Raw genomic sequence first — 44,562 nt, forward strand, 5'->3', positions numbered from 1 at the left:
GTCACGCGATGCACGGCCCGCCAGGGCCGAGGGCCCGCGGCGGCTGCGCCGCCGGGCCACGCGGCCCGTGCCGCGCGAGGCCACCCGCCAAAGGGCGGGTGGGTGGGCGCGGCACGGCCGCAGGCCGGCACGGCCGCAGGCCGGCACGGCCGCAGGCCGGCACGGCCGCAGGCCGGCACGGCCGCAGGCCGGCACGGCCGCAGGCCGGCACGGCCGCAGGGCCCGGCTCGTGGCGGCGAAGCCGCCGAGCCGGGCCCTGCGGGCCGGTGGCCAAGGCACAGCGCCCAGCGAAACCTCAGGCGCTCGCCGTCGTCGTGGCGCGGGTCGTGGTGGCGATCGTCGCGGAGCCGACGACGCGGGGGCCGTCGTAGAGGACGACCGCCTGGCCGGGGGCCACCCCCCGCACCGGCTCCGCGAAGCGGACCCGTAGCGCGCCGTCGACGAGTTCCGCGGTGACCGGGGTCTCGCCGCCGTGGGCGCGCAGTTGGGCGGTGTAGTCGCCGGGGCCGGCCGGTGGGGCGCCGCACCAGCGGGGGTGGATGGCGGTGAGCGCGGTCACGTCCAGCGCCTCGACGGGCCCGACCGTGACGCGGTTGTCGACCGGCGAGATGTCCAGGACGTAGCGCGGCTTGCCGTCCGGCGCCGGGTGCCCGATCTTCAGGCCGCGCCGCTGGCCGACGGTGAAGCCGTGCGCGCCCTGGTGGGTGCCGACCTTCTGGCCCGCCTCGTCGACGATGTCGCCCTCGGCGGAGCCGAGGTGGCGGGCGAGGAAGCCCTGCGTGTCGCCGTCCGCGATGAAGCAGATGTCGTGGCTGTCGGGCTTGCGGGCCACCGCGAGGCCGCGCCGCTCCGCCTCGGCGCGGATCTCGGCCTTGGTGGCCCGGGTGTCGCCGAGCGGGAACATCGCGTGCGCCAGCTGCCGCTCGTCGAGGACGCCGAGGACGTAGCTCTGGTCCTTGGACAGGTCGGCCGAGCGGTGCAGCTCGCGGCCGCCGTCGGGGGTCCGCACCACGCTGGCGTAGTGGCCGGTGCAGACCGCGTCGAAGCCGAGCGCCAGCGCCTTGTCGAGCAGCGCGGCGAACTTGATCTTCTCGTTGCACCGCAGGCACGGGTTGGGCGTGCGGCCGGCCCGGTACTCGGCGATGAAGTCCTCGACCACGTCCTCCCTGAACCGCTCGGCGAGGTCCCAGACGTAGAACGGGATGCCGATGACGTCGGCGGCACGGCGCGCGTCCCTGGAGTCCTCGATGGTGCAGCAGCCGCGCGCCCCCGTCCGGAAGGACTGCGGGTTGGCGGAGAGCGCGAGGTGGACGCCGGTCACGTCGTGCCCGGCCTCGGCGGCGCGCGCGGCGGCGACCGCCGAGTCGACGCCGCCGGACATGGCGGCCAGCACCTTCAACCGGGGGGCAGGTGTGTCAGTCATAACGTCATCCAGGGTACGGCGGCCGGCTCAGCTGAGCCCGGCGGTTCTGGCCCGGGCGACGGCCGGCCCGATGGCCTCGGCCACCGCGGTCACGTCGTCCCGGGTGGTGGTGTGCCCGAGGCTGAACCGCAGGGTGCCGCGCGCGAGTTCGGGGTCGGCGCCGGTGGCGAGCAGCACGTGGCTCGGCTGGGCGACGCCGGCCGTGCAGGCGGATCCGGTGGAGCACTCGATGCCCTGGGCGTCGAGCAGCAGCAGCAGCGAGTCGCCCTCGCAGCCGGGGAAGGCGAAGTGCGCGTTGCCGGGCAGCCGGCCCGCCGGGTCCGGGTCGCCGCCGAGCAGGGCGTCGGGCACCGCTTCGCGGACGGCCGCGATCAGCTCGTCCCGCAGGGCGCCGATCTCGCGGGCGAACGTCTCACGGCGCTCCGCGGCCAGCTCGGCCGCCACGGCGAAGCCGGCGATGGCCGGCACGTCGAGGGTTCCGGAACGGATCTCGCGCTCCTGGCCGCCGCCGTGCAGCACGGGGGTGGGGGTCCAGGCGCGGCCGAGCAGCAGCGCTCCGATGCCGTAGGGGCCGCCGATCTTGTGTCCTGAGACGGTGAGCGCGGCGAGGCCCGAGGCCTCGAAGTCCACCGGCAGCTGGCCCACGGCCTGCACCGCGTCCGCGTGCATGGGGATGCCGAACTCGCCGGCGATGGCGGCCAGTTCGTGGATCGGCTGGATGGTGCCGATCTCGTTGTTGGCCCACATCACGGTGATCAGCGCCACGTTTTCCGGGTCGCGCTCGACGGCGGCGCGCAGCACGTCGGGGTGGACCCGGCCGAAGGCGTCCACCGGCAGCCAGTCGACGTCGGCCCCCTCGTGGTCGGCCAGCCACTCGACGACGTCGAGGACGGCGTGGTGCTCGACGCGGCTGGCCAGGACGCGGGTGCGGCGCGGGTCGGCGGCCCTGCGGGCCCAGTAGAGGCCCTTGACGGCGAGGTTGTCGGCCTCGGTGCCGCCGGCCGTGAAGACCACCTCGCTCGGCCGGGCGCCGAGCGCGGCGGCCAGTGCCTCGCGCCCCTCCTCGACCGTGCGCCTGGCCCGCCGCCCGGAGCCGTGCAGTGCCGAGGCGTTCCCGGTGCTGGTGAGCTGGGCGGTCATCGCCGCGATCGCCTCGGGCAGCATGGGGGTGGTGGCGGCGTGGTCGAAGTAGGGCATGGTGGAGCCGATTCTACGAGCCGGGCTGGAACCGACCGCGGGCCGCGGGCGTTCTCGGCTGCGTGGAGCGTGGAGGGGGTGGAGAGGGTTCGATGGGTGAACATGGGAACACCACGCGCCGTGGTGTCGGCCGGCGCGCGGTGCTGCTCGGCGGCGCGGCGGGGGCTCTGGGCCTGGGCGGGTACGTGGCGCGGGACCGGCTGAACGACTGGTGGTGGCGGTACTCGGGGGTCGAGACGCCGCGGGTCGAGGGTGAGGTGGATCACCCGGGCGCCGAGTGGGTCCCGGCGTCGCCGGCGAACTACCGGCGGGCGAGCCGCCCGCGCGGCTACGACATCGACCGGGTGGTGATCCACATGCCGGAGGCCACCTACGACATCACGCTGCGGGTCTTCCAGGACCCGAACCACCAGGCCGCCGCGCACTACGTGGTGCGCTCGGAGGACGGCCATGTGGCCCAGATGGTCCGGGAGTTGGACGTCGCCTACCAGGCGGGCAACCGGGGCTTCAACGAGCGCAGCATAGGCATCGAGCACGAGGGCTGGGCGGACGAGCCGTCCTACCTGACGGACACGATGTACGAGTCGTCGGCGCGGCTGGTGGCCGGGATCTGCGCGCGGTACGGGATCCCGGTGGACCGGGACCACATCGTGGGCCACAACGAGGTGCCGGACGTGGTGCGGATCTGTCCCGGCCCGCACTGGGACTGGGACCGGTACCTGGAGCTGGTGCGGAGCGCCGCCGCTAGTGCCGCTAGCTGAGCTGACCGAGCCGGGTGAGCTCGGCCGCGCAGCGCTCCGCGTCCTCCTGCCGCTCGAACAGCGCGGCCCGCAGGTGGTATGTCTCGGGGTCCGGGACGTGGGCGAGATGGCCCTCGTCCGAGACGACGTACCAGCCGCGGGTCGCACTGTGCCGTGCCTCGTAGCGCATGCGCGCCACGGTACCGGCTCCGCCGGGGCGGGCGGGGGCTATGCGCAGGAGCCGGGGAAGAAGGCGAGGGCCTCCATGTCGCCGTGCGTGTCGTGGACCACCGTGTCGCCGGGTTCCAGCAGGAAGCCGGTCTCCTCGCCGGTGCCGGGCAGCTCCTCCAGGCCGCTGCTCGCCTGGATGACCCGGAGGGAGACGCGTGGATCCGCCGGTCCGGCGTCGCCGTCCGAATCCACCGTCGCCATGTCGGTCTGCCCCAGGGGGTGATAGCGGTCGCCGCCGCCGCAGACCAGCACGTCCTCCGGCTCCTCGACGACCGTCATACCGGCGGCCCGCAGGTCGGCCACCATGTCCCTGATGTCCTCCGCGTCGTACTCCCGGAACTGGAAGTAGGTGAACGCCACCGTGCCGTCCTCGTTGCGCTCCACCGCGTAGGCGGCCGAGGCGCCGCCGCCCGGCAGGACGAGGAACGACACGGCCGCGGCCGCCGCGGCCAGGCCGAGGCCGGCGCGGGCGGGGGTCAGCAGGCGGCGGCGTGGGGTGGCCGGGGCCTCGGTGGCGGCGGCCCGGCGGACCTCGTCCTTGAGCTCGTCCAGCAGGCGGTCCTCGAAGGTGCTGTTCATGCCCTGCTCCCGGTGATCGCGACGGCCCCGTCGGTGGTGATGGTGGTGGTGGTCTCGGTGGCGGCGGTGTCCTGGCCGCCGGCCAGCGCCGCGCGCAGCCGGCCGCGGGCGCGGTACAGGCGGACCCGGGCGGCGGTGGGGCGGATGCCGAGGGCGTGGGCGGCCTCGGGGACGGAGAGCTGGTCGGCGACGATGAGTTCGAGCAGCGCCCGCTCGCCCTCCGGCAGGTCGGCGAGGGCGGCGACCAGGCGGCGGCCCTCGTTCTCGGCGACGAGCTTCTCCTCGAGTCGCGCGATGTCGTCCGCCTCCAGCAGCCGACGGCCGGCGACGCGGCCGTTGAGCACGTGTTCGCGGGCGGTGCGCCGGCGTTCGGCGGAGACGATGTTGCGGGCGACGCCGTAGAGCCAGCCGCGTTCGCTGCCGAGCGCGGGCCGGTAGGTGTGCCCGGAGTCGATCACGGCGAGGAAGACCTCGGCGGTGAGGTCGGCGACCGTGTGCGGGTCGTCCATCCGACGGGCCAGGAAGCGGGTCACCGCGTCGACGTGCGCCCGGTAGAACTCCTCGAAGAGCTCCGGGTCCCGGGCGGCGGCCGCCGGCCCGCCGCGGCTTCTGGTTATGTTCACGTAAGCGTCTCCCGCCCTCGTGCCAATTCCTACACCTCTGCTTGGCGTGAGGGCGGGAGACCGTTACCGGCGGGGCCGGGCCGGGGGCTCAGGCCGCCCAGTAGAGGGACTCGGCGAGCGCCCAGTCGACGGTCACCGGCTCGTCGCCGAAGTGGATCACCTCGACGCGCAGCCGGCCCCTGCGGCTGCCGGTGAGCTGCCCCGTCCAGGTGTAGGTGAAGTGGCCGTCACCGCCCGAGTGCACCGGCGAGTTGATGGGGAGGGTGCCGGTGCGCTCGAACTTGCCGTCCTCGCCCTCCTGGTACCTGGCGAGCCGGATCTGGAACTCGGCGCCGCGCTGCAGGCCCCTGACCCGCACGCCTATGGAGGCCGAGAAGAAGACCGGCCCGAACAGGATGCTGACCTGCGGCTCCTTCTCCACCCACCCCTTGCCCTCGTACTGGCGGTTGAAGTGGAGCGTGGTCCAGGTGTCGGGCTCGATGGTCCTGGTGTACTCGTGGGTGCCGTACAGGGAGCGCTTGGGCACTATGTCCCCCTCCTCGTCTTCCTGGTCTCCGGTGTCGGGGCTCCAGCCCGCGTCGTGCCGCAGGCGCTCGGCGACGCGCCGCCGGACGTCGCCCATGGAGATGCCGGGGCCGCGCGGGTCGACCTTGCCCGGCTGCCACTCGAGGTGGCCGATGACCGAGGTGTCGCCCTCCTTGCCCCAGCCGTGCGCGCGGCAGATGGCCGCGGAGGCGCGCACGATGGCCTCGACCTGGGCGGCGGGCCAGGGGTCCTCGTTGTCTCCGAGGTTGATGCACTCGAAGCCGTAGAAGTGGACGTTGCCGTCGGTGTCGGACTCGTTGTCGGCGGGCAGGTCGCGCTCCGCGATGACGGCGGCGAGCACGTCGCCGTCGCCCTTGCCCGCGTGGTTGGCGCGGCCGTGGCCGACGAGGTGGACCGTGCCGTCCTTGGCGATCACGCCGTGGCACAGCGGCCCCGGCAGGTCGGAGCGGCCGTTGTAGCACAGGGCGACCGAGGAGTCGGTGCCCGAGGTGACCGTGTGGTGGATCATCACGCCGTGGACCGGGCCCCAGGCTCCGGCGCCGTTGCGGTTGTGCGTCCGCCACGACTTGTACTCGGCGACCTTGACGCCCTCGTCCTTCAGGGCCTTGAGCAGTTTGTCGGCGGATAGCGGAGTGGCCATGGTTAACCCCCCGATCGGATAAGCGGTTGCGAACCCCGGCTGGTGGGCTCGCGGACTCCTATGACATCTACGTCCGGGGTCGGGCCGACCGCAAGACGGCGCATGCCGCGACGGCCCGCTCCTTTCCCTTAACTTCCATGAATCTACGTCGAGTTGATGCCCCGTGCCGGAAGCTGGGAAAACTTGTACCGCTTCGACAAAATTCAACGGGAACCGGCGCACCTCCCAACGTTCGACTGGCGTTCGGCGCGTGGACGTGTGCGGCGGCGACAGTCCTCGTCGGACGCTGACTTCCCAGCACAAGGAGGACTGTCATGGGGATTTCCCGGCGAGGGGTGCTCGGCGCGGCCGGCGCCGCGGGCGCCGCCGGCCTGGTCGGCCTCGGCGCGACGCAGGCCACGGCCGCCGCGCCGCTGGAGCGGGGCTCTCGCGACGCGCTGATCGGCGAGGCCACCGGCGACCGGCTGCACGTGATGACGTTCAACATCCGCATGGACGCGAACGCCGCGCCCGGGACGCCCGACTCCTGGGCCGACCGCCGCCCGGTCCTGGCCCGCTTCCTCGACCTGGAGCGGCCGACGCTGCTCGGCGTGCAGGAGGCCCTCTACCACCAGGTCAAGCAGGTGCGGGACGACCTGCCGGGGCACTACGACTGGATCGGCCTGGGCCGGGAGGGCGGCGGCCGGGGCGAGTACATGGCGATCTACTTCGACGCCCGCCGGGTGGAGCCGCTGGACTACGACCACTTCTGGCTCTCCGACACGCCCTCGGTGATCGGCTCGGCCAGCTGGGGCAACACGGTGGTGCGGATGGTCACCTGGGTGCGGTTCCGCGACGCGCGCACCGGGCGCGAGTTCACGCACGTGAACACCCATTTCGACCACCAGTCGGAGAACTCGCGCCAGCGGAGCGCCGCCCTGGTGCGCGACCGGATCGGCGGTTTCGACCCGACGCTGCCGGTCCTGCTCACGGGTGACTTCAACACCCCGGCCGGCACGTCCGAGTCCTACCGGATCCTCACCGCGGAGGCCGGTCTGTCCGACACCTGGCTGACCGCCGAGCGCCGACTGACCCCGGCGTGGGGCACCTTCCCGAACTACCGCGACCCGGTGGAGGGCGCCAACCGCATCGACTGGGTGCTCGCCGGCGACGGCGTGACCGTGCTGCGCGCGGCGATCAACACCTACCGCCACGACGGCCGCTACCCCTCCGACCACGCCCCGGTCCAGGCGCTGGTCCGGCTCTGAACGCGCCGAAGCCCCCCGTCCGGCCGGCCGGACGGGGGGCTTCGAGCGGGTCACTTCTGGACGCAGACGTTGCCGAACGCGGGGTTCAGCAGCGCGAGGATGTCGATGGTGTTGCCGCAGACCTGCAGCTCCAGGTTGATCGGAATCTGAACGTTGTTGCCGGACAGGATGCCCGGGGACCCGGCGGCGAACCCGGCGGCGTCGGCGTCCGCGTTGGCGACACCGGCCGCGCCCATGACGCTGACGGCCGCCAGCGCGGTGGCGGCGAAGGCGCTACGCATGCGCATGTCTTTCTCCTGCTCTCCATGAATCGGGAATCGACGGAACGTCGCCCCCGATCACACCCCGCCGCTCCCCGCCACCCCGGGCATTCACCCGCTCGCGGGCGTGGCTCGGCGGAAGGCGGCCGCTAGAGCCGGTCGACCGTCGACCACAGGACGAGGACCAGCGCCGGGGCGAGCGGCACGGTGGCGCTCACGCCCCAGTACCGTCGCGCGGACAGCGCCCGCGCCGGAGTCCCCTTCCGCACCAGGACGTTGGCCAGGAACCAGTGGGCGCGCGCGGCCCGCTGTCAACTCATGGCCTCCGCCGCGGCGAGGGCCAGGTGCCAGGGGTAGGACTCGGGGCGGCCCTGGCCCGGCGGGTTGGGGACGAAGCCGTCCGGGGGGCCGAGGAGGACGCGGGCGCCGGTGGCGCGCAGGGTCGCGACGGAGCGGTCGAACTGGGGGTGCGAGGCGTAGGCGCTGTTCACGCACGGCATGACGATCAGCGGCCGCCGTTTGCCCAGCGCCTCGCACGCGTGTGCGGCGACCCAGGTCGGGGTCAGGCCGAGCGCGACGGCGTTCACCGTGTTGAGCGTCGCGGGGGTGACGGCGGTCACGTCCGCCGAGGGCCAGCCGTCGTGCGCGCCCGGCGCGCGGTGCTCGACGCGCACCGGGTGGCCGGTCAGCGTCGCCAGCTCGGCGAGCCGGTCGGCGAGCCAGTCGGCCGCGGTCGGCGTCATCCCGAGGCACACCTCCCACCCGCCGGCCCGCGCCGCGCGTATCGCCCGGTCGACGTACCGCACCGGCGGCGCGGCACAGGCCAGCAGATGGAGAACGCGGTTGGTCATGGGAGCAGTTCAGCACACACGACCGACCGCGCCCGACCGGACTGGTCGGTGGTCGGCCACGGGTAGAGCCGTTCCACGCGCCCACCCCGGGAGCGGAAAGGAACGGAGCCCGCATGGCCGACCCCTGTCCCGACGACCACGACCGCACCGGCGCCAGGATCGCCGCGTACCGCAAGCGAGCCGGCCTCACGCAGCGCGGCCTCGCCCAGCGCATCCCGTACTCGTACAGCCTGCTGCGCCATGTCGAGGCCGGCCACAAGCGGGCGTCGCCACAGCTGACCGCCGCCGTGGCGCGCGCGCTCGGCGTGCCCGTGGCCGCGCTCACCGGCTCCTCGGTGCACACGCTGCACCCCGACCGGGTCGCCGCCCTGGTCCGCCCGATCCGCGAGGCGCTCGACGTCTACGACCTGCCGGTGGACGCGTACCTGCCGCAGGCGCCGGCGTTCGAGCTCACGGCCGCCGCCGACGGGCTCTGCCAGGACGTGCGGGCGGCCCGCCTGCAACTGGCGGCCGCGGCGCTGCCGAGCCTGCTGCTCGACCTCTTCGTGGCCTGCCGGGAGCGCCCGACGACCGAGCTGTGGCGGTCGCTCGCGTCGACCTGCCGCAGCGCGCACGACGTGGCCACCAAGCTCGGCTACCAGGACCTGGCGGCGCTGGCGCTCGACCGCATGGGGTGGGCCGCCGAGCGGGCGTCCGACCCGGTGCTCGCGGCGATCCGACAGTACAAGCGGGCGCTGTCCTACCGTTCGCCGTCCGCGCAGCACCACATCGGTCTCCGCATGGTCGCCGAGGGGCACCGGCTGCTCGGCGGCCGGGTCGCGGACGGCCTCGCGGCGCGCGCGGTGGCCGGCCAGCTGCACCTCGGGGCCGCGGTGCTCGCGGCCCGCGCCGCCGACGTGCCGCTGATGGAGAGCCACCTGGCGCAGGCCACCGAGCTGGCCGAGCGCTCCGGCGAGATCGGGCACGTCCACTGGCTGTCGTTCGGGCCGGCCAACGTGAGCGCGCACGAGACGTTCGCACGCCTGGAACTGCGTCAGTTCGACGCCGCCTACGCGGCGGCGCGCGCCGTGCGCCCGCCGCGCGGCTGGGCCACCTCGCGCCGGGCCGCGCACCTGGTCGACCAGGCGCGCGCCGAGTTGGAGACCGGCCGGACGGACGCGGCGCTCGCCTCACTGTCGCTGGCCCGGCGGCTCGCGCCACAGCAGACCCGCTTCCACCCACGCGTCCGCGAGACGGTGCAGGGGCTGCTGCACATCCGCCGCAGCTCCCCGCACGCGCTGTCGCGGCTGGCGGCGTGGGTCGGGGTCTGAGACGGGGTCCTGGACGGCAACGCTACGCGTGTCACCCAGGAGTGACACTTGCGGTCCCCCCGGAGCGGCAGGGTGGAGGGGTCCGTTCACCGACGACGCCTAGGGGGGACCTGGTGCACACCGAAACCGCCGCCGTCCGTCACGGCGTCCCGTCCATATCCCGGCGCCGGGCGCGCGGGAGGGCCAGCCGTGCCTGACCTGCCCGCGCCCCGGGCCGAGGCCGACGCCGAGGTCGAGCCCCTGGCCGAGGTCACGGTCATCACCGGCCTCGAGGGGCCGGTGGAACCGGCCGCGCCCGTCACCTGTTCCTACTGCGGCAACGGCATCGTGGTGCACGACGACCACGCGGCCAACTGTCCCTGGCATCCGGGAAAGGCGGCGGCCAGCTGAGCGCCGGCGGCGCCCCACCGGTATGACCATTTCCCTCGCCCGGGTGAGACCGCGCCGCCACCGGCATGAACGGCCGGCGTGACGTGCAGATCATCGGGTGACCGTCCGGGCGCCGGCCTGCTCCCCGCGCCCGGCGGTCGCCGTCCGCCTGCCACCGTCCCCACCCCCATCCCTCCGGCGCGCCCCACGTCAGATCACGCGGAAGAGGTCGGCCGCGGCGTGCACGTCGGTCAGGTCCTCGACGGAGCGGAGGTTGTCGCACAGGGCCTCCAGGACCGAGCCGGCCCCCGCCGCGCGCGGGGCGCCGACGGCCACGCCGAAGAGCCGGAAGCCAAGACGGCGCTTGGCCTCGTGCCAGCCGCGGGTCCACTCCTCGGTGACGTCGCACTCGTCGTCGGTGATCAGCACGATGTCGCCGCGGGCGCGCGCGGCGTCCTCGAACTCCTCCGCCAGCAGTTCGGCGGCCGCGCTGAGCGGCGTCTGGTAGCTGGTGCCGCCGCCGAGAAAGGTCTCCGCGAAGTCGAGCACCGGGGCGACGCCGGCCGGCTGGTCGGCCGGGAAGCGGAAGATCCGGATCCGGTCGGCCGAGGAGAACAGGACGCCGACGAACTCGCGCCTGGCGCGGCGGGCCTGGTCCAGCAGCGCCAGGGCGCACGCCTTGGCCCACGCCTCCCTGGTGACCCCGCCGGGCCCCGCCTCGTACATGGAGTGCGAGGTGTCCACACACGCGATGACCGCGCCCCGGCCGGTGGCCCGCTCCCCCTGGCTCTCGTAGAGCATCAGCTCGCCGGCGGCGTAGCGGGCGGCGAACACCGCGCGCAGCTTGGGCAGGCCGAGGTTGGCCAGCTCGGCGGGGATGACGCGGGCGAGGTCGTCGCCGAGTGTGACGCCGACGAGCTCCCCGGTGGCGTTCTCCACCCTGCGGGCGCGCTCGCCGTCGGCCATCTGCCGGAAGCGACCGATCAGTTCGGCCCACCGCGCGAGCCGGCCGGTGCGCAGCCGCTCGGCGAGCCGGGCGCGCTGGTCGAACGGCATCCGTTCGAGCTCGGCGGGCCCGACGCCCCACGCCCGCATCAGCGCGGCCTCCTCCCGCACGGCCGCGGCGGCCCTCGCCGCCGCGTTCCGCGCCTCGGCCCCGATGCCCGGGGCCGCGGCCGCGAGGGCCAGCGCCGCCCGCCGGTGCGCCCCGGTCACGTCCGCCACGTCCGCCACGGTCGTCGCACCCCCGGCGGCCCGTTCGGCCTCCTCCTGGGCGTCCCGGGAGCGTTCCAGCATCCGGCGCAGCGCCGCGGCCTGGGCCAGCACGGCCATGGCGGCGGCATAGGGGTCGCCGGCCGTCTCCCGGCGCAGCTCGGCGAAGTCCGGCGACTCCGTCAGCGCGGCGACGATCCGGTGGTTGACCAGCCGGGAGGGGGCCATCTCGCCGTGCTCGCGCAGCCGTGGGCGGACCTGGTAGGCGGCCAGGAACGCGTCGGTCAGCAGGTCGCCGGCGTGCTCGTGGCGCTCGGTCAGCTCCTCCACCAGCTCCCGCAGTCCGGCCGACTGCCGGTAGGTGTCGCGCCAGGTGAGCCGGTCGAACCGGTCCGCGACCACGGCCGCGGTGTGCCCGCCGGCCGGCACGTCGTCCACCATCTGGTCCTCCGGCCCGTCAGAGCTGGGCCCGCACCATGCTCGCGTCCACGCCGAGGGCCTCGGTGAGGACACGGGCGCGGACGGCGCGCTGGCGCCCGGTGACCCGGTCGATGGCGGCGGTGGAGCGGCCGGCGCGCACCGCCTCCTCGCGCAGCTTCTCCAGCCGCTGCCCGGCGATGGCGAGCCGGCTGTGGGCCTTCTTGATGACCCACTCGCTCAGCGCCTCCCGGGACTGCCCCGCCATGGCGTCGAGCTGTGCCTCCAACTCCTCGATGGTGTCGGCCAGGTCGAGCGCCTCCCTGGCGTCCGGGTTGACCAGTTGCAGCACCTCGCGCTCGACGGTCGGGCGCTGGGCGGGCGAGTCCCACAGCACATGGGTCAGCACCGTGAGGTCGGTCTCGCCGACCGCCGAGCGGCCGTCGAGGTACGCGGACGCCTGGAGCAGCCCCACCGCCTGCCGCCAGCGGCGGTCGGAGGCGACGAGTTCCCTGCGGCGCAGGGCGGCCCGCAGCGTGCACACCGCGTCCACGATCGCGTCGGGCACATCCACGGCGGGGACGGCGTCGGTCACGGCGTGCCGCAGCGCGGCCAGTTCGACCGTGGTCCTGGTCGGCGCCGCCGGGCGGCGGACGGCGGAGCGGACCAGCGCGGCGAAGTTCGAGGGGTCCGTCAGGTACCCGACCTCGATCCGGACCAGCAGCCGGTCGTAGATCGCGGCCGAGTCCTCCCCGCCGGGCAGTTCGTTGCTGGCCGTGATGGCCCCGATCAGCGGGCAGCGGACGGGCGCGCCGCCGTTCTCCGGGTGGTATATCCGCTCGTTGAGGTAGCCGAGGGTCTCGTTCAGCGCGGCCGTCGAGCACTTGAAGATCTCGTCGATGAAGGCGATGTGCGCGGTCGTGGCGCGGCCCTCGTACACCTGCCGGTACTCGCCCCTGGCCAGCGCGGCGACGTCGATGGGGCCGAACATCCTGGTCGGCGCGGTGAACTTGGACAGCAGGATCTCCCAGTAGGTCGCGCCCTCCACCCGGCCCGTGAGCTCCCGGGCCAGCTCGGACTTCGCCGTCCCCGGCGGGCCGAGCACCAGCGAGTGCTGCCCGGCCAGCAGCGTCACCACCAGCGTCCGCACCACGTCGGCCCGCTCGTAGAAGCGCTCCGACAGCTCGTCGGTGATCGCCCGCAGCCTCCTGGCCGTGTCCTGCGCGTCCCGCCCGTCCCGCACATCCTGCGCGTCCTGCGCGCCCATCCTCAACTCCCCTGCCGTGCCGCTCCCTCGGGCCGCCGGGGCGGCCCCTCCCCAGAAAGCTACGACGTGGGGCGACATGCCAGGACCCCCGACCGCCCGGTCGGGGGTCCTTCGCCGCTCGGCCGCCGTCGTCCGGCGCCGGTGTCAGCCGCCGTTCTCGGCCTGGAACATCCAGGCGTGCTTCTCGAGGTCCTTGGTGACCTGGATCAGGATGTCCTCGGTGACCCGGTCGACCGGGCCGACCTCGTCCATGCGCTCCCGCATGCGGATGATCACCGCGTTGAGCGCGTCGACCATGGTGCGGACGGCCTGGGTGTCCTGCTGCCAGCCGTCGGCGACCTTGGCGATGCCGGTGCCGGCGGCGACGGTGGCGGCGCGGCCGTCGGGGGAGACGCCCAGGGTCGCGGAGCGCTCGGCGACGGTGTCGGAGTGGGAGCGCGCCGTCGTGACCACCTCGTCGAGCTGGAAGTGGATCGACCTGAACCGGGGCCCGATGATGTTCCAGTGGGTCTGCTTGGCGACCAGCGCGAGGTCGATGAGGTCCACCAGTGCCCCTTGCAACGCCTCGCCGACGACCTTGGTCGCGGTGTCGGGCAGCGAACTCTTCACCGTGTACATGCAGCGTCCCCTTTCAGAGCACGAGTGTCTGATATGCGACGTCTGTCTCCACCGTAACCCCGGGACCGGTACCTCCGCCCGGTCAGCCCGGTCAGTGGGGACGGGGATACCCGTACCCGTGTTGGCGCAGTGCACCCGGATCGTGTGCCGCGGGGGCGTCGCGGTCGTAGAAGGGGCGCGCGTTGGCGCGTAACCACATGGCGACCGGGTCGTAACCGTCCGCCATCGCGACCGTGGCCACCGGCAGCCCCTCCGGGACGGCCGCGATGGCCTGGCGCATCATCTGTCGCACGGCCTCCGCCGAGCGGTCCTCCGGCTCCTCCACGTCCAGGCCGATCACCAGGTAGGCCGGGCCCACCGCGGGCCGCACCCAGGCCCGGCGCAGGCTGCGCAGCACCCGGGTGCGCTCGGCGAGCGCGACGAGCTCGGCGTAGAAGCCGTCGGCTCTGACGGCCGGCTCGGTGATGCGCAGCGGTCCCGCCGGGAGCCGGTCGAGGCCGCCGGCGATCCGGCGCAGGTCGAGCCAGGGGACGCCCAGGCCGCCGCCCGGGGCGTGCGGGTTGAGCCACAGGCCCCAGTGGTCGGGGTAGAGCGCGGCGGCGATGTCCCGGCCGCCGACCACCTCGTGCTCCCTGGTCCAGCCGCTGGCGAGCAGCTCGCGCTCGGAGGTGACGCACGGCGCGTAGCCGTGGCCGGCCACCTCCATGCTGCCGTACTGGGCCTCGGGGTCTCCCGACCGGCCGTGCCACAGCAGCATCCAGACCTCGCCGGCGGCCAGCGCCGCGAGCAGCCGTTCGTACGCGTCGAGGCGGTCGGGGGCGATGCTGGGCAGCAGCTCCTCGACGCCCGCTCCGACGCCCTCGCCACCGGTCACCGGTCCCACCCCTCCCCGTGCGGTTCACGCCGCCGTCGCGCGCCGTCGTACGCCGTGGTGCGCCGTCAGCCGCGGGCGGCCGGCCAGGGCGCCGACCGTCGGGGAGACCGCGCGGTGCGCGTCAGGCGTCCCGCGTGTAGAACGGCTGCACGCACTCCCTGAGCCAGTCCACCACGGGATCCTCGGCGGCATCAAGAAGCACCAGTTGCACCGGCCAGGCCACCGGCCTGCTGGCCAGCGCCCGGCCGAGCGCGTCGTGGACGGCGAGCCGGCTGGCGTCGTCGAGGTGCTCGAGCTCCACGCCGACGAAGAGCGAGGGCGAGCCGCCCTCGGTGCTGGCCAGGCCGCGCCGCGCGGTGCGCACGAAGCCCAGGCCGGTCAGCTCGCCGGAGACGGCGGACAGGAAGTCGATCGGGTCCTCCTGCCAGTCGGGCTGGAAGAGCCGCATCCGCGCCCCGGAGGGCACGCCGGGCGCCCGCTCGCCGGGGTTCACCCGGCACAGCTCGGCGACCACGGCCGGCGGCACCGGCACGCCGACCGTGCCGCCGGGGTTCACGGCGATGCCGACCTGCGGCGGCAGTCCGCGGGCGAACTCCCACGCCGGCGCGACGGCGAACGGCAGGTGCGAGGCGCCCCCCAGGTGCAGTTGCTCGGCCGAGCTGAAGACCGGCACGAACACCCCGCCGTTGAGCTCGATGGTCGGCAGGTCGAGGCTGCGGCTCTCCCGGCCGCCGCCCTCGGGCAGCGGCACCCACAGGGCGCTGCGGGCCAGCACCTTCAGCAGCCGCGGGCCGGCGTCGGCCACGCCGAGGGCCGCCGCCAGCGTCTCCTCGAGCTCGTTGCCCGGCCAGCCGCCGCCATAGCCGGGACCCTGCCTTGCCATGTTCATCGTTTCAGCCCACCATCCGCTCAGATCACGATCCACTCGCGAGCGTCGAGAGGCACCATAACGGCTGCCGGGCACGGCCGTTGGGCCGAGCGCCCCGGCGACCGGGCCGCCGGCGACGGTTCGTGCGATGATGTCCGCACAACCGCATACTGGCCGTTCGACCGCGCGCGGGAGAGTCCCCGGCGTTCCGGGGCGCCGAAGGAGCAAGTCCTCCCTTGAATCTCTCAGGCCCCGATACCGCACGCGGAAGGCGAATCTGAAAAGCGGGCCAGCCCCTCGGGGCCGGCCCCACCCACGGTGCAAGCCGCTCCGCCCGCCCGGGCGCCCGGCGAACCTCTCAGGTGCCGATGACAGATGGGGAGGGCCACGGCGGTCGGCTCTGTCCGCCGTACACCGGCCCCTCGCCCCCGGAGCACCTGGAGCCCACGCCCATGTCCCGCACCACCCCGCTCGACGCCACGCACACCGCGCTCGGCGCGGTCATGACCGACTTCGCCGGCTGGCGGATGCCGCTGCGCTACGGCAGCGAGCGCGCCGAGCACCAGGCGGTGCGCACCGCCGCGGGCCTCTTCGACCTCTCACACATGGGCGAGATCACCGTGACCGGGCCCGCGGCGGGCGCGCTGCTCGACCACGCGCTGGTCGGCGAGCCCTCCGCGCTGGCCGTCGGCCGGGCCCGCTACACCATGATCTGCGACGAGCGCGGCGGCATCCTCGACGACCTGATCGTCTACCGCCTCGGCGCTGAGGAGTTCCTGGTCGTGGCCAACGCGGCCAACACCGACCCGGTGCTGACGGCGCTCACCGAGCGGCGGGCCGGTTTCGACGCCACGGTCCGCGACGACCGCGAGCGGTACGCGCTGATCGCCGTCCAGGGCCCCGCCTCCCCCGCCGTCCTCGGCCGGCTCACCGACGCCGACCTGGCGTCCCTCCGCTACTACGCGGGCCTGCCCGGCACGGTCGCCGGCCGGCCGGCGATGATCGCCCGCACCGGCTACACCGGCGAGGACGGCTTCGAGCTGTTCTGCGCCCCCGAGGACGCCGAAACGCTGTGGCGGGCGCTGACCGACGCCGGCGCGGCGGACGGTCTGGTGCCCTGCGGCCTCGCCTGCCGCGACACGCTGCGCCTGGAGGCCGGCATGCCGCTCTACGGCCACGAGCTGACCACCGACACCACCCCGTTCGACGCCGGCCTCGGCCGGGTGGTCAAGCTCGGCAAGCCGGGCGGCTTCGTCGGCCGCGAGGCGCTGGCCGCCGCGGCCGAGCGGGCCGAGCGGCAGCCGCCGCGCGTCCTGGTCGGCCTCGTCGCCCGGGGCCGGCGGGTGCCGCGCGCCGGGTACCCGGTGGTGGCGGCGGACGGCACGGTGATCGGCGAGGTCACCTCGGGCGCCCCCTCGCCGACGCTGGGCCGGCCCATCGCCATGGCCTACGTGGACGCGGCGCACGCCGCCCCGGGCACCGAAGGGGTCGCCGTCGACGTCCGGGGGACGCACGAGCCGTGCGACGTCGTCGCGCTGCCGTTCTACCGGCGCCAGAAGTAGCCAGCCATTCGTACCACCAACCACCCTGATCCGGGAGAATCCCCTCATGAGCGACAACCCTGAGCAGCTCCGTTACAGCCAGGAGCACGAGTGGCTTTCGGCCGTCGAGGACGGCGTGGCGACGGTCGGCATCACCCGGTTCGCGGCGGACGCGCTCGGCGACGTGGTCTTCGTCCAGCTGCCGGCCGTCGGCGACACCGTCACCGCCGGCGAGTCCTGCGGCGAGTTGGAGTCGACCAAGTCGGTCAGCGAGCTGTACTCCCCCGTCAGCGGCGAGATCACCGAGGCCAACCAGGCCGTCGTCGAGGACCCGTCGCTGGTGAACACGGAGCCGTTCGGGGACGGTTGGCTGTTCCGGGTCAGGGTCGACGAGTCGGCGGAGCCCGCGGGGCTGATGTCGGCCGCCGAGTACGACGCCCTCACCAACGGCTGATCGACGACCGGGCGCCCCAGGCCATGGCCCTCTCCGTCTTCGACCTGTTCTCCGTCGGCATCGGCCCGTCGAGCTCGCATACCGTCGGCCCGATGCGGGCCGCGCGGATGTTCGCCCGGCGCCTGAAGAACGAGGGGCTGCTGGCGCACACGGCCGCCGTGCGGGCCGAGCTGTTCGGCTCGCTCGGCGCCACCGGGCACGGCCACGGCACGCCCAAGGCCGTGCTGCTCGGCCTGGAGGGCCACGCCCCCGACACGGTGGACGTGGACCGGGCCGACGAGGAGGTGGCCAGGATCCGGGCCAGCGGCCGGCTGCGGCTGCTGGCCGCGGAGATCGGCGACGCCCACCCGATCCCGTTCGACCCCGACGCCGACCTGGTGCTGCACCGGCGCGAGGCGCTGCCGTACCACGCCAACGGCATGCGGCTGGCCGCCGCGGACGCCGCCGGTGAGCCGCTGCTCACCAGGACCTACTACTCGGTCGGCGGCGGCTTCGTCGTCGACGAGGAGGCGATCGGCGCCGACCGGATCCGGCTCGACGACACCCGCCTCCCCCACCCCTTCCGCACCGGCGACGAGCTGCTGCGGCTCACCCGGGAGACCGGCCTCTCCGTCTCCGCGCTGATGCTGCGCAACGAGACGGCCTGGCGGAGCGAGGCCGAGGTGCGGGCCGAACTGCTGCGGATCTGGGCGGTGATGCGGGCCTGCGTGGCGCGCGGCCTGGACCGCGAGGGGATACTCCCCGGCGGGCTCAGGGTCCGCCGCCGGGCCGCCACCTCGGCCCGCCGGCTGCGCGCCGAGGGCAACCCGGCCGACGCCGCGCTGGAGTGGGTGACGCTCTACGCGATGGCGGTCAACGAGGAGAACGCGGCCGGCGGCCGGGTGGTGACCGCGCCCACCAACGGCGCGGCCGGCATCATCCCGGCGGTGCTGATGTACTACATGGACTTCGTGCCGGGCGCCGACGAGGAGGGCGTCGTCCGCTTCCTCCTCGCGGCCGGCGCGGTGGGCATGCTGTTCAAGGAGAACGCCTCCATCTCGGGCGCCGAGGTCGGCTGCCAGGGCGAGGTGGGCTCGGCCTGCTCGATGGCCGCCGCCGCGCTCACCGAGGTGCTCGGCGGCACCCCGGAACAGGTGGAGAACGCGGCCGAGATCGGCATCGAGCACAACCTCGGCCTCACCTGCGACCCCGTGGGCGGCCTGGTGCAGATCCCGTGCATCGAGCGCAACGGCATGGCGGCCGTCAAGGCCATCACCGCCGCCCGCATGGCGCTGCGCGGCGACGGCCGCCACCATGTCTCACTCGACAAGGCCATCCGCACGATGAAACAGACCGGCGCCGACATGAGCGTCAAGTACAAGGAGACGGCCCGCGGCGGGCTCGCGGTCAACGTGGTGGAGTGCTGACCGGGCCGCCTCCGACCTGCTGGAATGGCTCTTTCACCTCTGTCTAGCCCTTCCTGGCTTACCCAGCGGAAAGTCTTGGAGAAGTCCCTGGGAGATCCATGAGGGACGGGTCGCTGACCAGCCTGTATGCAGGGCCGTCACCAGGAGTGTGCGTCTCAAGGGCGGTCCCGCAGCCACAAGGCGCCCCCAGTCCTGCTGCGGCTGATCCGGCATGGGACTCCCCTTCCCTGTCGGTGCTTCGTATCCGACTCAGTGCACATCGCCTGGAGATCCAGTTCTGGCCCTCTGCCTCGTCGAGCATGATCTGGATCTGCCAGGGGTCTGAAGGGCCGGGCCGGCGCCAGATGTCGTGGACGCCGGTGGACAAGGTCTCTCCGGACTGCCACGGCCTGAGAGTCCCTGATCCCACTGGTGAAGGGGATACCGCCGATCCGCTCCCGGCGCGAACGCCGACGGCGCAGACCGGCAAAGCTCCATGCCGGGACACGACTACGACCACCTGCCGCGCGGCACGGCCCCCAAAGCGCCAACCTGCCCCGCGGTTGCCCCACCCGCCTGTCCTTACCAGCGCGGTCAGGAGCCCTCAGGCCGCTCAGGAGGCCGTGCAAGGCGTAGAGGAGTCGGCCGGGCCGGAGGGCCGGGACTGGCGCGCTGTGGTGCCGGCCGCCAGGAAGCCCACCAGCGGGTCGGAGGCGGCCACCACTCGCAGCGGGCGGGGCGTCGGCGGGCGGCCCGGATCAGGTCCTCCGTGCGCATGGATTCCCGCTCGCCAGCCTCCGGCTCTACCCTGGCGCCGACGAGCTGGGGGTGCGCGTGAGCAAGACGACCGGCGGAGCCGCCGATGACCTCGACTCCTCCGCGGAACTCGCCGCGGAGCTGCTGCGCCGCCGCGACGAGGACCAGCACGTGCGAGGCCTCCTGCCCGACACCGGGCCCTGGCCGAGCGACGTGCTGGAGCGCATGCGCAGGATCGACGCGGACAACACGGCGTTCCTCAAGCGTGTGATCGCCGCCCACGGCTGGCCCGGGCTCTCGCTCGTCGGCCGGCACGCCGCCAACGCGGCCTGGCTCATCGCCCAGCACTCGGACGCCGATCCGGAGTTCCAGCGCCATGCTCGAGACCTCATCGCCGAGGCGGTCGCGAAGGGCGAGGCGCCCCGACGCCACCTCGCCTACATCACCGACCGCTGCCTCGTCCACGAAGGACAACCGCAGCTGTATGGGACGCAGTACTTCGACAACGGCGACGGTGCCGGGGTGAGACCGCGCCCCATCGCCGACCTCGACCGGCTCGACCAGCGCCGGGCCGAGGCCGGCCTCAGCCCGTACGCCGAGCACGACGCCCGGATGCGGAAACGCCCATGACACGCCTCCTTCTCCGCCGGGGCCCACGCCGCGTTGCCCCCGGGCGGAGCCGCGACGGCTGGGCACCGTCGGCACTCACGGACTCGTTGAGCAGGTCCTCGCGCCCGGTGGCGGCGACGTTCGGGGCGCCGGCGGCGGCTGGCCGCCGCACGCAGCCGGCCACTCCCCGTCATCGCCGAGGCAGGTAGCGCAGCGAACGCCCTTGGCCACTGCGGCAGATGACGCCTTGCCGCTCCATATCCCGTAGGTGGTGGTGCACCGTGGCGGGACTGGAGAGGGCGACCGTCCGGGCGATCTCTCGGATGGTCGGAGCCTCGCCTCGGTCGGCGATCGCGCTACGGATCGTGTGCAGGATCCTCGCCTGCCGGTCGATGCTCACCCAGGGCTCTCTCGCTGCCAGGCAATGTGGCAGGTCAAGCGCAGGAGTCTGCGCCGCAGTTGGGTGGCGTTCGGCTGGAGTGCTGTCGCAGCAGTTTCTTGTCCGGTTTTCCGGTCTCGGTGAGGGGCAACTGGGTGGTGAAGGTGATTCGGATCGCGTCGTAGATCTCGCCGAGTTCCGTACGCGCAAGTTCACGCAGCTGCCTCTCGTCGACCGTGCCGTCCGGTGTCGGGACGACGACGGCATGTACCTGATCCACCCCGTCGGTGTCTGGGATACCGAACACGGCGCTTTGTCGGACGCCGGGATGGGATTCGAGCACGTCCTCCAGTTCGGAGGTGTGGAACTTCCCGCCGACCATGATGACCACGTCCCTGAGCCGGTCGAGGACGGTGAGGTAGCCATCGGCATCCAGACGGCCGAGGTCGCCGGTGTGCAACCAGCCGTCGCGCAGCACCTCTGCGGTCAGTTCGGGTTGTTTCCAGTAGCCCTGCATGACGGTGTCGGAGCGGACGCAGATCTCCCCGGCTTCACCGGCGGGCACGTCGTTCCCCGCTGTGTCTCGGATCGCCACCCTGACGCCTGGCAGAGGTCTGCCGGCGGAGCGCAGCCGCTCGGGGCGCTGAGGATCGTGGTCCTCGGTGGTCAACTGGCTGATGCCGCCAGCCTCCATCTGGCCGTACCCCTGGGAGAGCACCGGGCCGATCCGGCTGAGGGCCTCGGAGATCCGACCAGGAGAGGCGACGCAGCCGCCGTAGAGGAGTGTGGTCAGGGTAGAGGTGTCTCGCCGACCGCAATCAGGGTGGTCCAGCAATCGGGACAGCAGCGGTGGGAGCAGGAACAGCCAGCTGATGCGCTCGCGTTCGATCGCCGTCAGAACCTCGGCGGGCTCGAAGTCCTCAAGCAGCACCACCGAGCCGCCGGCCGCAAGCGTCCGGTCGGTGAGACGGCCGGCGGCATGAGCAAGCGTGGTGCATACCAACAAGCGACGAGCCACATCAGGCACCCGTGGCCGCTCCCCTCGGGCGGCCTCCTGCGCGAACGTGGTGCAGACACCCTTCGGGCGTCCGGTCGTGCCGCCGGTGTACTGAATCACACAGATGTCCTGCGGCCGGGCCCGGCCCGGGAACGTCCCGGCACTGCGGCAAGCGGCCAGTTCCAAAAGGTCTTCGCCCACTGCTGCCGGCCCCAGGGTCAGAATGTCCGGCACCCCGGACCGAGCAGCCAGTTCCCCTGCCCGTCCGGCGACCCGAGGATCGACGACCAGCACACCGGTCTCGACGTCCCGGACGATCACGGCTTGCGCCGCGACCGACAACCTGGCGTAGAGATGGACGACCCGGCAGCCCAGGAGATGAGCCGCGTATCGTGCGGCGAGGAGCTGCGGCAGATTGCCGCCCAGCAACGCCACGGTCTTGCCCGGCCCCAGCCCGCGAGTCTCGAACACCCGGGCCATCCGGAACACGAGGTCGCGCAACTGCCCCGCCGTGAATCGCTGCTCACCGCGCACCACCGCCTCCCGTTCGGGAAACCGCGTCAGCGCGCTGCAGATCTCTTCCGCGTACGAAGAGAAGTGTCGCTGACCATGTGTCACATGCTCACCCGCCTCCTGCCGCCGAGCCACCCCGGCCCTGCCCACCCGCTCTACCGCTGTGGCCCGTCACAGGGGCGGAAACGGGTCAGCCGCAGGGGTAGGTGCGAGCCGCGGCCCGCACCTACCCTGCCCGCCCGTTGCGCTCGGTATGCGCGAGAGAACACGGTGTAGCCAAACTGATGCCGGGACGCCTACCCTTCCTGGAGGAAATAGGGCATCTCGCGACCAAGGAGCGAACGTGACGGAGTCACGGACAGGCGAGATCGTCGATCTGGCGGCCGAGGGCGACGGCTTCTTTCGGAACCCGTACCCGTACTTCGCGGCGTTGCGCGAGCGCGGCCCGGTGCACTACGCCCATCTGCCCGGCGACTTCCACGCCTGGCTCGTCGTCGGCCATCGCGAGGCGCGTGCGGCACTGACGGATCCACGGCTCGTCAAAATCCTCGCGACGGGCCCGGTCGAGGCAGAGCGGGAGCGGGCAGGCCCGCACCTGCTGAACTCCGATCCCCCCGATCACACCCGGCTGCGCCGGCTGGTCTCCCGCGAGATCACCCCCGGCCGGATCGCGGCCCTCGCCCCGTGCGTGAAGGAGATCACCGACACCCTCCTCGACACGATGCTGGCCGCCCCCGACCGGCGCGCCGACCTGGTGGCCGCCTTCTCCTTCCCACTGCCGATCACCGTGATCTGTGAACTCCTCGGTGTCCCCCACCTGGACCATGAGCGCTTCCGCCACTGGTCCCGCGCCCTGACGGCGGGCCCACCCGAGGAGATGCCGAAGATGCGGGCGACGATGACGCAGTACCTGGCCGGGCTCCTCGCCACCCAGCGCGAGCAGCCGGGCGACGACCTCCTCAGCGCCCTCCTCCGCACCGCAGACCGTGACGGCGACCAGCTCTCGGCAGATGAACTCCTCGACATGTGCTGGCTGTTGCTGATCGCCGGCCACGAGACCACGGTCGGACTCATCAGCAACGGCGTGCTCGCCCTGCTGCGCCACCCCGAGCAGCTGGCGGCGCTACGCGCCGACTGGTCCCTGCTGGACAACACGGTCGAGGAGATCCTGCGCTACGACGGCCCGGTCCTGACCGCCACCGCCCGCTACGCCGCCGAGGACATCGAGATCGCCGGCACCGTCATCCCCCACCACGCCCTCGTGCTTGCCGTCATCGCCGACGCCGACCGCGACCCGGCCCGCTTCCCCGACCCCACCCGCTTCGACATCCACCGCGCCCCCCGCGGCCACATCGCGTTCGGCCACGGCATCCACCACTGCCTCGGCGCCCCACTAGCCCGCCTCGAAGCCCGCACCGCCCTGCGCGCCCTGCTGGACCGCGCGCCCGAGCTGGCGCTCGACGCCGACCCGGACGCCGTCCCCTGGCACCCCGGCCTCGTCGCCCGCGGCCCCCTCCACCTCCCCATCCGCTGGTAGCGCCCGACGAGGAACTGCGCTCGTTGATCGAAGCGGTCACCGACACGACGTGGTCGACGGGGATCACGAGAGCGTCGTCGACGTGATTGTCCTGTGCGGCAGGAACAGTTCGTCAAGGGCACAGGTATGCGACGACACCGGCCTGCTATCGCACCCGCCAGCCGAGGAATCCACGAGGCCAGCACACCGCAAGCCCACCGCCACGCTGCCGAGAACCTTGACGCTACGCCAGCTCGCGCCGCCGTTTGGAATCTCGAATCTGCGGCCGACCGCATCATCAACCGCATTGCACCGCTATCAGCACTGCGCCAGCGCCGACGGTTCCGCGATGGCACCTTGGTGCCCACACGTGACCATGCGGTGGCCGAGCAGTCGGCAAGACCGTGGTGATAGCAGACGGTGGCTACCGCGGCACCGGCCTGGTGATCCCGCACCGCCGTGTGTGCTGCCAGGAAGCACGTCCGGCCTGGAAGGAAAAGCACAACCGCTCAGACCGAAAGGTCCGCGCCCGCGTCGAGCACACCTTCGCGCGCATGAAGAGCTGGAAGATCCTCCGCGACTGCCGTTTGAAGGGCGATGGCGTGCATCACGCCATGCTCGGCACGGCGGGCGCGTCCGTCGTCACCCGGTCTTCGAGCTGTCCCGCGAGGACATGTTCCACGTCCTCAGCACACCCACGCCAGTGTGCAGCTGGAGGCGGGCGAGTCCGTCGTCAGCCACTCCCAGTGGCTGGGCCATGCCTCACCCGCCATCACCCTGGAGCACTACGCTCACTTCATGCCCGGAGCCGGCCGCCGCGGCCTGGCCGCGATCGACGTCTGGCTGGCGGCCTGAGCCTCTGCGCCCTGAGGCGCGGAAAGTCCCTGAGAAGTCCCTGCGGCACCCGAGCCGCCGTGCCGCAGCCGACCTCGCGCCACTCCGCGGAGAGCGGATCGTTCAGAACCCATGAGCGCGAACCGCACCAGGACCACGCGTGCCGCGCGGTGGCTCGCGCATCGGCTGAGTGAAATCACTCACCACGCGCGACCCGATCCGCTGTGCTACCGTCGAGCCCAGTTGCAGTTGCGGTTTCCGGATCTTCGAGCGCTCCCATCGGACCTTCCACCGCTGGGAGCACTTCTGTGTTTCCGGCCGTTTTCCGGACGGGGTGATCATCGCGGTGACACGGCGGCCGCACGGTGTGGGCGCCGAGCACTGCCCCGAAGGACGACGACGCCGCGTCCGGCACCGTGCACCTCGACAGCGCTCAGGGCCAGCGGGGCCCGACGGTTGAGAGCACCGTTCCCGCCTGACGTCGTCGTCTGGGGCGACGCAACGCTTCTGGACGTGAACTCCGGCCTGCTACCGGAGCGCTCGACATATTCGGGCGGATGACCCGACGTTTCCTCCGGCAGGCGGGTCCGATTCCGCCGCTGTTTCCATTTGGCTCGTTCTCGCGATTCTCCGTGCCGCTCAGCCGCTGCGGGAATTCCTTGTCGACGTGCCGCATCAGGGAAGGTTCCGCATGAACCGCGCACGCACGAACAACCGCTTCTCCCGTACCCGCTCCGGCGGGACCGGCCCGCTCCGTTCCTCGGCCTCCGGCCGGTCCGGTGGGCAGAACCAGGCCGGCGGCCACGGTCGCCGGCCGGCCGCGATACGCGGCGAGTTCGCGCCGCCGAAGACGGTCACGCCCGCGCTGCCCGCCGTCGAGGCGTTCACCGATCTCGACCTGCCCGAGCAGTTGCTCACCACGCTGGCCGCGGAGGGGGTGAGCGTGCCGTTCCCGATCCAGGGGGCGACCCTGCCGAACACCCTCGCGGGTCGTGACGTGCTCGGTCGCGGGCGGACCGGCTCCGGCAAGACACTGGCCTTCGGCCTCGCGCTGCTGGCCCGTACCGCGGGACAGCGCGCCGAGCCCGGACAGCCGCTCGCGCTGGTCCTCGTCCCCACCCGGGAGCTCGCGCAGCAGGTCAGCGACGCGCTCGCGCCGTATGCCCGCTCCGTCGGGGTGCGGCTGGCCACGGTCGTCGGCGGACTGTCGATCGCCAGGCAGGCCGGTGCCCTGCGCCGCGGCGCGGAGGTCGTCGTCGCGACGCCCGGGAGGCTGAAGGACCTCATCGACCGCGGCGACTGCCGGCTGGGCCGGGTGGGCATCACCGTGCTGGACGAGGCGGACCAGATGGCCGACATGGGATTCCTGCCGCAGGTCACCGCGCTGCTCGACCAGGTACGGCCGGACGGCCAGCGGATGCTCTTCTCCGCCACCCTCGACGGCAATGTCGACCGGCTCGTGCGCCGCTATCTGACCGACCCCGTCGTGAACTCCGTCGACCCCTCGGCCGGCGTGGTCACCGCGATGGAGCACCACGTGCTGCACGTCGACGTGGCCGACAAGAAGGCCACCGTCACCGAGATCGCCGGTCGCGAGGGACGCGTGATCATGTTCCTGGACACCAAGCACGCGGTCAACCGGCTCACCCGGGACCTGTTGGCCAGCGGGGTGCGGGCCGCCGCGCTGCACGGCGGGAAGTCCCAGTCGCAGCGCAACCGGACCCTGTCCCAGTTCAGGACCGGAGGCGTGACGGCGCTGGTGGCGACCAACGTGGCGGCGCGCGGCATCCACGTGGACAACCTCGACCTCGTCGTCAACGTCGACCCGCCCACCGACCCCAAGGACTACCTGCACCGGGGCGGGCGCACCGCGCGGGCCGGCGAGTCGGGCAGCGTCGTCACCCTGGTCACGCCGGACCAGCGGCGCGACATGACCCGGCTGATGGCGGCGGCGGGCATCGTCCCGCAGACCACCCGGGTCCGTTCCGGCGGGGCCGAACTGCACCGCATCACCGGGGCCCAGGCCCCGTCGGGCATCCCCGTCACCATCGCGGCGCCCACGCCCGAGCGCCCCCAGCGCGCCGCCGCACCCAGCCGGCGCGGCCGTCGCCGCTCCCCGGCGGCGCGCTGAACCGCGCTCGCCCAGTTCCGGTGCGTCCGCGTGCCCTCGGTGGTCACCGTGAACCCGCGAGTCGGCCACGCCCGACCGGTTTCCCGCCGTGCGACGGGCGCGTAGCGTGGCCTCAGGGGAGTCGTGGGGGGGTTCGATGGGTGGTCTCTTCCGGAGAGAGCGCGGGGTCGGGGCGGCGGAGCGGCCCGTGGAGTGGCTGAGGTACCGGCGGCTGCTCGACGGCACGCGCGGCGACACGAAGTCGCTCCTGCGGCGGCTGAGGGGGTTCGGCGCCGTCGGCCATCCGGCCCGGGGGCAGGCCGAGGAGTTGGCGGGCCTGGCCGTGGCCGTGTTCGACGTCGCGCGGCGGGACCGGGCAGGGCAGACGCACGGGGCCGCGACGGTCCTGGCGGCGGCCGCGCTCACCCGTACCGGACACGCGGCGCTCAACGGGGGCGCGCGGGTGCCGGACGACGCGCGGTTCTGCTTCTACAACCCGCTGCACGGGACCGTCGGCCGCGCCGGACCCCGGCCCGTGTGCGGGCCGTGCGCCGAGCGGCTGCGCGACTTCCGGGGCGCGGAGACGCTTCTCTTCCTGCATGTCGCGCCGCCCGGAGGCGAGTTGACGCCCTACTACCGGCTGCCGGGCCTCTTCCACACCCCCGGCATGGGTCTGGGCGCGGTGCGGGCGGCCGCGCGGGCGAGCGTGCGGGCGTCCTGATGAGGCGGCACTTGCGAAACTGATCGGTTCTGATCGGTTGTTCGCCGACGCGGTGCGGGCGTGAGCGGCTCGGCTTAGCGTGAGCCGGCTCGCGTTGACGACCGGAATCGAGGCTTCGATGCAGATGCCACGTGGACTCAGACGAACGGCCGTAACCCTACCGCTGCTGGTGCTCCTGCTGACCTGGCTCGGCGCGCCGCACCCGACCGCCGCCTCCGCCGCCGACGCGGAGGCGGCCCCGATCGAGCAGGCGTTCACGATCGACGGCGACGCCATCAACCGGAACCCCGCCGACCTCTTCCGCGGGTTCGGGGCGGTCTCCTGCAACAACACCTCCCGGCTCCTCCTGGACTACAAGGAGGAGAACCCGGAGCGGTACTGGGAGTTGCTCCACACGCTCTTCGACCCGGTGACCGGGATGGGCCTCACCGAGGTCAAGGTCGAACTGGGCTCGGACACCAACACCTCGTCCGGGACCGAGCCCGCGTCGATGCGGGCCGCGGACGAGGAGGCCGACGTGCTGGCCGGCGCCGGCTGGCACCTCGCCGCCGACGCCAGGTCGATCAACCCGGACGTCGAGGTCAGCCTGTTGCGCTGGGCGGACCCGCGGTGGGTCGAGGAGGCCGCCGAGGACGGCCTCGCGGCCGGCATCGAGGCCCGTTACACCTGGTACAAGCGGACCATCGACGCCGTCCACGACACCTTCGGGATGGAGATCGACTGGATCGGCATCGGCAAGAACGAGGACTACGACCGCGCCGACGTGCTGCCCTTCCTCGACCATCTCCAGCGGCGCCTGGCCGAGGACTCCCGCCCGGAGAACAACCCGCGCTACGACTACGCCTCGCGGATCAGGTTCGTCGGGGCCGACGAGATCAAGGGCCGCGGCTTCGCCAACGACCTGGTCCGGGTGCTCGACGAGGACGAGGTCGCCGCGATCGACCGGCTCGAACGCCCGGTCGCGATCGACGCCGACGACGCCGACCCCGGGCGCCCGGTCGACGAGGACGGCGTGTACACCAACGTCGCGCACGACATCGCCTACGTCGGCGACCTGGCCGGCCAGAAGGTCTACCGGGTGGTGTTCCCGGGCCGGGAGTACGACGGCTGGACCCGCTCCGACGGCGTCGTTTACCCGCCAGCCGAGGGCGACTCGACGACGTACCACTGGACGATCGGCGACCCGGACGAGCCCACCACCGGCACGGACGGCGCCCCGCTCGACCCGGCCGCGCTGCTGACGGCCGTGGACGCCGTCTCGATCCACTACACCTCGCAGGCGGACCGGGCCATCCGGATCCTCAACACCGTGTACGGGAAGGAGTTCTGGTACTCGGAGGGCATCGCGCCCACCTCGATGTCGCGCAACCGCGTCCAACTGGCCGGCGACGGCGGCCTCACCGGCCCCCAGGGCTCGCTGGACATCGCCAACCGCGTCATCTTCGGTTACCACAACGCCGGTCGGAACGACGCCTCGGCCGGGCCGCTGCCCTCCGACTCCGGCCAGACCCGCTACCTCTTCCAGCCCGCGATCAGCGCGTTCTACCAGAACGGCACCTACAGCGCGAAGCAGCTGATCGGCGCCCACGACCCCTGGTCGGGCTGGTACGAGCTCGACAGCGGGGTGCAGATGGTCCGGCACTTCACGGCCTTCGCCGAGACCGGGCCAGGACGGGCCTGGAACTACGTGGACGGCGGCGCCTCGTACGGCACGGGCTGGTCGGCCGGGGACGGCATCGGGGACAGCGGCGCGAGCTGGCTCACCCTGGCCGACCCGCGCCGCACCGACTTCTCGACCGTCCTGACCAACGACACGCCGGACCCGGTCTCCGTGACCGTGACCGTCCGCGACCTGGGGCGCGCCCAGTCCAGGGGGCTGACCAGGTTCGAGACGCGGGGCCCGGACGCGGGCGAGCGCTACGACGAGAACTGGTTCCAGAACCTGGGGCGGGTGGCCACCCGGCCGGCCGAGGACGGTGGCCGCTCGTTCACCGTCACCCTGGCGCCGCACTCGATCTCCACGGTCACCACGCTGCGGGGGGTCGCGGAGTACCGGCCCGGCTCCTCCGAGCCGTACGAGCGCACGGTGCTCGACGTCGGCCGGCCGGGCGGCACGCTCTACCGGGACGACTTCGAGTACGACGAGTACCCGACGGCCCCGGTGGGCGGCGAGCGCCTCGACTACGTCGAACGCCGGGGCGGCGGCCCGCGCTACGCCACCGACATGGGGGGCGCGTTCGAGGTCGAGACGAGCGGCGAGGGGCCGGGCGACGGCAACTTCCTGCGGCAGAACATCCCCTACTGGTTGAAGCCGGGCCTCTGGCGGTACGGCGGCAACTCCTACCCGCACACCCTGATCGGCGACGACCACTGGGCGAACTACTCGGTGAGCATGGACTTCGCGTTCGACCTCACCCCCTTCGACCCGGCGCGGAAGGTCGACGACGACCCCGACGCGTACTACGGGAACTACGTGGCCCTGGGCGGCCGCAACTCCCGGGGCAGCGGCGGCGACGTGCACGACGGGATCACCTTCGCCGTGCGACCGGACGGCACCTGGGGGCTGCTGAAGCGCGGCGACGTCACGGCCTTCCCGACCGGCTCCGCCCGCGGCACGCTGCTCGCCGGCACCCTGGAGGACCTCGATCCGGCCGTGCCGCACACCATCCGGCTCGACCTGCGCGGCGACGAGTACGTCGGCTACCTCGACGGCGAGCGCGTGTTCACGTACACCGACCGCTCGGCCGACACGGTGGCCGGCCGGGTGGTGATCTCCAGCGGCTTCTACCAGAACCGCTTCGACAACCTGGAGGTCACCTCGGTCCCCGGCCACGCCCCGTACGCCACCGAGCGCGTCGACAACGGCGACGAGCGCGTGGAGTTCTCGGGACCCGCCGGCTCCTGGACGCACAGCGTCACCGCGGGGCACGCCTTCCTGTACCGCACCCGCTCCGAGGGCCGTGCCGGTGCCGAGCTCACGGTGCCGTTCCGGGGCAGCGGGTTCGCGATCGACGGGGACGGCACGGCGGCCACCGTCGACGTCCTCGTCGACGGCGAGCTGGTGGCCGACGACCTGGCCGTCACCGCGACCGGGGAGCGGGCCGCCGCGTACGCGCTGAGCTCGCTGCGGCCGGGCCGGCACACCGTCACCATCGAGGTCGTCAGCGGCCGGCTCGTCTTCGACGCCTTCCACCAGTTCGGCACCGCGGCGTCACCCTGACGCCGCGGCGGACGCCTCGCGGGGCGTCGGGGTCCCGGTGGGCCCCGGCGCCTCGCGCCGCGCCGGCAGGGCGAGGGTCAGCACCCACAACGCCCCGAGGTCGAAGGCGAGTTCGCTGACGGCCGCGAACTGGTTGACGGTGAACTTGAAGACCTGGCCCACCAGCACGTCGACGAGCAGGGCCAGCCAGAACAGCCGCAGCGCGCCCGCCCGGTCGCGGCGCAGGCGCAGCAGCCCGGCCAGGCCCAGGGCGGCCGAGACGGCGGCGCTGAGCAGGATGCCGACGCTGGCGCCCACCTGTGGGTCGCCGGACAGCCGGCCGCCGGCGAGGTCGGCGAGGAGCCAACAGGTCAGCAGCAGCGCCTCGGTGACGACGCAGCCGACGGCGAGCGTGGCGGCGAGCCGCGTGCCGGCCAGCCGCCGCAGGGCCCGGACGGCGCCCGCCGCCCGGGCCCGGTGGCGCTTGGCCGGGGCGCGCTCCGGCACCGTGGCCAGCAGCCGGGCGAGTGCGGTGTCGACGTCCCGCTCCGAGTCCGCGACCAGGGCGAGCGCGGATCGCCGCTGCTCGGCGGTGAGGCCGCGCGTGACGCCGGCGAGGGCCAGGTCGGCGGCGTGCGCGGTGCGCCGCTCGGCGGTGAGCCGGGCGGGGTCGGCCGTCCGGCGGCGCACCAGGCGGGCCAGGAGCAGGAGCAGGGCGAAGCTGGCGTAGATGAGGCCGGCGGCCGGTTGGTAGAAGTAGCCCGGTTCGTCCGTGACCTGCTTGCCGATCTCGTCGATGAAGAGGCCGAAGCCGACGCCGCCCACGAGCGCCCCGGCGCGCCGGACGGCGTGCCCGAGGAAGCAGACCACGAGCAGGACCGCGGCGGCCATCAGCAGCCCGCCCCACAGCATGTGGGCGATGTGCAGGCCGCCGCCGCCCCCGCCCAGCCTGGGGTAGCCGGCCTGGGCCAGGAACGCGCGGGTGCCCAGGACGGTGGCGATCCCGGCGAGCGCGAACAGGTCGACGTACCCGCCGGCGGCGCGGCCGGCCGGGGTCCAGGCGCGCGGGTGCGCGGCCATCGAGTCCCTCCCCTCACCCCGGACGCTCCGGGGCCCTCCCAGGATCGGCCGGTCCCGTGGCGCGCCGCGATCCGGCAAACCCCCGGCTCTTCCCGGTACTTGTCCCCCGAGGAAGCCCGGAGAGGGGTAGCCGGGCCGCACAGGGAACGACTTGGCGTACTATGCATTGCCAGCCAACATATACGCCCAGTTCTCGTGCTTGGGGGAGCCACCCGATGGCCAAGCTGCTGTTGTCCGTCCACGTCCTCGCGGCGATCCTGGCCATCGGCCCGGTCGCCGTGGCCGCCTCGATCTTTCCGCGCTACGCCCGGGAGCCGGAGCCGGGCGCGGGCGCCGCGCTCCTGCACCGGATATGCCGCGGCTACGCGGTCCTCGGCATCCTCGTCCCGGTCTTCGGGCTCGCTACCGGCGCCCAGTTGGGCGTGCTGACCGACGCCTGGCTGGTCACGTCGATCGTGCTGACCGCGATCGCCGCGGCCCTCCTCGCGACGGCGATCCTGCCCGGCCAGGCGCGCGTGCTCGCGGCGCCCGCCGGCGAGGTCGTCCCGGGCGCCGCCGCCCGGCTCGCCATGCTCACCGGGACGTTCAACCTGCTGTGGGCGATCGTCGTGGTCCTGATGATCGTGCGCCCCGGATCGACGACCGGGGTCTGAGCCCGATGCGAACCCCGGGCGCCGCGGCCGCCGTCGAGGACGCCGTCCGGGAACCCGGCGCCCGCCGCGCCCGACTGAACAAGTGACCACGAGAAAACGGCTTCGAACGAAGGGCGGAAATTCGACAGCCCCTCCCCGTAGTCGGCCGAAATGGCCCCCGAGTTCCCGCCTTTCCGCCGCTCCCTTTCGCACGCCTTTTCTCTTGTCAGCGCACCGCCCGTGAACTACCGTTCCGCGCGGCATGAAAGTCCTTCACTCTCTCCCGGAACAGAGGTGCCCGCGAATGCGGTGGTACGAGGACGAGACTTTATGGTCGGACTTCTCCAGCACGATGTTCTCGGCCCGGAGGGCCGACGAGGTCGCACGTCTGGTGGCCGGCGCGCCGTTGTTCGAATTCCCCGAGGGATCCCGGGTGTTGGATCTCTGCTGTGGCCCCGGGCTCTTTCTGGTGCCGCTGGCGCGCCGCGGTTACGAGGTGACCGGCGTCGACCTGAGCCCGACCATGCTGAAACGCGCGGAAACGGCCTGCGCCCGGGCCGGTGTTCCCATGCCCCGCCTGATAAGCGCGGACATGCTGACGTTCACCGAGCCGGAATCCTTCGACGTGGTGCTCAACGTCTACACCTCCTTCGGCTACTTCGAGGAGCCCGCGGACAACGCCCGGGTGCTGCGCAACGCCCACGACTCGCTGGCGCCCGGCGGGCAGCTCATCGTGGACGTGCTCGGCAAGGAGGTGCTGGCCGGCTGGATCGGCCGCCCGCAGCTGGTGGAGTTGGAGGACGGCGGCTACGTCGTCCAGCGCGACACCGTCCTGGACGGCTGGCGCCGGCTGCGCACCGACTGGACGCTGGTCAGGGACGGCACCGCGCGCGAGGCGTCGATCAGCAGCTGGCTCTACAGCGGGGCCGAACTGTGCGCGCTGTTCGAGGCGGCCGGCTTCGTCGACGTCGCCTGCTACGGCGGCTTCGACGCCTCCCCCTACGACCAGCACGCGAAGCGGCTCGTGGTGCGCGGCACCCGCGCCGCCGCCCGGTGACCGCCATGGGCGCCCCGGTCCACGAGCACATCAGCGACGCCGTCAAAGCCCCCGACCTGGTCCGCCTCACCCCCAACACGCTGCTGGCCCGCTTCGAGACGCTGAAGGTCTACGCGGCGCTCGGCGCCGTGCGCACCCTGCTGGAGCGCGGCACGATCCGCCCGGGCGGGACCGTGATCGACAGCTCCAGCGGCATCTACGCGCTCGCCCTCGCCCTGGCCTGCCACCGGTACGGGCTGCGCTGCCACATCGTCGCCTCCACCACCGTGGACGCCACCATGCGCGTCCAGTTGGAGATCCTCGGCGCCACCGTCGACCAGATGCCGCCCTCCCACGACCTCCGCCTCGACCAGGAACGGCGGGTGCGGCGGGTCCGCGAGATCCTCGCCGAGCGGCCCGGCACGCACTGGATGCGGCAGTACCACGACCCCGTCCACTACGCCGGATACCAGGAGTTCGCCGACCTGGTGGCCGCCGCGCTGCCGGGCCAGGCGCTGACCGTGGTCGGCGCGGTCGGCACCGGCGCCTCGACCGCGGGCCTCGTGCTGCCGCTGCGCCGGCACGGCCTCGACGTCCGGCTCGTCGGACTCCAGCCGTTCGGCAGCGTCACCTTCGGCAGCGACCACCTGAGCGACCCCGAGGCGATCATCGCCGGCATCGGCAGCGCCATCCCGTTCGGCAACGTGCGCCACCGGCTCTACGACACCCTGCACTGGATCGACTTCCGGCACGCCACCGCCGGCGCCGTCGGGCTGCTGCGCGACCACGCGGTCTTCGCCGGCCTGTCCACCGGCGCCGCCTACCTGGCCGCCGGCTGGGAGGCGGCCCACCACCCGGAGCGGACCCACCTGGTGATCGGACCCGACACCGGACACCGCTACGTGGAGCGGGCCTTCGCCCGGCACCGCGAGATGCCGGACGCCCGTGCGCTCCGGCCACGCCGCGTCACCCGGCTCGCCGACCTCGCGCCGCCCTGGTCGGTCATGGCCTGGCGCGGCGCCGACGCCCCGGAACAGGCCCGCCACGCGCCCCACGCCACCGTCCTGGAGGACGCGCCATGACCATCGCCGCGCTCGAACTGCTCTCCTTCGGACTCGGCCGCATCGTGACGGCCGCCGCCGACGCCGGGCACCGGCTCGTCCTGCTCACCGCGGACCGCGCCGTCTACCGGCACGAACTGGCGCACCTTCCGCCCGACGCCCGGGGCGCCCTCGACATCGTGGACGTGGACACCCTCGACCCGGCCGCGAGCGGCGCCGCCCTGGCCCGGATCCCCGACCTGGCCGGTCTGATCAACTCCACCGACACCTTCGGCGTGGTCGCCGCCGACCTCGCCGCCGGGCTCGGACTGCCGGGCCCCGAGCCGGCGGCCGTCCGGCTGGTCCGCGACAAGGCGGCGGTGCGTGCCCTGCTGCACGATCGCGGCCTCAGCCGGCTGCCCGCCAGAACCCTGACCGGCGAGGACCCGGCGGCCGACGCCGCGACCGTGCTCGACGCGATCGGGCTGCCCGCCGTGCTCAAGGACAGCGCGGGCACCTCGTCGCGCGGCGTCTGGCTGGTGCGCGACGAGGCCGCGCTGCGCGCCGCCCTGACCGCCGCCGCCGGCACCCCGCTGCGCGGCGGCCTGTTCGCCGAACCCCTGGCGGCCGGGCCGCTCTACAGCGCGGAGACCCTGAGCTGGGGTGGCCGCACCCGGCTGCTCGGGGTGTGCAGCCGGCTGGTCTCGCCGGAACCGGCGGTCCGCGAGGAGGCCGCCTCCTTCCCGGTGGCCCTGCCGGGTCCCGAGGCGGCCGGCGTCGAGGAGTGGATCGGCCGGCTGCTGGCCGCCGTCGGGCACGAGGCGGGGTTCGCGCACGTCGAGTTCGTGCTCACCGAGCGGGGCCCGGAACTCGTCGAGATCAACCGGCGGATCGGCGGCGCGCTCGTCGGCGAGGCCCTGTGCCGCCGCCTGGCGGTCAACGTCTACGACGCCCTGATCGACACCACCCTCGGCCGGCGCCCCGCGCTGCTCGACGCGCCCCGCGACGCCGGCCCGGCCAGCGGCTTCGTCCTCGTCTACCCGCCGACCGCCGGCACCCTCACCGGCTGGTCAGGCCTTGACACCCTGCCCGCCTTCCCCGGCAACCCCGAGTGGTACCCCACCCTCTCCCCCGGCGACCGGGTGCACCACCTCGACGACCAGCGCGGCTGCACCGGCATCCTGCTGACCGAGGCGCCCACCGCCGAGCTCGCCCTGCACCGGGCGCTGGCCGCCGCCGGCAGCGTCCACCCGGTCATGGCGCCCTGAGAAACCGGGATCCGGGGGCCCGCCGGGTTAGCTTCTGAACCAGCGGAACCGCCCGGAACGGAGTCCCCGTGAGCCACGACCTGCTCGGCCTCGAACTCGTCGTGGTGCTCGGCGCGGCCCTGCTGGGCTGCGAGGTCGCCGGCCGCCGCCTCGGGCTCGCCCCGCCCGTGCTGCTGCTGGCGGCCGGCGCCCTGCTCGGCTTCGTGCCCGCGCTGCGGGAGGTCCACCTGCCGCCCGAGGCGATGCTGCTGCTCTTCCTGCCGGTGCTGCTCTACTGGGAGAGCCTGACCACCTCGCTGCGCGAGATCCGCAGCAACCTGCGGGGCATCGTGCTGATGAGCACCCTGCTGGTCATCGCCACGGCGGCGGCCGTGGCCGCGACGGCGCACGCGCTCGGACTGCCCTGGGGGCCGGCGTGGGTGCTGGGCGCGGCGCTGGCGCCGACCGACGCGACGGCGGTGGGGGTGCTCGCCAGGCGGCTGCCGCGGCGGACCCTCACGGTGCTGCGCGCCGAGAGCCTGGTCAACGACGGCACCGCGCTGGTGATCTACGGCCTGGCCGTCGGCATCACCGTCGGCGCCGAGCACCTGGGCGTGGTCCACGTCGGGTGGCTGTTCCTGCTGGCCTACGCGGGCGGCGCGGCGGCCGGGATCGCGACGGCCTGGCTCGGGGTGCTGGTGCGGCGCCGGCTCGACGACCCGCTGCAGGAGAGCGTGGCCGTCGTCCTGATCCCGTTCACCGCCTTCCTCGGCGCCGAGGCGATCCACGCCTCGGGGGTGCTGGCCGTGGTGGTGTGCGGGCTGATCATGAGTCAGAGCGGGCCACGGGTGGGACTGCCCGGCGCCCGGCAGCAGACGCAGGCCGCCTGGTCGCTGGCCGCGCACCTGCTCAACGGCTCGCTGTTCGTGCTGATCGGCCTGGAGGCGCAGTCCGCCGTGCGCGGGCTGACCAGCGTCGACCTCGCCCGGGCCCTGGTCACGGTCGCGATCGTGTCGGCGGTGCTCGTCGCGGTGCGGCTGGCCTTCCTGTTCGTGGCGGTCTTCCTCATCCGGGCGATCGACCGGCGGCCGCAGCAGCGGCTGCGCCGGGTCAGCCACCGCGCCCGGGTGGTCAGCGCGGTGGCCGGCTTCCGGGGCGCGGTGTCGCTCGCCGCGGCGCTCGCCGTGCCGCACACCCTGGACTCGGGCGCGCCGTTCGAGGACCGCGACATCATCACCTTCGTGACCTGCGGCGTCATCGTGGTGACGCTGGTCGGCCAGGGGCTGCTGCTGCCGGCCGTGGTGCGCTGGGCCCGGCTGCCGCGCGACACCTCGGTCGAGGACGAGCGCCACCTGGCGCAGACCGTGGCCACCGAGGAGGCGCTCGACGCCCTCGACGAGGTGGCCGCCGAACTCGGCACCGACCCGGAGGTGGTGCGGCGGCTGCGCGAGGAGTACGAGGCGCACCTGCTGGTGCTCCGCGCCGACCGGGAGGGCGCGGAGGACGTGCCGGCGCTGCGGCACGACCAGCACGACACCGCGCTGCGCCTGGCGCTGCTGGCCCGCAAGCGGGCCACGGTGCTCAGGCTCCGCGACCAGCAGCGCATCGACGACACCGTGCTCCGCCAGGTGCAGACCGCCCTCGACATCGAGGAGGTGCGGCTCTCCCGGCGTCGCTGACCGGTCCTGGTCCGGCCGCGCTCAGGACGCCGACCGCTGCCGGGCGACGGCCAGGTGCTCGAGGACCTGCGAGACCACCCGGCTGTTGCCCGGCGCCAGGGGCGGCTCGTAGGTCCAGGAGTGGCCCACCCAGGGGTCGGCGAGGTGGTCGTCCGGCACCGGCGTGATCCGCAGCAGGGCCCGCCACAGCGGGTCGAGCACCGGGCCGTAGGCCCGGGCGTCCTCCCGGTCGGCGACCATGATCAGGTTGACCCCTATCGAGGGGCCCTCGTCCGCCAGGTAGCGCAGCTGGGTGATGGCCCGGTCGTCGAAGCCGTGCGGGAAGTCGTGGACGACGAGCAGCTGTTCCGCCGGATCCAGGTCGGGCGGCAGCGAGTCGACCGCCCCGCTGCGCACGGCCATCTGGATCAGGTCGACGCGCTGGGTGAGCCGGTCCAGGACGGTGCGCACCCCCGCGTGGCCGACCGCCGGCGGCTCGCGCAGCGCGCCGGTGCTCAGCAGCGGCGCCAGCGCGCCGGCCGCGGCGCCGGCCGGGTCGATCACCTGCACGTTGAACGCGCCCACCGGGTGGACCGCGAGCACCCTGGCCACCACGGCCGTGGCCGTCTCGGCGGCCAGCCGCCGCAGGCCGTCCGCGTCCACCGCGGCGGCCTCGGGCGAGGCGGCGACGCGCCGCCCGGAGTCGATCCACAGCCCCCGCTGGAGCGGCAGCCGCACCAGCATCGGGATCCGCAGGTCGGCGCGCTCCGGCAGGCTGAGGTCGCCGAGCCGCAGCGCCATCGGCGTCTGGCCCGGCACCTGGTACGCCTGCCAGACCGGGTTGTCCCAGCGGGCGAAGGCGGGCGGCAGCGCCGGCTCGACCACCTCCGACTCGGCGACCAGCTGCGCCACGTCCCGCTCGAAGTTGGCGCGCGCCTGGTCGACGAGCTGGCTGTGCCGGGCGCGGGCCTGGACGCGGGCCGCGTCGGCGGCCGGGCCGACCCGGGTGGCCGGGTCCGACAGCACTTGGTCGAGCTCGCGCTCCATCCGGGAGTCGGCGAAGTCGACCGCGCTGCGGTAGGCGGCCGTCGTCCGCGCCAGGTCCTCGAACATGCCCCAGACCTGGTTGTAGAGCCGCTCCTCCATGGTGTGCCCGGCCGCGTCCCCGGCGACCGGCTGGTCCGGCTGTCCGGACGGCGGGGTGGTGGCGGGCGCCCCCTGCGGCTGGGCCGCGGCCGGCGGGGGCGTGGCCACGGACCGGGCCATGCCGCGGGCCACCGCCTCGTTGATGGTGGTGGCCAACTCCCGCGCCTGCGGCAGGCCCTGGTCCTCCAGCATGGCCGCGAGCCCGCCCGAGTACCCCTGGCCCATGGCGCGCACCTTCCAGCCGCCGCCGCGCCGGTACAGCTCGACGGCGACGATGGCCGACTCGGTGGCGAGGTCGGTGACCGTGTAGCGGACGATCTCGGTGCCGTCGAGGCCGGTGACGGCGATGGTGGGCGCGGCCACCGCGCCGAAGCTGGCCGGGCCGCCCACCCCCGACGGCAGGGCGAGCAGCACGTTCGCCCGGTGCACGGCCTCGGGCAGCGCGTCGAGGTCGACCGCGAGCCGGTGGTCGGCGGCGGCCTGCCGGGACACCTCGATGCCCGGCAGTCGGGGCGAGGCCGGGTGCGCTATCCACGCCGCCTCCCGCATCCGCCCCTGGTCGTCGTTGAGCGTCACCCCGGCCAACACCGGCTGCCCGGCCGACACCCGGATCTCGAGTCGGGTGTCGGTCAGTGGATGGTTCTGCCCGCGGATCAGCTCGGCCGCCATCGCCGCGCCCCCTGTCGTTTCCTCGCTCGCGCTGTGTGTTCGCCGCTGTCTGCTGTGCCCGCCCCGAAGGGCCGGGGCCCCGGATGGTACCGGTGGCGCCCTACAGGTGCGGCACCAGCGCGGGCATCAGGTCCTGGAAGGTGCGGCCCCTGGCCGGCTCGCCGATGGCGGTCATCTGCCAGGCGGCGCCCTGGCGCGTCACCTTGGCCATGACCTGCGCGGTGTAGTCGCCGCCGCCGGTCAGCGTGTAGCGGGCGAGCTCCTGCCCGGTGGTCTCGTCGACCAGGCGGCAGAACGCGTTCTGCACCTCGGCGAAGGACTGGCCGGTGAAGGAGTTGACCGTGAAGACGATGGCGTCGACGTGGACCGGCACCCGCGGCAGGTCGACGAGGATCGCCTCGTCGTCCCCGCCCTGCCCGGCGCCGCCCACCAGGTTGTCGCCGGTGTGCCGCACGGAGCCGTCGTCACTGACCAGGTGCTGGAAGAAGACCACGTCGACGGGCTGCTTGTCGGCGAAGAGCACCGCGGAGGCGTCCAGGTCGATCTCCTGGGTGCGGGACCTGAAGAGCCCGCGCCGGGGCGCCGCCTGCCAGCCGAGCCCCATCCGCACGGCGCTCAGCGAGCCGCCGTCCTGCTTCTGCAGGCTGATGGCCTGCCCCTTCGACAAGTCGATACCCATGGCTGGCTGTTCCCCTTCTGAGTGCCCGGCCGCCGGCGTCGGCGGCTGAACAGCACACTACGCACTGCCACTGACACCGCACGCGCCACGGCCGGCTTTGTGTCGGTCCTGCAATACTTCCGGGACGTCACTCGGCCCGCAGCAACTGTGCGGAGCGGTCCTGGAGTCGGAGCGTGCCGCCGCCGGGGTGGGTGGTGTGGGGCGCCAGGTCCTGGTCCTCACGCGCCGTGTCGACCAGCAGCCGGTAGGCGGACGCCCAGGGCGGTCCCGGCAGCGGGAAGTCGAGCGGCTCGGGGCCGGCGTGCAGCAGCAGCAGGAAGCTGTCGTCGACGATCGGCCGGCCCGCCGGGTCACGCCCCGGGATGTCACGCCCCGACAGGAACATGCCCAACGTGGCGCTCGGCGCGCTCCAGTCCGCCTCGGTCATCTCGCGCCCGTCGGCCGTGAACCAGCCGAGGTCGCGCAGTCCCGCCGGGCCGTGTCGGCGGCCGGAGAAGAAGGCGCGGCGGCGCAGCACGGGGTGGTCGTGGCGCAGCCGGATCAGCCGCCTGGTCAGGTCGAGCAGCGGGCGCCACTCGGGGTCCTCGGCCGACGACCAGTCGAGCCAGCCGACTTCGTTGTCCTGGCAGTAGGCGTTGTTGTTGCCGGCCTGGGTGCGGCCGAACTCGTCGCCGGCCAGCAGCATCGGCACCCCGGTGGACAGCAGCAGCGTGGTGAGCAGGTTCCGCTGCTGTCTGCGGCGCAGCGCGGCGACGCCGGGGTCGTCGGTCGGGCCCTCGACGCCGCAGTTCCAGGAGCGGTTGTCGTCGCTGCCGTCGCGGTTGTCCTCGCCGTTGGCCTCGTTGCGCTTGCGCTCGTAGGTGACGAGGTCGCGCAGGGTGAACCCGTCGTGCGCGGTCACGAAGTTGACGGAGGCGTAGGGGCGGCGGCCGCTGCCCGCGTAGAGGTCGCTCGACCCGGAGAGCCGGTAGCCGAGGTCGCCGAGCTCGGGCAGCGCGCCGCGCCAGTAGTCGCGGACGGTGTCGCGGTAGCGGTCGTTCCACTCGGTCCACAGCGGCGGGAAGGCGCCGACCTGGTAGCCGCCGCTGCCCACGTCCCACGGTTCGGCGATGAGCTTGACCCGCCGCAGCACCGGGTCCTGGGCGATCACGGCGAGGAACGGCGAGAGCATGTCGACGTCGTGCATGGCGCGGGCCAGGGCGGCGGCCAGGTCGAAGCGGAAGCCGTCGACGCCCATCTCGGTGACCCAGTAGCGCAGCGAGTCGGTGATGAGCCGCAGCACGTGGGGCCGGACGACGTGCAGGGTGTTTCCGCAGCCGGTGTAGTCGGTGTAGTGGCGCGGGTCGGCGGCGAGCCGGTAGTAGCCGGCGTTGTCGATGCCGCGCAGCGAGAGGGTGGGTCCTTGCTCGCCGCCCTCGGCGGTGTGGTTGTAGACGACGTCGAGGATGACCTCGATGCCGGCCTGGTGCAGCGCGTCGACCATGGCGCGGAACTCGCCGATCTGTTCGCCGCGGGTGCCGGAGGCGCTGTAGCCGGCGTGCGGGGCGAAGTAGCCGATGGAGTCGTAGCCCCAGTAGTTCCGCAGGCCGCGGCGGACGAGGCGCCCGTCGTGCGCGAACTGGTGGACCGGCAGCAGCTCGACGGCGGTGACGCCCAGTCGGGTGAGGTGCTCGATCGCCGCGGGGTGGCCGAGTCCGGCGTAGGTGCCGCGGAGTTCGGGCGGGACGCCGGGGTGGCGCATGGTGAACCCGCGCACGTGGAGCTCGTAGATGACGGAGTCGGCCCAGTCGGTGCGCGGGCGCGGCGCGGCCGGGGCGTGGGGCCGGAGGTCGGCCACCACCACGCCCTTGGGGACGAACGGCGCCGAGTCCCGCGCGTCGCGCAGGGTGTCGGCGAGGTCCGCCGCCGGGTGGTCGCGGTCGTGGCCGTAGACCTCGGCCGGCCTTCCGTCGAACTCGCCGTCCACCGCCCTGGCGTAGGGGTCGAGCAGCAGCTTGGCCGGGTTCCAGCGGTCGCCGGCGAGCGGGGCCCAGCGCCCGTGCACCCGGTAGCCGTAGCGCTGTCCGGGGCGGACGCCGGGCAGGAAACCGTGCCAGATCTCGTGGGTGAACTCGGCGAGCCGGTGCCGGGTCTCGTGCCCCGCGTCGTCGAAGAGGCAGAGCTCGACGGCGTCCGCGCCGCCCGCCCACAGGGCGAAGTTGGTGCCCTCCACCGCGTCGGGCCCCGGGCCGAACCGGGCGCCGAGCGGTTCCGGCCGGCCGGGCCAGACGTCGGCCGGCCCGGGCTGGGGTGCGTGGCGCACGGCGGCCCTCCCGTCGTTCTTCCGCTCGGTCTTCCGCTGTTCCCTACACCCCGAATGCCGGGGATGCGCATTTTGCCACGCCGCACGACGCGTCCGACGGCAACGACCAGGCCATCTGCAGCGGAACGGTGACAGAAGTCGGGGATTCCCACCGGCAACAATGTGATTACCTGGCCACACAGAGGGGCGGCGCGCGGTATTGCGCGCGCGAGGGAGAGAGCGAAACAAATTGAGAACGCGGCGTGCGAGAAGACGGGTCTCGGGGGCGACGGCGGCACTGCTGGGGGCGCTGCTGCTGACGGTCACGGCGTGCAGCGGGGGCGGCGGCCAGGGCCGGGACGCCGATCCGGACGACGGGCCGACCGAGGCGGCCGAAGTATCCATATCCATCGCGCCCGATGACGGCGCGACGGACGTGCCCACCTCGGGCGAACTGCGGGTGGGCGCCGAGGACGGCACCCTCACCGAGGTGCGGGTCACCGACCCCGAGGGCACCGAGGTGGCGGGCGAGCTCACCGAGGACGCGACCGGCTGGGAGCCGACCGAACACCTGGCCAACGACACCGAGTACACCGTCGCCGTGGTCGGCGAGAACGCGGCGGGCACCGAGGCCACCAGGACCACCAGCTTCACCACGGTGGCGGCCGGAGCCACCTTCACCAGCAACTGGAACATCTCCGACGGCGCCGAGGTCGGCGTCGGCATGGAGCTCTCGGTCACCTTCGACACGCCGATCGAGAACACCGACGCGGTGCGGGACGCGATCCAGATCGTGACCGAGCCGCCGGTCGAGGTCAGGGGCCACTGGTTCGGGAACCAGCGGATCGACTTCCGGCCCGAGGAGTACTGGGAGCCCGGCACCGAGGTCGACGTGCGGCTGCGGATCCGCGGCGTCGAGGGCGCCCCCGGCGTCTACGGCACGGCCCGCGAGGACGTCTCGTTCACCATCGGCCGCAGCCAGATCAGCACCGTGGACGTGGACACCCTCACCATGGACGTGGTCAGGGACGGCGAGTCCATCCGCACCATCCCGGTCACCACCGGCGCCCCGGGCTACGAGACCTGGAACGGCCGGATGGTCATCACCGAGAAGCTGGTCGAGACCCGGATGAACGGCGACACCGTCGGCTACGGCGGCGAGTACGACATCCCCGACGTGCCGCACGCCATGCGGCTGTCCACCTCGGGCACCTTCATCCACGGCAACTACTGGGGCGGCGACGTCTTCGGCAACGAGAACGCCAGCCACGGCTGCGTCGGCCTGCGCGACGTGCGGGGCGCCGGCGACCCGGACACCCCGGCCGCCTGGTTCTTCGCCAACTCGCTCATCGGAGACGTGGTCGAGGTCGTCAACTCGAACGACGACGTCATCGCCCCCGACAACGGCCTCAACGGCTGGAACATGGCCTGGGAGGACTGGGGCGTGTGACCGGGGCTGACTAGCCTGGCGGTCATGACCGTTCATCTGGAGGTGGCGGACGGCGTCGGCACCATCCGACTCGACCGTCCGCCACTCAACGCGCTGGACATCGCCACCCAGGACCGACTGCGCGAACTCGCCGACGAGGTCACGGCACGGGACGACGTGCGCGCCGTGGTCCTCCGCGGCAGCGAGCGGGCGTTCGCGGCCGGGGCCGACATCAAGGAGATGCGGGCGATGGACCACGAGGCGATGGTGGCGCGCTCGCGCGGCCTCCAGGACGCCTTCACCGCCATCGCCCGGCTGCCCAAGCCGGTGATCGCCGCGATCACCGGCTACGCGCTGGGCGGCGGCTGCGAGTTGGCGCTCTGCGCCGACGTGCGGTTCGCCGCCGAGGACGCGAAGCTCGGCCAGCCGGAGATCCTGCTCGGCCTCATCCCCGGCGCCGGCGGCACCCAGCGGCTCGCCCGCCTGGTCGGCCCGTCCAGGGCCAAGGACCTCATCTTCACCGGCCGCCAGGTGACGGCGGCCGAGGCACTCGCGATCGGCCTGGTCGACCGGGTGCTGCCGGCCGACCGGGTACTGGCCGAGGCCCACGACTGGGCCGCCCGACTGGCCACCGGGCCCGCGATGGCGCTGCGGGCCGCCAAGGAGTCGGTGGACGGCGGCCTCGAAACCGACATCGACACCGGCCTCACCATCGAACGCTCCTGGTTCGCCGGCCTGTTCGCCACCCGGGACCGGGAGTACGGCATGCGGAGCTTCGTCGAGGAAGGGCCGGGAAAGGCCAGGTTCTGGCCCCGCGACTGAGAAACCACGCTCACCCCGCGGGGGCACTTCCCCCGGAACCGCCCACGCTCCGGGCATATGCACGCCATGATGGGGGGCATGGCAGCAGCGGCGGACACCCCCATGCGGGACCTCATGCGCGAGGAGCAACTGACCGACGCGGCCCTGGAACCCGTCGGCGCTGATCCGTCGGTCCAGGAGGTACGGCTCCCGTCCCGTCCCGAGTCCGCCGGGATCGCCAGAAGGCTGACCCGAGAACAGTTCGGCACCCGCTGGCTGCTGCCGGCCGAACTCACGGAGAACGCGGTGCTGCTGGTCTCCGAGCTCGTCGGCAACGCGGTCCAGCACGCCGGCGCCCCCGCCTTCGGCCTACGGATCCGCCGCCGCCGCGGCTGGGTCCGCGTCGAGGTCAAGGACCCCTCCCGGGCGCTTCCCTGCCTGCTGCCGGTCCGCGAGATGGACGTGATCACCGGCCGGGGCCTCTTCCTCGTCGACACCCTGGCCGACCGGTGGGGCGTCGACCTGCTGCCGTGGGGGAAGTCGGTCTGGTTCGAAATGCGGACCGCTGCGCGCTAGGC

40 protein-coding genes, 2 pseudogenes and 1 riboswitch are annotated in these 44,562 nt (G+C 73.5%); of the genes and pseudogenes, 23 read left to right on the forward strand and 19 right to left on the reverse strand.

The window, feature by feature from the left end; translation table 11 throughout:
* Positions 1 to 295: 295 nt before the first annotated feature.
* Positions 296 to 1,423: a tRNA 2-thiouridine(34) synthase MnmA gene (gene mnmA, locus RNC47_RS27430; protein ID WP_311602491.1), complete on the reverse strand. Its 1,128-nt coding sequence runs from the start codon at positions 1,421 to 1,423 to the stop codon at positions 296 to 298.
* A gap of 27 nt (positions 1,424 to 1,450) precedes the next feature.
* The gene (locus tag RNC47_RS27435; RefSeq protein WP_311602493.1) at positions 1,451 to 2,620 is read right to left on the reverse strand and encodes a cysteine desulfurase family protein; all 1,170 of its coding nucleotides are present in this window, start codon (positions 2,618 to 2,620) and stop codon (positions 1,451 to 1,453) included.
* Between the two features lie 92 nt (positions 2,621 to 2,712).
* Between RNC47_RS27435 and RNC47_RS27440 the strand changes: the two genes are divergently transcribed.
* Entirely contained in the window at positions 2,713 to 3,381 is a 669-nt protein-coding gene (locus tag RNC47_RS27440; RefSeq protein ID WP_311602494.1) for an N-acetylmuramoyl-L-alanine amidase, read from the forward strand.
* On the opposite strand, the gene RNC47_RS27445 is transcribed toward RNC47_RS27440, so the two are convergent.
* From RNC47_RS27445 to RNC47_RS27460, 4 genes are all read right to left on the reverse strand, one after another.
* Positions 3,374 to 3,550, reverse strand: coding sequence for a hypothetical protein (locus RNC47_RS27445; RefSeq protein ID WP_311602496.1), 177 nt, complete (start codon positions 3,548 to 3,550; stop codon positions 3,374 to 3,376). The two genes, RNC47_RS27440 and RNC47_RS27445, sit on opposite strands and share 8 nt — an antisense overlap.
* A 38-nt stretch (positions 3,551 to 3,588) precedes the next feature.
* Positions 3,589 to 4,170 carry a hypothetical protein gene (locus tag RNC47_RS27450; protein WP_311602497.1) on the reverse strand — a complete coding sequence of 194 codons (582 nt, stop codon included), beginning with the start codon at positions 4,168 to 4,170 and terminating at the stop codon, positions 3,589 to 3,591.
* Positions 4,167 to 4,787, reverse strand: coding sequence for an RNA polymerase sigma factor (locus tag RNC47_RS27455; protein WP_311602547.1), 621 nt, complete (start codon positions 4,785 to 4,787; stop codon positions 4,167 to 4,169). Before RNC47_RS27455 ends, RNC47_RS27450 begins: the two co-directional genes overlap by 4 nt.
* A gap of 94 nt (positions 4,788 to 4,881) precedes the next feature.
* Entirely contained in the window at positions 4,882 to 5,979 is a 1,098-nt protein-coding gene (locus tag RNC47_RS27460) for a peptidoglycan recognition protein family protein (RefSeq protein ID WP_311602499.1), read from the reverse strand.
* 314 nt (positions 5,980 to 6,293) lie between these two features.
* Between RNC47_RS27460 and RNC47_RS27465 the strand changes: the two genes are divergently transcribed.
* Entirely contained in the window at positions 6,294 to 7,226 is a 933-nt protein-coding gene (locus tag RNC47_RS27465; RefSeq protein ID WP_311602501.1) for an endonuclease/exonuclease/phosphatase family protein, read from the forward strand.
* Between the two features lie 50 nt (positions 7,227 to 7,276).
* On the opposite strand, the gene RNC47_RS27470 is transcribed toward RNC47_RS27465, so the two are convergent.
* Entirely contained in the window at positions 7,277 to 7,513 is a 237-nt protein-coding gene (locus RNC47_RS27470; RefSeq protein ID WP_311602503.1) for a chaplin, read from the reverse strand.
* Positions 7,514 to 7,797: 284 nt separating this feature from the next.
* Entirely contained in the window at positions 7,798 to 8,337 is a 540-nt protein-coding gene (locus RNC47_RS27475) for a flavoprotein (RefSeq protein ID WP_311602506.1), read from the reverse strand.
* A 113-nt stretch (positions 8,338 to 8,450) separates the two neighbouring features.
* Here RNC47_RS27475 and RNC47_RS27480 point away from each other — a divergent pair, with 113 nt between their 5' ends.
* The gene (locus RNC47_RS27480; protein ID WP_311602508.1) at positions 8,451 to 9,647 is read left to right on the forward strand and encodes a helix-turn-helix domain-containing protein; all 1,197 of its coding nucleotides are present in this window, start codon (positions 8,451 to 8,453) and stop codon (positions 9,645 to 9,647) included.
* 189 nt (positions 9,648 to 9,836) lie between these two features.
* Positions 9,837 to 10,037: a hypothetical protein gene (locus RNC47_RS27485; RefSeq protein WP_311602510.1), complete on the forward strand. Its 201-nt coding sequence runs from the start codon at positions 9,837 to 9,839 to the stop codon at positions 10,035 to 10,037.
* A 189-nt stretch (positions 10,038 to 10,226) separates the two neighbouring features.
* On the opposite strand, the gene RNC47_RS27490 is transcribed toward RNC47_RS27485, so the two are convergent.
* The 5 genes from RNC47_RS27490 to RNC47_RS27510 all read right to left on the reverse strand — a co-directional run bounded on the left by RNC47_RS27490 (position 10,227) and on the right by RNC47_RS27510 (position 15,293).
* Entirely contained in the window at positions 10,227 to 11,669 is a 1,443-nt protein-coding gene (locus RNC47_RS27490; protein WP_311602512.1) for a VWA domain-containing protein, read from the reverse strand.
* A gap of 16 nt (positions 11,670 to 11,685) precedes the next feature.
* Positions 11,686 to 12,912 carry an AAA family ATPase gene (locus RNC47_RS27495; protein WP_311602513.1) on the reverse strand — a complete coding sequence of 409 codons (1,227 nt, stop codon included), beginning with the start codon at positions 12,910 to 12,912 and terminating at the stop codon, positions 11,686 to 11,688.
* A gap of 144 nt (positions 12,913 to 13,056) precedes the next feature.
* Positions 13,057 to 13,530, reverse strand: a complete 474-nt coding sequence (locus RNC47_RS27500; RefSeq protein WP_311602514.1) for a Dps family protein — start codon at positions 13,528 to 13,530, stop codon at positions 13,057 to 13,059.
* A 91-nt stretch (positions 13,531 to 13,621) separates the two neighbouring features.
* Complete coding sequence (locus tag RNC47_RS27505; protein ID WP_311602516.1) at positions 13,622 to 14,404, reverse strand: enhanced serine sensitivity protein SseB C-terminal domain-containing protein; 783 nt, start codon at positions 14,402 to 14,404, stop codon at positions 13,622 to 13,624.
* 121 nt (positions 14,405 to 14,525) lie between these two features.
* Positions 14,526 to 15,293, reverse strand: coding sequence for an enhanced serine sensitivity protein SseB (locus tag RNC47_RS27510; RefSeq protein ID WP_311602517.1), 768 nt, complete (start codon positions 15,291 to 15,293; stop codon positions 14,526 to 14,528).
* A 158-nt stretch (positions 15,294 to 15,451) separates the two neighbouring features.
* Positions 15,452 to 15,543, forward strand: a riboswitch (glycine riboswitch).
* Positions 15,544 to 15,724: 181 nt separating this feature from the next.
* Here RNC47_RS27510 and gcvT point away from each other — a divergent pair.
* The 5 genes and pseudogenes from gcvT (at position 15,725) to RNC47_RS27540 (ending at position 20,038) form a co-directional block, all read left to right on the forward strand.
* Positions 15,725 to 16,834, forward strand: a complete 1,110-nt coding sequence (gcvT, locus tag RNC47_RS27515) for a glycine cleavage system aminomethyltransferase GcvT (protein ID WP_394814896.1) — start codon at positions 15,725 to 15,727, stop codon at positions 16,832 to 16,834.
* Between the two features lie 46 nt (positions 16,835 to 16,880).
* Positions 16,881 to 17,267 carry a glycine cleavage system protein GcvH gene (gcvH, locus tag RNC47_RS27520; protein WP_311602518.1) on the forward strand — a complete coding sequence of 129 codons (387 nt, stop codon included), beginning with the start codon at positions 16,881 to 16,883 and terminating at the stop codon, positions 17,265 to 17,267.
* A 23-nt stretch (positions 17,268 to 17,290) separates the two neighbouring features.
* Positions 17,291 to 18,673 (forward strand): L-serine ammonia-lyase, encoded by a 1,383-nt coding sequence (locus tag RNC47_RS27525; protein ID WP_311602519.1) that lies wholly within the window; start codon positions 17,291 to 17,293, stop codon positions 18,671 to 18,673.
* Positions 18,674 to 19,066: 393 nt separating this feature from the next.
* Positions 19,067 to 19,196 (forward strand): annotated as a pseudogene (locus RNC47_RS27535) (IS5/IS1182 family transposase); the annotation flags it as partial.
* A 290-nt stretch (positions 19,197 to 19,486) separates the two neighbouring features.
* Complete coding sequence (locus RNC47_RS27540; RefSeq protein ID WP_311602521.1) at positions 19,487 to 20,038, forward strand: DUF6624 domain-containing protein; 552 nt, start codon at positions 19,487 to 19,489, stop codon at positions 20,036 to 20,038.
* A 169-nt stretch (positions 20,039 to 20,207) separates the two neighbouring features.
* On the opposite strand, the gene RNC47_RS27545 is transcribed toward RNC47_RS27540, so the two are convergent.
* Together RNC47_RS27545 and RNC47_RS27550 are read right to left on the reverse strand one after the other, a co-directional pair.
* Positions 20,208 to 20,417, reverse strand: coding sequence for a LexA family protein (locus RNC47_RS27545; RefSeq protein ID WP_311602522.1), 210 nt, complete (start codon positions 20,415 to 20,417; stop codon positions 20,208 to 20,210).
* A gap of 34 nt (positions 20,418 to 20,451) precedes the next feature.
* Positions 20,452 to 22,011 carry an AMP-binding protein gene (locus RNC47_RS27550; RefSeq protein ID WP_311602524.1) on the reverse strand — a complete coding sequence of 520 codons (1,560 nt, stop codon included), beginning with the start codon at positions 22,009 to 22,011 and terminating at the stop codon, positions 20,452 to 20,454.
* A gap of 238 nt (positions 22,012 to 22,249) precedes the next feature.
* Between RNC47_RS27550 and RNC47_RS27555 the strand changes: the two genes are divergently transcribed.
* The 6 genes and pseudogenes from RNC47_RS27555 (at position 22,250) to RNC47_RS27580 (ending at position 30,307) form a co-directional block, all read left to right on the forward strand.
* Positions 22,250 to 23,443 (forward strand): cytochrome P450 family protein, encoded by a 1,194-nt coding sequence (locus tag RNC47_RS27555; protein ID WP_311602526.1) that lies wholly within the window; start codon positions 22,250 to 22,252, stop codon positions 23,441 to 23,443.
* Between the two features lie 217 nt (positions 23,444 to 23,660).
* Positions 23,661 to 24,051, forward strand: a pseudogene (locus tag RNC47_RS27560) (transposase); the annotation flags it as partial.
* Between the two features lie 76 nt (positions 24,052 to 24,127).
* Positions 24,128 to 24,277 carry a hypothetical protein gene (locus tag RNC47_RS27565; RefSeq protein ID WP_311602552.1) on the forward strand — a complete coding sequence of 50 codons (150 nt, stop codon included), beginning with the start codon at positions 24,128 to 24,130 and terminating at the stop codon, positions 24,275 to 24,277.
* A 670-nt stretch (positions 24,278 to 24,947) separates the two neighbouring features.
* A complete protein-coding gene (locus RNC47_RS27570; protein ID WP_311602527.1) occupies positions 24,948 to 26,387 on the forward strand; it encodes a DEAD/DEAH box helicase in 1,440 nt (479 codons plus the stop codon).
* A 187-nt stretch (positions 26,388 to 26,574) separates the two neighbouring features.
* Complete coding sequence (locus tag RNC47_RS27575; RefSeq protein ID WP_311602528.1) at positions 26,575 to 27,087, forward strand: hypothetical protein; 513 nt, start codon at positions 26,575 to 26,577, stop codon at positions 27,085 to 27,087.
* 169 nt (positions 27,088 to 27,256) lie between these two features.
* A complete protein-coding gene (locus RNC47_RS27580) occupies positions 27,257 to 30,307 on the forward strand; it encodes a glycoside hydrolase family 30 protein (protein ID WP_311602529.1) in 3,051 nt (1,016 codons plus the stop codon).
* Here the strand turns inward: RNC47_RS27580 and RNC47_RS27585 are convergent.
* The gene (locus RNC47_RS27585) at positions 30,299 to 31,366 is read right to left on the reverse strand and encodes a hypothetical protein (RefSeq protein WP_311602531.1); all 1,068 of its coding nucleotides are present in this window, start codon (positions 31,364 to 31,366) and stop codon (positions 30,299 to 30,301) included. The genes RNC47_RS27580 and RNC47_RS27585 overlap by 9 nt on opposite strands.
* 215 nt (positions 31,367 to 31,581) lie before the next feature.
* On the opposite strand from RNC47_RS27585, the gene RNC47_RS27590 reads away from it, so the two are divergent.
* The 5 genes from RNC47_RS27590 (at position 31,582) to RNC47_RS27610 (ending at position 37,000) form a co-directional block, all read left to right on the forward strand.
* Entirely contained in the window at positions 31,582 to 32,019 is a 438-nt protein-coding gene (locus RNC47_RS27590; protein ID WP_311602532.1) for a hypothetical protein, read from the forward strand.
* Positions 32,020 to 32,302: 283 nt separating this feature from the next.
* On the forward strand, positions 32,303 to 33,055 hold the full coding sequence (locus tag RNC47_RS27595) for a class I SAM-dependent methyltransferase (protein ID WP_311602533.1): 753 nt from the start codon (positions 32,303 to 32,305) through the stop codon (positions 33,053 to 33,055).
* A gap of 5 nt (positions 33,056 to 33,060) precedes the next feature.
* Positions 33,061 to 34,116: a pyridoxal-phosphate dependent enzyme gene (locus RNC47_RS27600; protein ID WP_311602534.1), complete on the forward strand. Its 1,056-nt coding sequence runs from the start codon at positions 33,061 to 33,063 to the stop codon at positions 34,114 to 34,116.
* Complete coding sequence (locus RNC47_RS27605; RefSeq protein ID WP_311602536.1) at positions 34,113 to 35,342, forward strand: ATP-grasp domain-containing protein; 1,230 nt, start codon at positions 34,113 to 34,115, stop codon at positions 35,340 to 35,342. The genes RNC47_RS27600 and RNC47_RS27605 overlap by 4 nt, the downstream gene beginning before the upstream one ends.
* 68 nt (positions 35,343 to 35,410) lie before the next feature.
* Positions 35,411 to 37,000 carry a Na+/H+ antiporter gene (locus RNC47_RS27610; protein ID WP_311602537.1) on the forward strand — a complete coding sequence of 530 codons (1,590 nt, stop codon included), beginning with the start codon at positions 35,411 to 35,413 and terminating at the stop codon, positions 36,998 to 37,000.
* Positions 37,001 to 37,021: 21 nt separating this feature from the next.
* Here the strand turns inward: RNC47_RS27610 and RNC47_RS27615 are convergent, their stop codons facing one another.
* The 3 genes from RNC47_RS27615 to glgX form a co-directional block, all read right to left on the reverse strand.
* Positions 37,022 to 38,794 carry a TerD family protein gene (locus RNC47_RS27615; protein ID WP_311602538.1) on the reverse strand — a complete coding sequence of 591 codons (1,773 nt, stop codon included), beginning with the start codon at positions 38,792 to 38,794 and terminating at the stop codon, positions 37,022 to 37,024.
* A gap of 100 nt (positions 38,795 to 38,894) precedes the next feature.
* Positions 38,895 to 39,473 (reverse strand): TerD family protein, encoded by a 579-nt coding sequence (locus RNC47_RS27620; RefSeq protein WP_311602540.1) that lies wholly within the window; start codon positions 39,471 to 39,473, stop codon positions 38,895 to 38,897.
* 127 nt (positions 39,474 to 39,600) lie between these two features.
* Complete coding sequence (glgX, locus tag RNC47_RS27625; RefSeq protein ID WP_311602542.1) at positions 39,601 to 41,775, reverse strand: glycogen debranching protein GlgX; 2,175 nt, start codon at positions 41,773 to 41,775, stop codon at positions 39,601 to 39,603.
* Positions 41,776 to 42,004: 229 nt separating this feature from the next.
* On the opposite strand from glgX, the gene RNC47_RS27630 reads away from it, so the two are divergent.
* The 3 genes from RNC47_RS27630 to RNC47_RS27640 all read left to right on the forward strand — a co-directional run bounded on the left by RNC47_RS27630 (position 42,005) and on the right by RNC47_RS27640 (position 44,560).
* A complete protein-coding gene (locus RNC47_RS27630; protein ID WP_311602543.1) occupies positions 42,005 to 43,204 on the forward strand; it encodes a L,D-transpeptidase in 1,200 nt (399 codons plus the stop codon).
* A gap of 24 nt (positions 43,205 to 43,228) precedes the next feature.
* Positions 43,229 to 44,005 carry an enoyl-CoA hydratase/isomerase family protein gene (locus RNC47_RS27635; RefSeq protein WP_311602545.1) on the forward strand — a complete coding sequence of 259 codons (777 nt, stop codon included), beginning with the start codon at positions 43,229 to 43,231 and terminating at the stop codon, positions 44,003 to 44,005.
* 78 nt (positions 44,006 to 44,083) lie between these two features.
* Positions 44,084 to 44,560: an ATP-binding protein gene (locus RNC47_RS27640; protein WP_387094409.1), complete on the forward strand. Its 477-nt coding sequence runs from the start codon at positions 44,084 to 44,086 to the stop codon at positions 44,558 to 44,560.
* The last annotated feature ends 2 nt before the right edge of the window (positions 44,561 to 44,562 follow it).

This window comes from Streptomyces millisiae, from assembly GCF_031845425.1.
Lineage (GTDB): Bacteria > Actinomycetota > Actinomycetes > Streptomycetales > Streptomycetaceae > Streptomyces > Streptomyces millisiae.

Bases quoted from the DNA above. Each gene is read 5' to 3' on its own strand.
- mnmA (WP_311602491.1), bottom strand. From the start codon at position 1,423: ATGACTGACACACCTGCCCCCCGGTTGAAGGTGCTGGCCGCCATGTCC.
- RNC47_RS27435 (WP_311602493.1), bottom strand. From the start codon at position 2,620: ATGCCCTACTTCGACCACGCCGCCACCACCCCCATGCTGCCCGAGGCG.
- RNC47_RS27440 (WP_311602494.1), top strand. From the start codon at position 2,713: ATGGGTGAACATGGGAACACCACGCGCCGTGGTGTCGGCCGGCGCGCG.
- RNC47_RS27445 (WP_311602496.1), bottom strand. From the start codon at position 3,550: ATGCGCTACGAGGCACGGCACAGTGCGACCCGCGGCTGGTACGTCGTC.
- RNC47_RS27450 (WP_311602497.1), bottom strand. From the start codon at position 4,170: ATGAACAGCACCTTCGAGGACCGCCTGCTGGACGAGCTCAAGGACGAG.
- RNC47_RS27460 (WP_311602499.1), bottom strand. From the start codon at position 5,979: ATGGCCACTCCGCTATCCGCCGACAAACTGCTCAAGGCCCTGAAGGAC.
- RNC47_RS27465 (WP_311602501.1), top strand. From the start codon at position 6,294: ATGGGGATTTCCCGGCGAGGGGTGCTCGGCGCGGCCGGCGCCGCGGGC.
- RNC47_RS27470 (WP_311602503.1), bottom strand. From the start codon at position 7,513: ATGCGCATGCGTAGCGCCTTCGCCGCCACCGCGCTGGCGGCCGTCAGC.
- RNC47_RS27475 (WP_311602506.1), bottom strand. From the start codon at position 8,337: ATGACCAACCGCGTTCTCCATCTGCTGGCCTGTGCCGCGCCGCCGGTG.
- RNC47_RS27480 (WP_311602508.1), top strand. From the start codon at position 8,451: ATGGCCGACCCCTGTCCCGACGACCACGACCGCACCGGCGCCAGGATC.
- RNC47_RS27490 (WP_311602512.1), bottom strand. From the start codon at position 11,669: ATGGTGGACGACGTGCCGGCCGGCGGGCACACCGCGGCCGTGGTCGCG.
- RNC47_RS27495 (WP_311602513.1), bottom strand. From the start codon at position 12,912: ATGGGCGCGCAGGACGCGCAGGATGTGCGGGACGGGCGGGACGCGCAG.
- RNC47_RS27500 (WP_311602514.1), bottom strand. From the start codon at position 13,530: ATGTACACGGTGAAGAGTTCGCTGCCCGACACCGCGACCAAGGTCGTC.
- RNC47_RS27510 (WP_311602517.1), bottom strand. From the start codon at position 15,293: ATGAACATGGCAAGGCAGGGTCCCGGCTATGGCGGCGGCTGGCCGGGC.
- gcvT (WP_394814896.1), top strand. From the start codon at position 15,725: ATGTCCCGCACCACCCCGCTCGACGCCACGCACACCGCGCTCGGCGCG.
- gcvH (WP_311602518.1), top strand. From the start codon at position 16,881: ATGAGCGACAACCCTGAGCAGCTCCGTTACAGCCAGGAGCACGAGTGG.
- RNC47_RS27525 (WP_311602519.1), top strand. From the start codon at position 17,291: ATGGCCCTCTCCGTCTTCGACCTGTTCTCCGTCGGCATCGGCCCGTCG.
- RNC47_RS27570 (WP_311602527.1), top strand. From the start codon at position 24,948: ATGAACCGCGCACGCACGAACAACCGCTTCTCCCGTACCCGCTCCGGC.
- RNC47_RS27585 (WP_311602531.1), bottom strand. From the start codon at position 31,366: ATGGCCGCGCACCCGCGCGCCTGGACCCCGGCCGGCCGCGCCGCCGGC.
- RNC47_RS27590 (WP_311602532.1), top strand. From the start codon at position 31,582: ATGGCCAAGCTGCTGTTGTCCGTCCACGTCCTCGCGGCGATCCTGGCC.
- RNC47_RS27595 (WP_311602533.1), top strand. From the start codon at position 32,303: ATGCGGTGGTACGAGGACGAGACTTTATGGTCGGACTTCTCCAGCACG.
- RNC47_RS27600 (WP_311602534.1), top strand. From the start codon at position 33,061: ATGGGCGCCCCGGTCCACGAGCACATCAGCGACGCCGTCAAAGCCCCC.
- RNC47_RS27605 (WP_311602536.1), top strand. From the start codon at position 34,113: ATGACCATCGCCGCGCTCGAACTGCTCTCCTTCGGACTCGGCCGCATC.
- RNC47_RS27615 (WP_311602538.1), bottom strand. From the start codon at position 38,794: ATGGCGGCCGAGCTGATCCGCGGGCAGAACCATCCACTGACCGACACC.
- RNC47_RS27620 (WP_311602540.1), bottom strand. From the start codon at position 39,473: ATGGGTATCGACTTGTCGAAGGGGCAGGCCATCAGCCTGCAGAAGCAG.
- RNC47_RS27635 (WP_311602545.1), top strand. From the start codon at position 43,229: ATGACCGTTCATCTGGAGGTGGCGGACGGCGTCGGCACCATCCGACTC.
- RNC47_RS27640 (WP_387094409.1), top strand. From the start codon at position 44,084: ATGGCAGCAGCGGCGGACACCCCCATGCGGGACCTCATGCGCGAGGAG.